The organism is Acinetobacter sp. NyZ410 (assembly GCF_022828975.1).
Classification (GTDB): Bacteria; Pseudomonadota; Gammaproteobacteria; order Pseudomonadales; family Moraxellaceae; genus Acinetobacter; species Acinetobacter guillouiae.
This window is the reverse complement of sequence record NZ_CP094620.1, coordinates 692,059-749,729: the sequence shown is the minus strand read 5'-3', so window position 1 is coordinate 749,729 and position 57,671 is coordinate 692,059. Positions and strand designations below refer to the sequence as shown.

Sequence of the window (57,671 nt, the reverse complement as noted above, 5' to 3'; positions counted from 1 at the left end):
AACTGCTTGTGGCGGTGGTTCTAGCGATAATCAACAAACATCAAATACCCCCAATACACAAAGCCAATCTGAAAAAATTGAATGTAGTAATGGGATTCCAAAAAACTTTAAAACAGTTGGACAGGGCTTTTTCAGTGATGAAATTTATTCTCTAGAGACACAACCAAACGACAGTGGTGATGATAACGTTATAGTTTTATATTCAAATAAACTGATCAATGGTGTGATATACCAAAATCTCACTACCTTACTTAAAAACCCACCAAGGCAGATAAATACTGAATTTTTAGAATCGTATCTTTTAACAAAATCTAAACTCGATACAAGCTTCAAACAAACCAATACAAATATTGGATTTCCTTTAGGGTATCTGATTAATCAAGATGAGAACTCAGCGATACTAAATAATTTTACTGATAAGTGTACAATTCATATAGAAAATCAAATTAAATTAAATTTAAAACAAATTGATATTTCAGGAATGACCATTGCTGATCTCTTTAAATATTACGACTACCCAAATGCAGGTACTGCAGAACGTTATGTGAATTCAGACTTAGCTCAGATTATACAAAACAACCATAAGGGTGCTTTAGAAAAATTATTAGCAAATCCAACAAAGTTTCCGTCTGGTTCTAAACTAAGCTATGTTGTGCAATCAATATTTAATACACCTACAATTTCATTTGATGATAGTGACCTAACTGATTATAAGTCATTAGAAGAATTTACAGATAAAACGGAACTTCCAACTGGATACATTTGGCAAAAAGACCAATTTGCAGGTTATAAGGTTGTCTATCCAATCAATCCTACTACAGGTATATCCAAGAGCTTTATTGATAACTACACTGGAGTGGAAATGGATGGAAAAATATATCAAGCATATCAAGTTATTTCTGGAGATTTAATTAAGGATCAAATGGCCCCATCAGAAAACAATGTTGATATGTCAGAAACTTACTTCAATAAAACAGCAGTGCAAACTTTAGCGGATGCTCTAAATCAAGCGCTTTGATTTGATCAATAATCTATTATTTTTAAAACCGCCATTTATATGGCGGTTTTTCATTTTTGTAATTACTCTCTAAAGGTTTCCCACGCTTCAAAATCTCGATTTTTATAACAATATAATTTATGAAATTGAGGAATAATCGCTTCGCTTTGTGTGGGTCTTAAAAATACAAAATCATCAACAGCTATTTCAGTATTTTTAGGCACATTAACCATTTCCTGATTGGTACTCCGCCCATAAAGTGCATGCGGATGAATCCCTCGCGGATAAACATAATGGGCCATCCAATATCCACCATAAACAAATAAGGCTTTAGAGCTATGTGGTAATTTATCTAAAACTTCTAATCCAGGTAACTGGGTAAATGGCAGCACTTTTAAAACAGGGGTTGAAATCCATAGCGCAGCTTGTAAAACACTTAACCCATCACTGTCAAAGTCACTTGGTTTAAGCAACATAGAGCCAAAAGAAAGATCATTACACACACTTTGCTCCACGTGGAGGTAAAATGTAGGGCTACCACCACCATTAAAACAAAGATCAGCTCGCCATAAATGTGGAAATTGCTGTTGAATAATATTTTTATAATTTTGATAAATGTCTTGTGACTCTCGATACGCGACATCAATCTTTTTAATCACTGAAGGCAGCTTCGTCACATGGGCATCATAGCCCATCAAGCCAGCAAGTGCTAAATGCTCAGGATTTTGCTCAATCAATCTTAATATTTCGATGAGTGCAAAATCGGAACGAACACCACCGCGATGCAAACCCACATCAATTTCAATATTGATTTTAAGCGTTAAGCTAAACTGTTTTGCGACCTCAAGATACTGTAATAAACGTGCTTTAGAATCAATTAACCATTGTATATCGGCTTGTCTGCAATTTTGATTCATCGCATAAAAATGCTGAACTATACTCACAGGCATCGGTTTCCCAAACAACACATCTACATCCGAAAAGTTCTCAAGGATTGGCAAAAGCTGTGGCATATGAAACACCATAAACCGTTGAGTCGAAAGCTTTAAACTAATAGTTTTTAATAATGCTAAGCATGCCAAAGACTTTACCACGATACGTGATTGCAAATGACTTCCGTATTTAAGCTTTTTGGCAAGGTACTGTAGATTTTGTTCAAGCGCCTGATCATCAACAATTAACCGAGGTAATGCACCATTTGACTGTTTTAAATCACGATTTAATTGCTCAAAAAAGTTGTTCATAGTCTACCTTTATGGTCTATTTTAGTTTTACCCATTCACTTAATTTTATCCATTATTCAGATAAGAATAGCTTTTCTAAATAAGGATTTAAAAACTTTCTGCTTGGATCAAGTCGTTCTCGCAACCGCATAAACTCATCCCACTTAGGGTATAAAGTTTTAAGTTGTGTTGCTGTCATACTATGCATTTTCCCCCAATGTGGTCGCCCCTGATAATGTTGCAAAATCGACTCAACTTCATCAAATAATTGTCTAGGTGCTTGCTTATAATATTGGTGTACTGAGATGGAAATAGAGTCCCGCTGATAAAACGGACTCAACCAAATATCATCACCTTTGACAAATCGAAACTCCACAGGGAAAAAGGTTTGTGCTTTTGAGTTTTTTAGCGCAGCTAGAACAGCTTGCAAACATTCCACACCCAATTCAACTGGAACCTGATATTCCATTTCATTAAATTTCGTTTCACGCGGTGTCGGGAAAATCTTGCCTGACCAATCAACAAATGTGCTTGGCTTAATAAAAACGCCTAAGAGCTTTTGTAGTTTTGGGTTCAATGCCGGAAAAGATTTGGTTAACTCGCAACATAAGGTTAATAACGTATCTTCAGATGGCCATGATTCAGTGCGCGGTTGAACCTCATCTTCAGTAATATCTAAAGTTTTTAAAATCAATTTATCTGCATGCGAAAATGCAAAACACTCGATATGCCGATGTTGTGCTTTCCATTGGTCAATATTTTGAATAAAGTCTTTGACCGCACACAGTCTAACTTGCTCTTTAAGCTTATAGCGTGGTTTATTCTGCATGGTGATTTTAGTCAAAATCCCTAAGCTTCCTAAAGATACTCGCCCTGCTGCAAAAATATCTGGATTTTCATGGCGATTACAATGAAGAATTTCTCCTGATGCTGTGAGTAATTCAAATGCTTGCACATAACCTGAAATACAATGTAAGCCTACACCTGTACCATGTGTTCCCGTTGAAACAGCACCAGCTAAACTTTGCTGGTCAATATCACCCTGTTGCATTAAAGATTGCTGCATCGGTTCTAAATATTGCCCTAAATTAAATAATCGTGTTCCAGCCCAAATACTGGCTTGGGCAAATTCAGTATTGACTTGATCCACACCAGAAAGACCATCCAAAGACAGCAATGTTGCATCGGTACTCACCAAAGGTGTAAATGAATGCCCTGCTCCCACCACTCGAATCTTTGCTTGGGTTTGGACAATGTGTTTTAACTCATCAAGACTGTCAGGCTTTAAAATCTGCTCAGGGTGAGACTGTTGATAGCCAGACCAATTGTTCCATTTTTGCTGATTTAATTTGTGCGTGTTCGGCGCTTGATTAATCAATTGATTCATAATGCTCATCCTTTAGCGTACAGCAGTTTTTAAATTGCCGTGATTTGTTCTTTTTTCTATTTCGTGTGGTGGAATCGCTGCGGGGCGTGTGATTTGGTCATATTCTCGTTGAGATTTATCTAGACTCAACTGCGTTGCCAACTGCTGAAATTTGTACTGAATTGCCGCATGTGTCCATTGACCATATAAGGTATGTGCACCCTCATAAGCTTGTTGCTGATATTCTTCATTGGTGGTGATATAGCCCATATAATCATTGCAATAAGACACCAAACCAACCTTTGAAATACCATGCTGCTTTGAGAACTGTTTTGCCACAGTCTGAATCACACGTTGTCCTGCTGTTGTGGTAATTTCTCCGGGGCAACAAATCAAAGCCAATTGACCAATTTGGATAATCTGTAGCGGAATAACACTTGGAACCAATGGGCTGTCTTGAATGGCACCTGCTTTAACTTGGCGATTCATTTCTGCAATTAAAGGGTCAAAAATACTTGGGGGGAAATCTAAACTTTTACCCAGCAACTGATTGTCTGGGCTTTCTAAAACAATCTCTTTCGGAAATTGTGAGTCATAGAGCGCTTTATATTTGCTGTACTGCAGAGAATCTGAGTTTGCTAAACGTTGCTTACGTACTCGCTTAGCAAGTAAAGACATTACTTTAAGAATTGCTGTAGGTGTTCCCTTACCATCTATAGGCGTTCCCCCGAAGAAACCGACACCATGACAAGCGGCACTGGTTTTAGCGCCTTGGATCCCCTGACTAAATTCACTTGGCACATCGACTTGACTCAGATCTACATAGGATAAAACAGCATCGACACTGCCTTGGAGTAAACATGCTTCCATCGCATTGTTGGTATTTTTTCCAAGCGGTGTAGTCAGTGCTTTAATCGCAATTTCACTTTGATAACGCCCATTTTGCTCAGCATATTGATATTCTTTTTCGCCCTTAATTTTATTGCGAATCGCATCTTGTTTGGGGCCATGAAAATGTGGCGATACATCTCCTGCTGTTGCTTGTGCAAAAATGGCAACTGGGTGTGGAATACCTTGTGTGAATAGATAATGTTCACTTATCGCCGCAGCATAGCCTTTATTGTCACCATCATGGGCTTTGAGTTGGCTACTCAAACAGGTTGCATGCACTCCAAATAATGAAATAAAGGAACATAATTGATCATTACGGTAAAAACCGATTAATTGCATTTCACGGTTTAAGGCGAGATGGGTTTCTACTTCGGTTCTTTGAATCACATCGGGGTTACGATTATATGCCTGCAATGATCGATTCCATGCCACTGGAATATCATGAGGAAATTGGCAACTTTGATAACGAAGTTCAGTTTCTTTTTCAGTGTCTAAGGCATTGGAAATACTGAGCATGACCGCCTTTACTACCGCTTCGACATGCTCTGGAATAAAACCTGGAGTCGGCATATTGTATAAAGCTTCATAAGCACAACCACCAGGGCCAGAATGAGTATAGGTTGCCATCAAGACCAAATGCTGTTCATTAAATTGCTCAGCTAGTTGTTGTTTTAAGCGTTCAACAACACCACTGCGGATCGCATAAGTAATACAACCAAAATCCAGACAACAAAAAATAATGGGCTGTTCTAAAGCTAAACGACGGATAGTGAATGTACGAGCAAACAATGCTGTACATTTTTGATAAGCACGATGCGACCACATACCATAACCAAACATGGCATAACCTTGCGGCTGAATGTCTATTTCTTGTTTATCCCAACCCACCATAAACATATGCGGTCATCCTTTATCTTTTTTATGTCAGCGAATTTATATCTGCGAATACCAGAAGTAGATTGAATCTTAATCAAAAATATGCGATACCAACTAGGGTAAAAGCAACAATAATATGGGGGGCGAAGCGGACTTTATGAGCTTGCAGCAAAAGGAAATTGCCAATTCTCAATTTTATATTCCACCAATGATACTGACGAGTTTGGTTCATTATGCAGAACAACAACACTGGCAATATGACAATTGGTTCGCAGCACAAAATTTAGACTTGGAACAAATTCGCCAAGGGCATGGTTTTGTCGGTTTTTCAGAACTTTGTGAGGTTATTCATCTCGCAGTTAAAGATACCCAACAACAAAATTTAGGCTTATTGTTGGGCAGTAGTGAAGGTCAGATTTCAATTGGTATTTTGGGCTTTGCCATGCAAGCCTGTAAAACAGTGGCCGAAGCACTAGAAACGGCACTGCACTATCATCCCATTTCAGGCAGTGTCTTAGATTTAACCGTCAATCTTGTTGATGATTATTGTGAAATTGAACTTTTTGAACGAAGTAACTGTGGTGAGTTAAAAGCATTTTTCTGTGATGAAGTGTTTGCCAGTATTATTACCTGTGTCAATATGATGCTAGACCATAGCTATGAGTTAATCAGCTTGGAACTGAGCTATGATCATTCAGCATATATCAATGATTATCAAAGAATTTTCAATTGTCCAATTTATTTTAAAACAGCTAAAAATATCATCCGATTTAATAAAACACTCTTGTCGAGAAGCCTCAAAAACTATAGTCCTGTCAATTATCAAAGTGCAATTCTGATTTGTGATCAAGCTTTAAAACAATTTGATCAAATGAATCAACACAGTTTGGCAAAGGTATTAGCACATTTGATTGAAAGCCACCTACCTGAACGCTTTGATATGCAACAAGCAGCGCAATATTTTCATTTTAGCGAACGCCATTTACGGCGTTTGTTACTTAATGAGGGACTAAATTTTCAGTTATTAAAGCAACAGGTGTTAGAAAAAAAAGCCAAACAGTGGATTGAAGAAAATCAATCGATGAGTGAAATCAGTTTCAATCTTGGTTTTAGTGAGTTAAGAGAATTTCGTCGTGCGTTTAAAAAATGGACTGGATCTTCGCCAACAGAATACAAAAAAGCGAAACTGGTGGGTTCAGTTATTGGTATTTGAATGACGAGATTTTAAATAAGATTCTGAACAAACTAGGATTAATATTTACACCAATATTGAAAAATGTTAATTTAATTCAATAAATTAAATATTCCAAAAAATATTTAAATAAGGGTAAAGATGTATAGTGATGAATATTTAAATTAGATACTCGACTAAAGCCTAAATGAATTCTGACAGGCTTATGCATATCTTTTAAACATGGAAATTAGAATAAATATAGATGGAGCTAAACATGGTTAGTGCATATGATCAATTACCGCGCACCCCAGCAAACTTTGTAGCATTATCACCTTTACGTTACCTAGAGCGTGCAGCCTACATTTACCCAAATCAAGATGCGATTGTACATGGTGCTCGTCATCTCTCTTGGCGCGACACTTATACCCGTTGTCGTCAATTTGCCCATCAATTATAAAATCTTGGGATTCAAAAAAACGATACCGTTTCTGTTCTTTTACCGAATATCCCTGCGATGGTCGAAGCGCACTTTGCAGTCCCTATGGCTGGTGCTGTTTTAAATACCCTGAATACCCGTTTAGATGCCAAAACCATTGCGTTTATGTTAGAGCATGCTGAAACCAAAGTTCTTTTGGTTGACCCTGAGTTTGCGGCTTTGGCTAAAGAAGCGGTAGCGCTTATTGCTCAACAGATCTATATCATTGATGTTGCAGATGAGGAATACGAAAACAATGATGCTACAGCACGTATTGGTCAAATTGAATATGAGGATTGGCTGAAAAGTGGTGATGCAGATTTTGAGTGGCATTTACCTCAGGATGAATGGGATGCGATTAGTCTAAATTATACCTCTGGCACTACGGGCAATCCGAAAGGTGTGGTTTATCACCATCGTGGTGCTTATATCAATGCAGCCAGTAATATCATTGCCTGTGGTATGACACCACGTTGTAAATATTTATGGACACTTCCACTATTCCATTGTAATGGTTGGTGTTTTGCTTGGACTGTTGCAGCCAACGGCGGTACCAATATCTGCTTACGTAAAATTGATCCTGAGTTGGTTTATCAACTCATTGATCAATACAAAGTTGACTATTTCTGTGGTGCACCGATTGTCTTGTCGATGTTGATCAACACTCCAAAAGAACAACAAATTAAATTTAAACATCATGTAGAAGTGATGGTGGCTGGTGCTGCACCACCTGCGGCAATTATTGAAGGAATGCATCATATTGGTATTCAAGTCAATCATGTCTATGGTCTCACTGAAACTTATGGCCCCTCTGCATTATGTGCATCTCAAGCAGGTTGGAGTGACCTGTCTATTCAAGAGCAAGCACAATTACATTCGCGCCAAGGTGTACCTTATCCATTACAAGATGGTATGCGTGTGTTGGATGCTGAAACGATGCAACCTGTGCCTAATGATGGCAAGACCATGGGAGAAATTATGTTCCGTGGCAACATTGTCATGAAAGGCTATTTAAAAAATACCAGAGCCACAGAAGAAGCCTTTAAAGGTGGCTGGTTTCATACGGGTGATTTAGCGGTTTGCCAGCCCGATGGTTATGCAAAAATTATGGACCGTTCAAAAGACATCATTATTTCAGGTGGTGAAAATATCTCATCTTTAGAGGTTGAAGAGGTTCTTTATACTCATCCTGCAATTATGACTGCGGCTGTGGTTGCGCAACCTGATCCGCGTTGGCAAGAAGTTCCTTGTGCCTTTATTGAACTTAAACACGGTGCTGAAACCACACCAGAAGAGGTGATTGAATTCTGCAAACAGCATTTGGCACGCTTTAAAGTCCCTAAAAATGTGGTGATTTGTGAAATTCCAAAAACATCGACAGGTAAATTGCAAAAATTTATCTTACGCGACTGGGCAAAAGAGCGCTCAGTGGGTGAGTTTCAGTGATTTTTATCTTTCATTATTCCCCTCCTAAATAGAAGTCACCTTTGGTTTGTTTAAGCAAAGTTGATTGTCTAAAGGAGAGGACACGAAAAATACTGATTAAATTCAAATATAAAGTCACTTTGATAAGCTCATGATTTTTTCTGACCCTAATTTATACGGTAAAATAGACTTCTTGCGTTATAGCTGATTACTTAACTTATTAGCACACTCTAAAGCCATACAAAATGGTATTTTACAGGGTGTTTTTGTGATAGAGCTTTTAGAAATTGGCTATAGTCAAAAATCAGCATTCAATACTTGCATACTTTTAAATATTGATGAAACATAGATGGTCTTTCTATCGTGAGGCGACATGGATGTCGCCATGTTGGGTGGGGGTACAGGACGTGCCCCTCACCCAACAGAAGATTTTTGTCATCTTTTCATCTCTGAAAAGTGAGGCATCGCCTACGCAAAGCGATTTAAACTTTAAATGTAAAGCGTGGCATTGCAAACTTGATCTTCACACACTTAATTTCTATGTAATGGTAAAATTTTCATAGTTAATAAAGCTTGACCACATTTAAAAATCGTCCCAAAGCTTATTTTCGCAAGAGTTCTAATACTTAGCAATGAATAGACTTCGTACAGAAATAGAACCCGATTTTGAAACAGCACAACAACTTTATCCAACTGTGCTCAAATTGATTGCCAACTACACCGACTATTGCGATAAGTTTGGTGATGAAAATTCGCTTGAATATCAAAAACTCAGTGAAAAGCTCACAGAAATTACCAGCAAAGACATCTCTCAATATGATCTTTGGGAGTGGTGGGAAGCCGAAGGCATCGAAAATTTAAGCTTTGATATTTGCTTACCTAAGCCAAAAATCATCCACAATATTTCAAAACAAGAACTTACTGAAATTGTCCAGCGGATTAAAAGCTCAGATTTTCATACTCAACATGCTAATGAATTCATCAATGCTTTTTACCTCCGCACCATTTTCTCTGGAGGCTATTTCTACAATTTTTTAAAACTCAATTTTAAAACATTTAAGCATCAATTGTTTCAACGCAATAAAGATCAAGCAGGACGATACTTTGAATATTCGATAGAAGACATTGTGGATCGACTTTGGGGCGAGTGATTGCCATAAAAATATCACCATTGAAAAGTATGCAGTGCGTTTATTGGTTTAAATCATTTAGAGTCATATTGCATTTAAACACTAAAAACATTCTCAATATCTGTAGTTTTAACCACACATCCAATCACGCCCCATCCAAGATCAAGTCTACACTTCAATCTGTTCACTACATTTTGAAAATATAAATGGCATTTCCGTCATATTTTGACTGACATTTTATTAGACACAAGTTTTTACGATTTTGACTATTTGTATCCTTATTTTTCAATGAAAAGTGTTTACACTCAATGCACTTACAGCTTTCAAGCCTTTTTTCTTTGACTTTACAGTCACAGAGAAATAACCATGAAATACTTGTACGTCACTATAAGATGTTGCACGATGTAGCGGAACAAATATGTGTCATAGAAGACACACGTCGTATTTATGAAGATTATAAATCTGGTTTAACCAGTATTGAGGAAACCGATATGCCACAATACAAAGCACCCTTACGTGATATGCACTTCGTTTTGCATGAATTATTAAATGCTGAAGAACATTACGCGAAACTCCCTGCATTCCAAGAAACCGTAAGCCGTGAATTGATTGATCAATATTTAGAAGCTGGCGCGGATTTCTGTGAAAATGAATTATCTCCACTTAACCAAATCGGTGACAGTGAAGGCTGTAAATGGAATGATGGTGTAGTCACTACACCTACAGGCTTTAAAGCAGCCTATGACAAATATGTAGAATTAGGCTTCCCTTCTCTTTCAGTTCCAGAAGAACATGGCGGTCAAGGTTTACCTGGTTCTTTAGCAACAGCTATTTCTGAAATGGTGGGTGCAGCAAACTGGGCGTGGGGTATGTACCCTGGTCTTTCACATGGTGCGGTTCGTACAATCGAGCATCATGGTTCTGCTGAGCAAAAAGCAACATATTTACCTAAACTTGTTTCAGGTGAATGGACTGGTACTATGTGCCTAACAGAATCTCATGCAGGTTCTGACTTAGGGATTATCCGTTCTAAAGCTGAACCACAAGCAGATGGTAGCTATGCAATCTCTGGCGAGAAAATCTTTATCTCTGCTGGTGAACACGATATGGCGGAGAACATCGTTCACATCGTGTTGGCGCGTTTACCAGGTGCTCCTAAAGGCACTAAAGGGATCTCGTTATTCATCGTACCTAAGTTCAACGTAAATGCAGATGGCTCTATTGCAGACCGTAATGCAGTTCGTTGTGGTTCAATCGAACACAAAATGGGTATCCATGGTAACGCAACTTGTGTGATCAATTTTGATAACGCAAAAGGTTTCTTGATTGGGCCTGAAAACCGTGGTTTACATGCAATGTTTACCTTCATGAACACTGCACGTATTGGTACTGCTGTTCAAGGTTTAACAGCATCTGAATCTTCTTTCCAAGGTGCACTTGCATATGCGAAAGATCGTTTGGCAATGCGTTCACTTTCTGGTCCTAAAGCACCAGAGAAAGAAGCTGATCCAATCATTGTTCACCCAGCTGTACGTAACATGTTGATGACACAAAAAGCCTTTGCTGAAGGTGGTCGTGCATTGGTTTACTTCTTATCTCAATATGCAGATATCGTAGAGCAAGGTGTTACTGAAGAAGATCGTAAATTTGCCGACAATATCTTGTCATTATTAACACCGATTGCAAAAGCATTCTTAACTGAGACAGGTTCTGAATCAGCGAAGCATGGTGTACAAGTATTTGGTGGTCACGGCTTTATTTCTGAACACGGTATGGAGCAAATTGTACGTGATACGCGTATCTCTTGCTTATACGAAGGTACAACTGAAATCCAAGCGCTTGATTTGTTAGGACGTAAAGTATTGGGTACGCAAGGTGCAATGTTGAAAGACTTCACCAAGATCATCCATAAATTTGCAGAAGCAAACAAAGACAATGCTGACCTGAAAGAATTTGTTGAACCACTTGCTGCTCTTAACAAAGAGTGGGGTGATTTAACCATGCAAATCGGTATGAAAGCTATGCAAAATCCAGATGAAGTAGGCGCAGCTGCGGTTGACTACCTATACTTCTCTGGTTATGTAACGCTTGCATTCTTATGGGCTCGTATGGCGCTTGTTGCTCAACAAAAACTTGCGGAAGGCTCTACTGAAACTGGCTTCTATAACGCAAAAATTAAGACTGCTCGTTTCTACTTCAAGAAAATCTTACCACGCGTTCGTTCACATGTTGACGTGATCGCGGGTGGCTTAGATCCATTGATGTCACTAGATGCTGAAGACTTTGCATTCTAAGTAGAATGCCGAGCTAGGTATTTAGAAAACTGTACTCAAGAGTGCAGAAATAGAGAAAGGACGGTCATAGCTTTGGCAGTCCTTTTTCTTTATAAATAGAGCGTTATTTACTTAGACCATCTAACAACATACATGCTTGTTGGTTAAACTGATCTAAGTCTACAGATTCAAACAATAAACAGGTGAACGAACATGCCAATTTATAATGCGCCACTTGCAGATATGAAATTCATTCTGAATGACGTTTTCAATGCAGAGCAATTCTGGCAAGCCAATGAAAAGCTTGCACATGTTGATGCAGCAACGGCTGAAGCAATTTTAGAAGAAATGGCTAAATTTGCACAAAATGTTACGCTTCCTTTAAACCGCACAGGTGATGAAGAAGGCGCTCATTATGAAAATGGCAAAGTCACGACACCTGCTGGTTTTAAAGAAGCATTCCAACAATACGCTGAAGGCGGTTGGATTGGCCTAGGTGCTGAAGAGGAATGGGGCGGTCAGGCAATGCCAAAAATGCTGACTGTACTTGCAGATGAAATGTTATTTGCTACCAATCCATCATTCATGCTCTACCCGCTTCTCTCTGTTGGTGCTGGTATGGCGTTAAACAGCTATGCATCTCAAGAACAGAAAGAAACCTATTTACCTAAAATCTATTCAGGTGAATGGTCTGGTACGATGTGTTTAACTGAACCTCATGCAGGTACAGATTTAGGGATCATCAAAACTAAAGCTGAACCTAATCAAGATGGTACGTATAACATTACTGGTACTAAAATCTTCATTACTGGTGGTGACCACGATCTTGCTGACAACATCATTCACCTTGTTTTAGCAAAAACACCTGATGCACCTGCGGGTTCACGTGGGATCTCACTCTTTATCGTGCCTAAATTCCTCGTCAATGCTGATGGCTCATTGGGCGAACGTAATACAGCAGGGCCTGGTTCAATTGAACACAAAATGGGGATCAAAGCGTCGGCAACATGTGTCATGAACTTTGATGCAGCCAAAGGTTTCCTTGTTGGTAAAGAAAATGAAGGGCTTGCAGCCATGTTCGTGATGATGAATTACGAACGTTTGTCGATGGGTATTCAAGGCCTAGGCGCTTCTGAATATGCATACCAAAATGCAGCACAGTATGCGACTGATCGCGTACAAGGCCGTAGTGCGACAGGTGTTAAATCTCCAAACAAACCTGCAGACAGCATCCTTGTACATGGTGATGTACGTCGTATGTTACTCAATGCACGTGCCAACAATGAAGCTTCTCGTGCATTTGCTGTTTACGTTGGTCAACAACTCGACATTACGAAATTTTCAACTGATCCTGAAGCTGTAGCGAAGGCGAATAATCGTGTTGCATTATTGACGCCAATTGCCAAAGCCTATTTAACAGACACAGCGTTTAATGCTGCAATCGATGCGCAAATGGTGTTTGGTGGTCATGGCTATATTCGTGAATGGGGTATGGAACAGTGTGTGCGTGACTTACGTATCGCACAAATCTATGAAGGCACCAACGGCGTTCAGTCACAAGATTTAATTGGTCGTAAAACAATTAAATGTAATGGTGAATTCATTGCTGAATATATTGAAGAAATCCGTGATTTTGCCAATGGTCTAGATACAGACTTAAACTTCATTAAAGATGCGACTTTAGATATTGCAACTGAAGTCGATATGATTACGCAGCATATTTTAGAACGTGCAAAAGAAAATGCTGATTTCGCAAATGCTGCGGCAGTAGAGTATCTGCATGTTGTTGGCTTATTAAGCTTCTCTTACATGTTTGCTCGTATTGCCAATGCTGCAAAAAATAAGCAAGGTCAATTCTACCAAGACAAACTTGCATTGACTCATTACTTCATTCAACGCCTCTTGCCTGATTTAAATGCACGTGTCGCTAAAATCAAAGCAGGTGCAGAAGTTATTATGAATTTCAGCGAAGATTATTTTACCAATCAGGCTTAATTTCATCATCAACTGAAAATAAGACATTAAAACGCCCGATGATTCGGGCGTTTTTTATTTGCAACTGATGTTATTTTTAAGACGTCTGCTGATCTATATCTCTTGGACGTCATAAAGCAGCTATGTTTGCTTTTCTATGCATCTTAAAATCAAGGATGGTGCAATTATATCGTGCGGCTATAAAAGTTGATCACAATATAAATCAAGTAGCATCGTAGAGTATTACCTTGGATAAAACTTCCGAATCGATTCAGCCATCTCTGGAGATTGGTTTTGTAAAGCATTTGCCGCACTTGCGGCATCCAAAGCGCTGCGATTTTGACTGACTTTAAATTTCCCTACGATTGAATCTATTTCGATTTCAATCGCCACAATTTTTTCTAATTGCTCTTCGATATAATCATTGGGCGCATCTCCCATTTTCCAAGGTAGCGCCTGTGGTGCTTCATGTTGTCGAGTTAATCGCGCCAAAATACCCCGCAAATATTTTTCATCATCTATTTTTCGAATTGTTCCCTTCACATGCACAACACGATAGTTCCATGTCGGTACTTCCCGATGATGCTCAAATTTTCCTGGATACCAATTCGGTGAAATATAACTTTGTTCAGCATGGAAAATCACATAAGCCGATTGAATCTGTTCTAACACATTCAATAAAGGATTGGCTTTGGCGATATGCCCACGTAACAATCCAGACTTGCCAGCTGAACGATCCAATTCAAAAGGAATATGATTCGCTTCAATTTCACCATCATAGATAACCATCAAACTTCCCAATGGATTCTTTTCAATTAAATCGAAAAGTTCAGGGAGATTCTCTTGTTTAAAATGAGTAGGAAGATACATGTTTTATTTCCTAATACTCTTTCGAGCCATCTGGGCTGGTTTTAAAGATTTCAGGTAATTCAGCATTTTCAGTAAAAGCTTCACCTTTGAAAATATTAACCACTTCAATGTTGCCTATAATTTGCTGATTAAACTCGTCTAATCGCTCAGCGGGAATCCATAACTCCTGACAAAAGTCATCACAAACCGTATGTATTTCAAACTGAGCCAGATACTCATCACTCAGTTCAAAACGAGTGACATAGCCAATATAACCACTTGCTTGATCTTTGGTATTCCAATCTAAAGCAATTTTTTCAGCATATTTCTGATTTAAAACAGGATAGAAAATAGGTTGCTAATACAATCTTGGTGGGAAATTTTTAAAGCCACTCTTTTCAATCAATTGATATTCAAAAAGCCCAATTGGTCGGTACAAATACATTGTTATTCCTTTAATTGTATTGAAAATAATCTATCTATAGCCTAATCAAAGGAAATGATCAATTTCTTAATTAAATCGTTGTGATTTATTCACTATAAACATTTCACTTTTGTTTTCATGTGCATGAAATTTGCATAGTGTTTAATCGTAAATAACACAGGCAAATGGAGGATGTTATGAATAAAGATCCACGTATAGAAAAAATAGAAAACCTCCTCGATAAATTGGGCAATATTGCAGTAGAAGCATTTCATTATATTGCGCTGTTTATCATTGGCTGTATGATCGCTTGGTCAGCGGTACATACAATTATTGAAATCTTAACCGTAAAACAATATGCCAGTATTGACGATATTTTATTGTTATTCATCTATTTGGAATTAGGCGCGATGGTGGGGATCTATTTTAAGACCAACCACATGCCTGTACGTTTCTTAATTTATATCGCAATCACCGCACTCACGCGGTTACTAATTTCAGATATACAGCATGACCATAAAGCAGATATGGATTTAGTGATTATTACGGGATCGGTTTTAATTTTAGCCATTGCAATTTTGATCGTGAGATATGCATCTTGGACATATCCTTCCGTCATTCGCGATAAGCATACTGAAAAATCATTGCCCCATGGCAAAACACCACGGCCAGAAGATGATGAACTGGCCTAGTCTCTTGTCTTGATTCATACGCTTGCCCTTCTCCCTAAGCAAAATCAAAGTAATACTATATTAAAGTGTAAGACAAAGTGGAGAAGGGACTTTTTTAATGTGTTGAAAATTTGATGCATTACTATTGCTCATGATGACATTTTTAAATCACGTTCAGCGATCATTGGGTACTTGTAAATAACGGCCATTCTGGAAAATCCAATGCATACCAACCTGCGGATCAGGTAAACCATAACGGCGCCAATCATTGATCAATGTGTATTGCGAACTTTCTATATGACCGCCCTCCCCATTTACATAACCATAACTGCTACCTGAATACTCCGTCCGGGTTGGAAACTGGTGATTATAAATAATCGTCACACCATTTTGTGGTGGGTAACTTGGGTGTGGGCCATTGGGATGCGGGTAGGGCCTATTCGGATAACTTGGGTACGTTGGATAGGGATGCTGGTATTGAGGTCGAACAGGAATCTCCTGTGACATTTGGCGGCCATATTGATCTGTATATTTATAGGTCGTTGTTGGATATTTCTTTTGAGGGCGCTCAACACTGCGATAGTTCGCCCAATCTTTAGCGTCTGCCCATGTCATTGTTGAAGTTGCTGAAAGCATCAACATCAAGACACTTAAACTGAGTCTCTGTTTCATTTCAACCTCCAAACTTGAACGTATACACAACAGCTTAATATATCATTCAAGATAAATAATGGATGAATTACAGTCAAAATTTAATCTTCTTTATTGTTTATACATCAACTTGGGTAAATTCTGACATCAATCTGATAAAATATAATTTTAATCTGATGAGTGCTGTATTGTGGCTGAACTGAGCTTTGACCGTTTACATCAATTTTTTTGCAAAATCCCAAGTGTGCAAGAGGCATTTATTGATAGCTATGGTTCAGATGGCAAACAAGCATGGTGGTTTAAATTTCAAATCAATATTGACCACCCTTTAGCATGGCAAACTGTACAAGAACTTGGTCACGTTCTAAATTATATTTCTAAAAATGAACGCCTTCCGACTCAGTTTTTACCCGTTTCTCCTCCTCCGTATATGAATGGTGAAGCGAAACAATTTTTAGCTTGGGTGATTCAATGTAACCATGCAGATTTTTCGCCCGATGTGGTGTGTGACTGGTTAGAGGCACGTTTACCAAAACCCGTAGATGATGAAAGCAAATGGAAAATCAAAACTGATTTACATGAGTTAGATCATATTTCAAATAAAGATTTGGATGAGTTAGTTCCACCAAATCCGCAGTAATTTAATCTACATAAATTTCAAAAACTTAGAATTATGCAGTAAGAAGCTCAAATATCGACTTGAGCTTCTTACTCACTTATATTTTTAATTTATTTTGCAAATACAGTACTTCTGCTTTCAAACAATTGAAATACTAAAACGTCGACAAACCACTCCATTCCATAAAACGGTAAACCCCGTATTTAAGTTTTGATTCATCAGCGTACTTACTGTAATCCACACTCATTTGACGCCCATTTAAGTTTGACCAAGCCGTATTAAAATACTGTTCAGCATCGATAAAGACTTGTTGTTGTGGATTGCCAACCACGCGTAAATCAGTTTCCAAATTATAATTTTTTAAATTACGTGCGGTAAAGTTGGCAGAACCTAAAATCATTTCCGCAGATTGCGCATTATGCTTTACGATCATCTTACTATGGCACTGCTCACCTTGGGTATTACACCAACGCACATCAATTCCTGCGTCATTTAACTCTGAAGCCACTTGACGGTTTGGAATACCATTTTTTTGACGACCAAATGCATCTTTATTCGGATCAAGCAAGATACGTAATTTCACTCCACGTTGCTTGGCAGCAACTAAACCTTGAACAATTCGGCGCTCTGACAAATAGAACATGGCTAAATCAATTTGATCATTGGCTTTTGCTGACGCCAACATGTTTAAGACCGCATCATAAATTGCTTTTTCAGTGAGTACTTGAACCTGAGGATCATTTGGATTTTCAGGTAGTTTGCCAAATGCAACAAAAGGCGTATCACCTCCCGACATATGCGCGACAGTTTGTTCGGTATTTAAAATATCTGTCGCAGTTGCACCATCAACCATTAATGCGATATTGGAGTGGCGTGAGCTACCATCATGAGGATTGGCAGATGTGACGATGGTTTTCCAACCTTCCGCTGTATCGACCACAATGGTTTTACGATGATTGGCTTTAAAATTAAATAAATTTAAATAACTGCGGACTGTAATTTTTTCTTTACCAAATGGATTATTCAGCCAGCCTTTATTTGGGTTATTGCCAATATCCTGACAGCATAAATACCATATTCCAGACCAAGTAGGATTAGATGCGCGGAGTGGTGTTAAATTCGTTTCAATCACGTCAATACCGCCTAAACGTAATTGACGATATTGTTCAGGCTGAATTCCACCATAAACAGAATTGATTGGATCGGTAATAAACTTAATTTCTAAGCTTGGGTTTACAATTTTTTCATTAATCAAGGCTTGGGTTAATTGCTTGGTTAATTCTCGTTGCTGAACTTTAGAATCGCCGACTTCACTGTTAAATAGAAACATATCAATCACAATGGTGGTCTTGGCTTGCTTAATCAGCTGTAACACCTGATCAAAGATATGTTGATCAAGTTGCTGCTTCCCTTGCGCATCAATATAGGTTTCATCGGCAATAAATTTTACATTGGCGTGACGCAATGGTCCGGTAAAATTCAGCCCTTTAGGAAGCGGTTTATAAACATGATAAATCGCAGATGAGAGATATCCTAAGGCCAATATGCCGATAATAATGCCGAAATAGCGACGTTTTGACCAATTCAGTTTGTTTTGAATTTTATTGAAGATACGCATAAGAAAAGACCTAGACCAATATACTCAGCCTAGGTCGAATTCCTTTATTTTTCAATAACGATTTGGTGAATGATTGCAAATAATTAGAACTTATAGTCCATACCTATGACAAAGTTACGTCCAATTTGTGGAATATTCGATAAGAAAGAAGTGTGTTCATAAATCTTCTCGTCCAACAGGTTGTTGGCTTTAAAGAATACTTTCGCTTCTTGTTTGTTGGCCAAAGGATATTGATAAGCAACGCCTAGGTTCACCATGTTATAACCTTTGGTTTCTTGTTCATAAGACGCAAATTTATCTTGATTAAACACATGTGAATATTCTGCTGAACCAGACCAATGCTCATCAAACTCAGCATTTACACGAGCGCCTAAACGACCAGCAGGAACACGCGGTGCATTCTCATCTTCAATTTTCCCACGTACATAGTCACCAAACAGACTGGTTTTATACACATCATTCCACTGATAAGCGACTTCACCTTCTGTACCATAGAACTTAGCTTTATCTTGACTATATTTGATCAAACGGAAGTTTTCGTATTGATCCAAAGTTTTGGCATAAATGTAGTTATCAAACCAATTTTGATAGACATGTACATGATAGCTCAACTTGTCATTGTCATAATGAAGACCTAATTCCACATTATTTGACTTCTCTTTATTTAAGTCTTGATTGCCCAATTCATAGGTGTTGGTCGCATAATGCTTTCCATCAGCATAAAGTTCTTGTGCTAAAGGCAATCGTTCTTGATGAGAACCCGTTAAAGAGAGCGTGTAATTTGGTGCAAATGCCCAATTCACAGCACCAGAATATGAGAATGCATTGCCATCAAAGTCTTTTTGATCTGAGTCGACATCCACTGTTTGATGATCAAAACGAGTCCCTAATTCCACATGAAAATCACCAAATTGGCGATGCTCTAAGCCAAATACACTATATTTTTGGGTTTTATTTGGTGCAAGAACCGCTTCTTCACCTGTGATATCTAATTTTTGCTGGCTGGCTTGAACACCCCACACCCCTTCCCAAGCAGCAATCGGATTGTGTAACAACTCAACACGACCTTCATAACCTTTGCTCTTGAAGGTTGTCATTGCTGTACTTCCTTCAATTTCATCATGTTGATAGTCGGTATAACTTGCTTGTGCACGAAGTTTTTTAAAGCCAGCAAAAGGCTCATTGAGCTCAGAACGGAAATCATAACGTTCTGTTTTCATATCAATCCATGGCCCAGCTTCAGCGTGATCATGGTCTTCTTCACCATGATCATGGTCATGGCCCGCATGGTCGTCATCATCGTGCCCACCACAATGAAGTGATAAGCCATGTAAATGGCATGACTCATATTCATGGCTATGCCCAGGTAAACCGTATTGATCTTGGCGATTGCTATAAGACACACCCGCAAAACCACGTTCACCGATCCAAGATAAGCCGACATTTACATTTTCAGACTCTGAAAATGTATTGCCAACTCGACGCTCTTTCGTACTATGTGCATGATCACCATGCTCTTCTGTTACGATATAGTTCGGGGTAATGTAATCATTGGCATCGCGTTTTAAGCCTTCTACACGTAATGCAACATTTGAACCTAAACCAACAGTCACCCCAGCATGTGCCATTTTTTCGTCGTTGCCTGTGTTATAACGCAGACCAACATTGCCTTCATAACCATTTTCAGGCATCGCTGTCGGAATCTTACTGTCAACCACATTGACTAAACCACCCACAGACCCAGCCCCATATAATAATGTTGATGGTCCACGAATGACTTCAATTTTTTGTGCCAGCTGCGGATCTACAGTGACGGCATGATCGGGTGATAAGCTTGAAACATCCATTGTCTCTGTTGCATTCTGAGTCACTTTAACCCGTGCACCCTCTTGCCCACGAATTACAGGGCGACTAGAACCCGCCCCAAAGGTATTGGAATAGACTCCTAATTCATCTTTGAGTGCTTCACCTAAAGTCGTGCCCGCCTGTTGTAATTTTTCACGTGAAACAGTTTCATCTGCAACGCCAAAATCTTGACTTGAACGGACTAAGGGATGTCCAACAACGGTAATGGTTTCTAATTGTTGTGGATTTTTTTCAGTATTGGTTTGATCTTCAGCCCAAATAGAAGTTGAAATAACTGCAGAAATGGAAAGTGTTAGGGCACTTTTGGTAAAGGACATGCGATTGCTCTCAAAGCTCAATATTTTTGAATTATGTTATATTATAACATTTCAATATTTTTGCAATAAAAAAAGGAAATCAAAATTGATTTCCTTTGCATTTAAAATTAAATTTATTTTTATTTCATAAGCTTATTGATCAAAATAAAGCTCATAAGGGAAGCAGTCACCCAATAGAACACATAGGTCGTATTTTGAAAAAATAAATAATATTCCGTAAGACCGCTACACATATAATAGATTACGAACACTGTACCAGTGATTGCTAAGTTTTGAATTAGCAATTTTTTAGCAAAGATATGCTTTATAAAAAAAACCAAAGCAGTCAAAAATGTCATCAATAAACCAATAAATCCAATCAAACCATTTGCTGCTAATTCATGGAAGTAGATGCTATGCATGTGCTGAAAACAATGTGGTAAATCGCCTCGTTTATATAAACGGCAATTATCAGCTTCTATTTCATACATCCCGATTCCTGTGATAGGTGAGGTTTTAAACATTTCCACTGAATTATTCCAAAGGAATAACCTAATTCCCGAACTATTTTGATAATTATTATTACGAATATTAAGTGAATCAGATTGAAAGTTTTCAACTCTTTTTAGCAGTGGTGAGTTTGGTATAGCCATATTTATGCCAATAAAACAAACAACCAAACCCAGCATCAAAATGATTTTTTTTAATTGAGTTTTAGTATAGAAAAGAACCAAAAAGCCCAATACAAATAGCAACCCCAGCCATGCTCCTCTAGTGCCATGAAGGATTAACAGAAACATACAGAGTAAGCTGGTCACCAAATATAAATAAGATTGTTTACCTTTTAAATAAAATGAATAACATAGCAAAAGTATTGTGAGCGAAATAAAGCCGATATCATAACTAATCACTGGATTAAAGAAAATACTAAACAGGCCGCGATCAAACTGTAACATCACCCCCCAATACAATAAGTAAGGGGTCAACAAAAACAATATAAAAAACAATATTCGATAAAAACACTCGGCATTAAAATTACTTTTATAATAAATTGTCGGTAAAAAAATGAATGGAATAAACCAAATATACTGGTTAATAATATGCTTATACGTACTAAATAGATTATGCGGAACTGAATCAAGTCGAAAAAGTGACTGATTTAATACAGTAGTACTAATAAAACCAATACAACAAAATGCAATCAGATAAAAATTTGGTTTTATAACTTCCCCTTTAATCCCAAAATAGGTAAAAAGTAAAATTAAAACAATTGAAATATTCCAATGCCGAAAATTATCATTAAAAATATAATGCGTAAATACAATAACAAAAAGGATAGATATTAAAAAAATAAATTTATTATTTTTTATCATCAAAGAATAACTTTCAAACATTGACACTTTAGATCTACTCAATTTTTTGTAATATTCTACTTTGAAATTACATTTAATTCATTAGACTTCCTTCATAAATCATTTTTCAATCAATTTAATTGTTTATCTTTCACCCAATCTAAATTGTATATGCCAGCAAGTAAATTAAACCGCAGGTTTAATCTTTTACGACGATTTCTATATACACAAGATAAAATCTTAAAACATTTCATCCTTCCAAATACATGCTCTACTTGAATTCGTCTACGACCAATCTCTCTATTTAACTTTTTTAATTCAGAATCTAATTTTTCAGTTTTCTTTGCTTTAGATGGCATGAGGCATCCAAAACCCAATTTTTTTATCCCTAAATACCCCTTATCAACGATAAAAAAGGGCTTAAATTTTAATTTCCTCATACTTTTTTTAAATATTTTAAAATCATGCATGCTTCCATGACTTCCACATACACTCAGTATTTCACCTGTTGTATAGTGCATAGATAGCTGAAATTTAAAGGTATGTCGCTTTTTTTTACCGCTATACCATTTCTTCTGTTTTTTTTGGACGTTGAACTAATATTTCAGTTGCATCAATCACAACAACTTCCCAATCCACTTCATCTCGATTAGGAAGTTGTTTTGGCAAGTTAAATTTTCCAGAACGGATTAAGGTATCTTCAATAACACGTGTGATACGAATTGCACTCGTTTCAGATACACCGTAACTCATACCAAGATGGAAAAATGTTCGATATTCTCTCCAATATTCTATACATAAGAGCAAGCGATCTTCCAACGGTAATTTATGCGGTCGTCCTTTACCAATATGACGAGGTAAATGCTTATTTAGCTCGGCCAACATGAGGTTAAATGTAGCCCAACTAACACCGGTAAGCCTACGAAACTTAACGTCTGATAATTTTTGAATATCTTTGAATTTCATCCAAGGATTATCCCTTGAATTAAATAATTTTGCTGATTAATTTAAGATCAAATAAATTGTACGTTTTTTGATTTATGACGGAAGTCTATTGATGTAAACAACAAATTAACGAATAATTTCCTAATATAAGTTTTAATAACCTATTTTCAATGCCCTTTACACTTTCACATGCTGTTTTAGCGCCACCTTTGTCCAAACTTTCAGGAAATCGCTTGCCGATTGCAGCACTCGCGATTGGCACAATGACGCCAGATTTGTATAGAGTATTGGTTAAAACTGAAATTTATTTAAATCATCAATTTAAAGGAATTATCTATCCAGATTTATTGGTGGGATTACTGTTCTGCTTACTTTGGTATAGCTTATATCGCCCATTATTATTTAAGTTTTTAGGCATTCAAAAACCATTAAACATTGCTTCTTTTTCAACTTTTTTTCAATTTCTAATTTGGATGGTATTGGCGATTATCTTAGGTACAGCAACCCATATTATTTGGGATGGTTTAACCCATTTAGATTTTCGAACTTTCGCTTTTAAAGAATTTTTAGCGCAACCCGTCAGTATGTTTGATCGTATTTATCCGATGCATAAAGTTCTACAAATCGGCTGCTCTGCTGCGGCTTTACCGTTTTTAATGTGGATGGGTTTACATTACTTTTTTAAATATAGAGCCCGTCAAATACGCAATCTTAAAGTAAATTTTTTCTGTATAAGCTTATTTGTAAGCTCATTTTTTAGTGGCTGCTTATATTATGTGTATGTTGCCAAAAGTATAGGCGTCGTTCCACAAGACACTGATCTATATGTGCTGATTGGCTTGTTTATGAAATTTTTTACCCAAGGTTCAATCCTTTGTTTCACTTTAGGTTGTCTATTGTTTCATTATTTAAATTATAAAAAATATTTTGAATGATGCTCTATTTGCCGTTTCAGTCACTGAAACTTTATCAAAATCAGCTTAAATTTATTCGGCAACATGCTAGTTTTTGCCCCAAGTCCTTGTGACTCACCGCTCAAAGAGGCATAATCTCACATTACATTTTTAGGCGATGCGCTGTTTACGTACTCGCTTCCTTAACCCATATAGTTGGATTTTTAACGCTATGATGCGAACTCATTATTGCGGTTCTTTAACCGAAGCTCAAATTGACCAGACTGTAACGCTTTGCGGCTGGGTACATCGTCGCCGTGACCACGGTGGGGTGATTTTCCTTGATATGCGTGATCGTGATGGTCTCGTTCAAGTCGTCATCGATCCAGATACCCCAGAAGCATTTGCAACTGCGGATAAAGCACGTTCAGAATATGTATTAAAAATTGTAGGACGTGTACGTCGTCGCTATGAAGGCACCGAAAATGCCAATATGGTGAGTGGTCAAATCGAAGTTTTAGGTAAAGAAATCGAAGTTCTTGCTGCATCTGAAACTCCACCATTCCCATTGAATGATGAAAATGCCAATATTTCTGAAGAAATCCGTCTGAAATATCGTTTCCTCGATATTCGTCGCCCAGAAATGATTGATCGCTTACGTTTCCGTTCTAAAGTAACCACGTTAATTCGTAACTACTTAGATGAACATGGCTTCTTGGATGTTGAAACACCAATCTTGACACGTGCAACACCTGAAGGCGCGCGTGACTATTTAGTACCTAGCCGTGTTTCAAATGGTAGCTTTTATGCACTTCCGCAATCACCACAACTATTTAAACAATTGTTGATGGTTGGTGGTGTAGACCGTTATTACCAAATCGCAAAATGTTTCCGTGATGAAGATTTACGTGCAGATCGTCAACCAGAATTTACTCAAATCGACATCGAAACATCGTTCTTAAACGATGACGATATTATGGATTTGATGGAAGGCATGACCGTTAAGATGTTCAATGAACTTCTTGGCGTAAAATTCGACAAATTCCAACGCATGACTTATGCAGATGCTATGCGTGATTATGCATCTGACAAACCAGACTTACGTATCCCTTTGAAACTTGTAGACGTTGCTGACATGATGCAGGACGTTGAGTTCAAAGTATTTGCCGGCCCAGCAAAAGATCCTAAAGGCCGTATTGTTGCACTTCGTGTACCAGGAGCAGGTTCACTGCCACGTAGCCAAATTGATGAATACACTAAATTCGTTGGAATTTATGGCGCGAAAGGCTTGGCTTATATTAAAGTCAATGAACTTGAAAAAGGTATCGAAGGTCTTCAATCACCTATCGTTAAATTCATCGAACCAATCGTGCTTGATTTGTTAAAGCGTGTTGGTGCTGAAAATGGCGACATCGTATTCTTTGGTGCCGATAAAGCCAAAGTTGTAAATGATGCAATGGGTGCTTTACGTATCAAGATCGGTCACGACATGAACATGTCAACAACCGAGTGGGCGCCACTTTGGGTTGTTGATTTCCCAATGTTTGAAGAAACTGATGATGGTAAATGGACCTCTGTTCACCACCCATTCACACTGCCAAAATCAAGTGTTGAAGAAGTGAAAAGCAATCCAGGTTCAGCACTTTCTGTTGCTTACGATATGGTATTGAATGGTACTGAAATCGGTGGTGGCTCATTGCGTATCTATACTTTAGAAATGCAAAAAGCGATTTTTGAAGCTTTAGGTATTGGCGAAGAAGAAGCTGAAGAAAAATTCAGTTTCTTATTAAATGCTTTAAAATTCGGTGCGCCTCCTCATGGTGGTTTAGCATTCGGTTTAGACCGTTTAGTGATGTTGATGACAGGTTCATCATCTATTCGTGACGTGATTGCTTTCCCGAAAACTAAAACGGCTGAGTGTCCATTAACTCAAGCACCTGCGCCAGTTGAACCAAATCAATTGCGTGACTTGGGTATTCGTTTACGCGAAAAACCGAAAGCTGAAGAAGCTAAATAATTTTTAGCTATTTCATCGAAAACCCTGCGCTATGCAGGGTTTTCTGTTTTGCGTATGTATTTTATTTCGATAGGTTCTAATTGAGATAAGTTCTCATAAATGGCATACTATCGCTGTTAACTTTTGAGGTGAAAACCTATGGCTATGCGACCTAATGTACTTCGTCATACAATTATTATCATTGTATTTTCAGTGGTTCAATGGGGATTTATGCGTTATATCCTAAGCCATCAGTTGTTTAATTTAGATACTTATCAACGTATTTTATATTTCAGCATGAGCAGTTTTATTGCTGGTTTCTTTATTATTTCAGCACTGATTTACTTGGTGTTGAAAGGCAATGCTGACCGCGACTAATATTCATTAAATGTATAAGCTACTTAAAACTTTCTCTCGATTACCTCTAGGTATGATACAAAGTATTGCTAGAGGTGTCGGGAATTTATTGTTTATGAGTAATTCTTCAGCAAAACGCACCACTGAATTGAATTTAACTGCGGCATATCCTGAGCTTGATGAACAACAACGTAATCAACTGATTAAAGCCAGTTTAAAAAGTCAATGTATGACTTATGCAGAGTCAATTAAAATTTGGGGATCTCCTCCAGAGTTCGCCTTAGCACAAATTAAACAGGTCTATAATGCTGAGATTTTTCTCAATGCATTAAAGAATCCCAATGGTAGTATTAGTGTGGTCCCTCATTTTGGGGCGTGGGAACTCATGAATGCCTGGATCAATCAACATACTCATCCCGTTATCATGTATAAGCCGAGTCGAAATAAAGACTTAGATCAGTTTATGCTAGAGTCTCGCCAACGCTTAAATGCAACATTGGTACCTACTGATGATACTGGTGTACGTGCCTTATTTAAACATTTAAAACAAGGTGGATTTACCGCTATACTTCCTGACCATATTCCCAAAGAGTCTGGCGGTATTTATTCTGAGTTTTATGGGCAAAAAGCATTTTCTTCAACTTTGCTTTCAAAGCTTGCTGCAAAAACCCAATGTTCAGTCGTGGGTTTGACTTGTGTCCGTCGCCCTGATTTCTCAGGTTTTGATATACATTTTACGGCACTATCTCAAGATATTAATTCTAAAGATTTACAGCTTTCTGTCGATACCTTGAACAAAGAAATGGAGCGAATGATTAACATCGCTCCTGAACAGTATTTATGGGGTTATAAACGATTTAGGAAGTTAGATGGTGGCAGGAATTTGTATAAATAGTCTAAAATTAAATCAATACATCATACTAATGACGCAATGTATTTATTTTTACAATCATCAATGCAACTAGCACTTCAAAATATGCTTTAAATCCTAAATTTTTACTTGCACCCAGATTATGGTCTGGTAAAAATGCTGCACAGTCTTGTTTTAAAGAAAAGCTAACACTGACGAATACAGACCGTTATTATAAAAATAAATCTTACAACAACATTAAAGCTTGATTGTTAAATTATCTGTTTTCAATCAACTTACACCGACTCATTAACTAAAAGTGAAAATCAGTGGCATTTAACTTTTAATCTTGTAAAGAAAATATTGTAGCTTAAACAGGAGTTAAGATCGTTCGTTCAATAGATCTAAAAATATCCAAGACGCTTTCTCTTTTCCTCAACAGTTCTAGACAAACACTAATACCTAGCGATTTTGATGCAACAGTGAAAATTAAATTCATTTAAATTTTATAGATCGATATGCCGATAATTTGAAAATTTGATGAAATAATCGTAAAACTTCTCTCTGAATTTTACTAAGTATAGTCATTGCTTCTTTCTGCCGATGTTGCTCAATCCTGTCAGATTCGTGGCGAATAGCACGCTCATTCTCTAAATGACTCGGAAAATTATCATATTTTTTATGTAAATAAAAATCTTGAACACAAATTGCTGGCACCATTTGATAAGCTTTATACTTTGCATATTTTACATGACAACCGAATAATATGTGATCGACTGGAACTAACTCAGGCATATTACGAATAGATGCCAGAAAATATTCTGCTGCTTCTCTTGATAAGATATAACCTGCTCCGCCGAGATGCTTCGCTTTAAGTTGATATAGTGCCCTATCATTGATTATCGCATTTGGAAAAAATGAGAGATCCACTTTTTTATCAAAAGCTTCTAATTTTATAAGATGTACATTTTTAGGAATCCATGAAAAATCATCAATAAAATTTTGTAGATTTTCTCCAAAATGTACATCATCTTCAAAAATTGCCATATATTCTAAATCTTGTTCGACAATTTTTTTCCATAGTAATACGTGACTTAAAAGGCAAGCCACCTCGCCCTGTGTTAAAAGACCTGTCCGTGTTAGTTCAATACCTACACTTTTCGCATTTTCTATAATCGTTGCAGGTGTAACTGCATCAAAAAAACTAAATGATACTAAGTGCTTTTCAAACTCTGAATAAATATGCTGTCTTCTATCAAGAGCAGAATCTAAACTAATAACAAAATTCACTACAAAAACAATCTCTACGAACACAAAAAATTGATTATATAACAATTAAGCGATCATAAAACCACAAGACTACTTATTTAATTGATTTTAAATAAATTAATCTTTAGAGCTTCTGGTAAATTCGAGTTTGGTTTTAAACGGAAGGTCGGCAAGTTGAATAAAAACCCGACTGACTTCTCTTAAAATTTTTTGCAGTCCTTTCGGCTTAGATACAACTTGGTCTCGCCATTGGAGGCTTGTCGTAAATTTTTGCTCATTGGGATTGAGTATATAATCTTGAATACATAATGCAGGTACTAATTGGTAAACACCTGAGTTTCGTTCAGAAATATATTTTCTGAAGATCATTTGATCGACATGGTCAAAAACGTCTTGTTTTTTTAAGTATTCAACAAGCTCCATCGCGCCATTGTAAGATAAAATATAACCTGCAGCACCAAGATGGGCTTTTCTCAATCTTCTTAAAAAAAAGTTCTTATTATTAAAAAGCTTTGTTCTATCTAAGTCTAAAAATACTTTGTCATAAGCTTTTTCAGTTTTCACAATATCATGACTTAACCAGTTTGCATCTTTTAAAAACAGTTCAGCATCTTGGCTAAGATGAATATCATCTTCAAAAATTGCGATTGCTGGGATTTTTTCGTCGATTGCTTTTTGCCAAAGTGAAACATGACTCAATAAACACGCCAATTCATTTTGGCTTAACTCATTTTTACAAAGCGTCAAATTAATTTTTTCCGCTTGAGTTGCAATTGAATGCGGCTCAATAGCGTCAAAAAAAGAAAAAGGAATATCTTTCTCTTCAAATTGCTCTCGAATATGGGCTCTACGGTCTTCTGCTGACTTTAAACTAATAACAAAACTTTTCATAAATTACTCTATTTATTTAAAACCTACCGACTTAAAAAATAGGATACATTTTAGCTGATGCAATATACGATAGAATTCTAAAACAACTTTATCTATCCCCTTCTTTTTATTGTATTTTCTTCTCGTCAAACGCTCTTTATATAAATGACTGGCAAACTTAACGCTATCTTTGCATGAATACAGGGTTACATCTTGAATACATAACGCAGGTTTCATTTGATAAATAGAGAAAATATTTTCCGTAATCACGCATTCAAACATTAAGTGATCTAATGCGATTAACTTATCTAATGTTTGAATGTAGCCCAACAATGTTTTTGCACCATCTAAAGACAATATATAGCCAGCTGTACCTAGATTTTTACTCTTTAATTGAAAAATAGCTCTATTATTATGATCATTAAAAGCCTTCACTTTTTTGCCTAATGCAATTCTATGTGTAAATTCCTCTAATTTAATAAGATGCCAACTTGGATCTATCCATTGGCTATCAGAAAGGAATTCATTAATATCTTCACCTAAATAAATATCGTCTTCAAATATCGCCATATACGGGGTATTGTCATCAACCATTTTCTTCCATAAATAGGCATGACTCATAAAGCAAGCAACTTCACCTTTTGTTAGAACTTGCTCATCAATGTTTAAATGCAGCGCTTGTGCGAAAATAGCAGCAGGTTCTGGAGTTAAAGCATCAAAAAAATCAAAATCTACATTTTTTTTACCAAACTCACTCAATATATGTTGTCTACGTTCAAGTGCTGTCGATAGGCTAATAACGATTTTTTTCATAGGGGTGTGACTATAAGCAATAACTCCATTTTACTATTTTTTTGTCGTGCTAGCATCCTTACTTACATACTTTGCTAAGAAATATCGAGAAAACTACCTTCGAAATACATTTTCTTTGAAAAATAATGACTGAGTGTTTTTCGTTCCTTCCCTGCCAATTTTAACAATTTAGGCGCTTCGGCAGGCGGATAATTAATAGCAAAATCAATCAAAATCTTTTCTTTTACCCACTGATTTTTCACTTGATAAAAAAAAGCATTTTCATCGCAATCAATCAAAGTAATACTTGGGAAAGATTTTCTAAGTATTTTTTGGCAAGCAACATAGGCCACTAAATATTCTAAATTACCAATTCTTTGAAAAATATCTTTGCTGTTTTCTTGGGTATTTCGAATATTTTCTACATAACGTTCAGGTGTTTGTTGAATTGCTAAATATAATTCATCATACCAATATTTAAAAAAAACATTATTTTTAACAGTTGCCAACAACCAATTTTCCAATACTGGATAATCGATCTGCGTGGTATTTTTTTTACGATAATAAGAAAAACATTCCGTCTGATTCTTTTGCATCAATTCAGAAATCCAGTCTAGATTTTCATAGACAATAATACTGGCATCTAACCAAATCCCGCCATGCCGATATAACAGATCAAATCTGAGTAAATCAGCCTTTTGTTGAGGTGTCGCCCCCTTCAATAAAGAAAAATCAATATCGCTGTACTCACTTACATTTTCAGGATTAAGTACATACACTTGATAAGATGGATTTTTTGCTTGAGTATTTTGAATACACTTTTCAACAAACTCAGGAAAATCACCTTCCCAATACATCCATATCTTTTTAGGTAATTCAATGGGTGTAGCAACAGGATTAAAAATCAGTTGTCCTGCATAGTTATCAATTTTTTGATTGGTATGTCTAATTTTGTAATAGTACATCATATGAAATTTAGCTAAATAAAATAATTTTTTAAAAATTTTCATATAAAAAATCCAATATTTTTTACAAAAAAGCAGAACCAATAAAATTTAAACTATACAGTATTTAAAATATTCATTACGTCATTTACTAGAACATCTTTGTACACTTAAAAATAAAGATGTTTAAATGCATACATCCGATCACGCCACATACGTTTTTGCTTCTTAAAACCATAAGAATGGTCACGATTTTCTTTCTCTTTACGAGATATTCCTTGTGTTGCAACTGTACCTAAAATATCACTATCCAAACCTGCTGGGCGAACAAAAGCAGGCCAAACACCTAATCCTTTTCCATTCTTACTCAGCCAAGTTTGAAAAAAGATATCAACAGGCATGGCAATTGTTTTGCCTTGTGCAATAAACGCTTCAGCACCTTTACGTGACCAGATTAAACCCAAACCACGAATAGGAAAATAATAAGCATGCCACAATGAATAGTCACCTAACTGAGTAATATCTTTGGCTAACTTTTTCTTCTTTGCCGCTAAATTCACCAAATACCAATCTAGCGCCTGATGGCGATCTAAATAAGCTAAAACTTGATCCATAGATTGTTTGAAATCAGCTGTAATTTTCATATCATCTTCTAAGACAACAAGATAATCCGCATCACTTGCTAAAAATTTCTGAGCGCAGCCATAATGACTGAGATAACAGCCCAGTTCTGAATTGAGTAAACGTCTTCCTAAAGTTTGCTGCGTTAACGCATCATCATAATCCTGAAAAGATGACAATTCTTTGCCACGGCCATCATAAGCAGAAAAACGCTCAAACTCCCAGTTTACCGCCTGTAGCTGTTCTGTTGCGCGAGCAAGCCGCTCATCACTACCATCTAAATTGATCAGATATGTTTTAACTTTCATGATTGGCTTCCTACGATAAAACTTTAGCTGAAATCACTGATTTAGGTAAATAGTCATATAATTTATCGATCATTTTACGACGTACCTGTGCAGCATTCTCAGAATTCAGTTGATCTAAACTTTGGATACAACCATATTTAATATTGTCTTGATTCAATGCTTCTACGAACTCAGTTAAACTTTCAGCATTCTTCAAATAAGCCAAAGCTAAATCAGGCTTTAAAACAGCTTCATTTTTTTGAATCTTTAAATGATTCATCAATGAAATCGGATTTAGTTGTTCGACACTTCTAAATTTATATTTAATCTGTGTTTCCAATAGGTCTGGATGATGCAATAAGTATTCACTTAAAATTTTACGATCGACACAGTGTGGATAATGATGGATTTCAAAAAATTCTTTAAATCCTAAAATATCAGCACCCAGCATTTGTGCGATCACATGACCAGGTTGAATCGGTTTATTAAAATTACGATTTAAAAATTGACGGTATTTCAGCTTGGTCTTGTAACTAAAACAACTTTTCCAGTGCCCATAGGTGACGATTTTATTGCTCTCAAGAAAATCTTCAATTTGAGCGGGTGAATTAAAAAAGAAGTCATCATTTAAGTAGATGAAGTAATCTGAAAGCCCGTTGATATTCCATAACATGCTTTCAATTGACCGAGTGTTAAACGTAGGTAGAAATTGCGTATAACCAGCAAAAATCTCACGATGATCAACGACACGAATTTTATTTGCATCACAAAGACCTTGCGCTACAAATTCATTTAAAAACTCAGGCTGCTGATTATCTGTAACAATGAAAATATGACGGCAAAAAGGCACATACTTCAATATAGATGCAATGTTGTAATAGATCTCATCATTACTGGCAAAACGTGTATCGCTCACAGCATCTGAGGCATCACCACCAGTGAGATATTGCTGACGTTTACGTTTTAACTCAACATCATTGCCATCGACCCAAGCAATCACGATATCAAGGTTTTGCATCTATATTGTTCTCAAATCATCTAAATAAAATTATTGCCAAGCGTCTTTAATCCAGTCTGAAGGCAACACATAGCGGTACCATTTACCCCCACCTCCAGTCACGGCATCAGGTGGATTAATTTCCCCATGGAAAATAATAATTTTGGCATCTTGTGGCTTAACTGGTGGCTTGAAATAAGCAAGCGGTAACTTTTGCAAACAATGGTATTTATAACTCTTACACCAATCTTTTGGCCAGTAGCTGAGTTTTTGCTGCTGATCGACATACCAAGACAAATATTCTTGTTCATTTCGAAATTTATGACTAATTTCTTTAAAGTTTTCACGAAAATAAGGCAAGATGTCAGGAAAAGTACCCAACTTAAAACGATAAACTGAACTATTGCCAGTCACACGCCAAGGACGTTTCCAGTCGTGAATAATGAGGAATTCACCCGGATAGCTAAAGAAGTCATCAATGTTGTCTACAATGACCACATCAAGATCTAAAAATAACAAATTACCTTTTAAACCATATAAATCAGGTTCAAAAGTCGATAACTTATTCCATCCACGTTCAGGACTTCCTTCAGGCAATGCTAACGGCGGAATTGGAAAGCATTGAACCTCTGGATTAATACCTTCTGTACGGTCAGTCAAACAGACCATTTGGAAATCAATTGTGGTATGTCGTTTGACCATGTTATATAGGCGATTGACATAATCAGCACCATATTTGCTGCCCCACTTCATACACAAAACGATATTCTGTTCTGATTCAACTAAATTCGACTGTAAATTTGATTCATTGACCTGCATGCATCAATCTTCCACCTGAGCAATCCCCATATCATACCATTACCATCGCCAAGTTACTGTATTCGATTGCATATGCTGAACAATTTGTTTCATGAGAATATGCTATGATGCGCTAACAATTTACATTGAGCACAGTCATTTTAATTGTTCGATATTTTATTGAGCAATCTTTAAATGAAATCTCAGTGAAATTGAATACAACTTTTGCAAGCACATTTTCTATATTAGGTTTTTATGAAAATAGCAGTCGCTGGAACAGGTTACGTTGGCTTATCCAATTCAATGATATTTGCACAACATCATGAAGTTGTTGCAGTAGATATTTTAGAATCTAAGGTTAACTTGCTCAACAATAAAATATCGCCCATTCAAGATGCGGATATTTCATTATTTTTAAAAGAAAAATCATTAAATTTTACAGCCACGACAGATTATCAAGCAGCTTATCGCAATGCAGATTTTGTGATTATTGCAACACCAACGGATTACGACACCAAAACCAATTATTTTAATACGCAAAGTGTCGAAAGCGTGGTTCAGCAAGTCTTAGAGGTCAACCCCAATGCAGTGATGGTGATTAAATCAACTGTCCCTGTCGGCTTCACCAAGAGCTTAAAAGAAAAATTCCACACTGAAAATATTATCTTTTCTCCAGAATTTTTACGTGAAGGAAAGGCATTGCATGACAATTTGTACCCTTCCCGAATTATTGTTGGGGAAAAATCTGATCGCGCTAAACTGTTTGCTGACTTATTGATCGAAGGCGCCATCAAAAAGGATAGCCCTGTTTTATTTACCGACGCAACTGAAGCTGAAGCAATTAAGTTATTTGCCAATACCTATCTCGCTATGCGCGTTGCCTATTTCAATGAACTGGATACCTATGCGCAAATTTTTGGCTTAGATACTCATCAAATTATTGATGGTGTTTGTCTAGATCAACGTATTGGTAATCACTATAACAATCCGTCATTTGGTTATGGTGGCTATTGCCTACCGAAAGACACCAAACAACTTTTAGCTAACTATAATCACGTTCCAAGTAATTTGATTCAAGCCATTGTTGACTCAAACAGTACGCGTAAAGACTTTATCGCAGACTCGGTGATCGCACGTAACCCCAATAAAGTTGGTATTTATCGCCTAGTGATGAAAAGTGGTTCAGATAATTTTAGAGCGTCAGCAATCCAAGGTGTGATGAAACGCATCAAAGCCAAGGGAATTGAAGTGATTGTCTATGAACCAACGTTACAAGAAGATGAGTTCTTTAAATCCAAAGTCGTCAATGATTTAGAACAATTTAAACAGCAAAGTGATGTGATTATTGCTAATCGAGTTTCTAATGACTTAAGTGATGTATTAGATAAAGTCTATACACGAGATATTTTCGGAGCAGATGAATGAAAGTCCTCGTCACAGGTGCAGCAGGTTTTATTGGCTTCAATGTTGCAAAAAAACTTTTAGAACGTGGTGATGATGTTGTCGGCTTTGACAATATGAATGATTACTATGACCCCACCTTAAAACAAGCCCGATTAGCAGTTCTCAAAGATACGGCGGCACAAACCCAGCAAACGTTCACTTTTATTCATGCCAATCTTGCTGATAAAGCAATCGTTGATCAATGTTTTCAAGATCATCAATTTGATCGGGTGATTCATTTGGCTGCACAAGCTGGTGTCCGTTACTCATTAGAAAATCCATTGAGCTATGTCGAAAGTAATTTAATTGGCTTTACCAATATTATTGAAGCATGCCGTTATGCCAAAACGCCACATTTAACCTATGCCAGTACCAGTAGTGTTTATGGTGCGAATACCACCATGCCATTTAGTGAAAAACATGGTGTTAACCATCCTGTACAGTTCTATGCGGCAACCAAACGTGCCAATGAACTCATGGCGCACAGTTATAGCCATCTCTTCAATTTACCAACAACAGGCTTACGCTTTTTTACTGTCTATGGTCCTTGGGGCCGTCCAGACATGGCTTTGTTTAAGTTCACCAAGAACATTATTGAAAACAAGTCTATTCCTGTGTTCAATCACGGCAACCATACCCGTGACTTCACTTTTATTTCAGATATTGTGGAAGGTGTGATTCGTTCAAGTGATCAAATTGCACAACCTGATCCAAACTGGGACAGCAAAAACCCTGATCCATCGACCAGTTATGCGCCTTTCCGTATTTTCAATATCGGCAATAACAATCCAGTAAAATTGATTGAATATATTCATGCCATTGAAAAAGCTTTAGGCAAAGAAGCAATTTTAGAATTACTTCCATTACAACCGGGCGATGTGCCGGATACTTTTGCGGATAGCAGTGCTTTAGAACAGATGGTCGGATACAAACCATCGGTATCTGTTGATGATGGTGTTAAGCAATTCGTAGATTGGTATCGAGATTTTTATCAGGTTTAATCAATAGTATTGTTCAGTTTAAAGCTTAATTTTAGCATTTGAATTTTTCTTTCAATTGTTTCAATACTCAAATCTAAGCACAAAAAAAGGATTCCTCTAGGAATCCTTTTTTAGCATTCAGCCACTTATTTTACATAAGTCAGCCAATGTGCATATTTTGGATCTTTACCTTGAACAGCATCAAAGAATGCTTTCTGAATCTTCTCAGTAATCGGACCACGTGCACCTGAACCAATTTCACGATCATCATATTCACGGATCGGCGTTACTTCAGCAGCAGTCCCAGTAAAGAATGCTTCATCACCAATATAGAATTCATCACGGGTAATACGACGTTCAACAACTTCAATACCCATATCTTTCGCAATGGTGATAATCGTTTGACGCGTAATCCCATCCAATGCACCGCCAGCAATATCTGGTGTATGTAATACACCATCTTTGACTAAGAATACATTTTCACCTGAACCTTGGCATACATACCCTTGAGGATCCATAAGCATTGCTTCATCATAACCAGAATGTGCCACTTCTTGGTGTGCAAGAATAGACAAAGTATAGTTACCTGAAGCCTTGGCTTTACACATGGTCACGTTAGGGTGATGGTGGGTAAATGATGAGGTTTTAACACGAATACCTTTCGCCATTGCTTCATCGCCAAGGTAAGCACCCCAGCTCCATGCAGCAACTGTCGCATGAATGGTATTATCAGTTGCAGCGATACCTAATTTTTCCGAACCAATGAAAATAATTGGGCGTAAATAGCATGACGCCAATTTATTTTCACGGACAACATCAATTTGAGCTTGTTCAAGAGTTGCTTGATCAAATGGAACTTTCATTTGATAAATTTTTGCAGAATTTAACAAACGTTTTGTATGGTCTTGGAGACGGAAAATCGCAGTACCGTTAGGTGTTTCATAAGCACGGACACCCTCAAAAACACCCATACTATAATGTAATGTATGAGTTAAGACGTGAATTTTAGCTTCACGCCAATCAACCATTTGTCCATCTTGCCAAATAAAACCATCACGATCAGCCAAATTCATGGCGCACACTCCAAATTTTTACACAATTATTCACTTTCCAAAGCGAAACTCGCTGTTGGATCAATTAATCTTTGCCATAACTTGCAAACGACCTCTCGGGTATCGTGCCAATCCGCAGCACTCACTTGCATATTATGATTTGCAAGTGCCAAACGGTGGCTCTCGGCGCGTTCACTGAGATAAGCTTGAATCAATGCGGATACATCGTCGCTGGATAAGCAACCTGCCTTTGCGGCATCTTCAAGGATTCGTACGTTGTCGGAATAATGGGCGAGATCAGGATTCGTCCCACTCCAGGCTAATACGACATACTGTGCCATAAATTCGATGTCAACGATACCACCTGCATCCTGTTTTAGATGAAAAATTCCATCTTTTTTCTGATCTTTTGAAGAACCCAAATGATCTTTCATCTTCTGGCGCATGTTCAAGACTTCTTTGCGAACCGTTTCCTCTTCTCTTGGTAATGTGAGAACCCTGCAACGCAATTCTTCAAATTTTGCTCTTAGGCTTTGCTCACCTGCGATTGAGCGTGCGCGAACAATTGCTTGATGTTCCCACAACCAGGCACTTTTGAGTTGGTACTGTTCAAATGCTTTTAAACTGGTGACCAATAAGCCTGCTTCACCAGATGGGCGCAAACGGGTATCAATTTCATAGACTCGACCATCTAAAGTTTGTGTGGTCATCAGAGACATAAATTTTTGCGCAACACGCATGGCAAATTCAAAACCGCTTATGGCCTTTTGACCATCGGTATCTGCTTGCTCATCCATATAATGAATAAAAACCAGATCGAGGTCTGAACCATAGCCCAGTTCAATGCCGCCTACTTTGCCATAACCAATCACAGCATAGGCCATGTGGTCTAATGAACAGCGTAAGCCTTCTGCGTCGACAGGATAACCATGACGCTTGGCAACCGTCTGATAAGCCAAATTTAATGTCGCGATCACAGAAACTTCTGCAATATCCGTTAAAGCATCCGAAACTTTCATCAACGGGCTTTCTGCTAGTACATCGCTTGCGGCAACCGTCAGCACATTAGATTTTTTAAATAAGCGCAATACGCGCATTTGATCTTCAACTTGATCGATTTCAATACGCAGTAATTGTTGGCGTAGTGAGTCTTCCAAATAATCTCGTCGAGGCAGTTCAAAATCCATGGATAAAAACTCATCCAGCAGAACTGGATAATGTGTCAATTCCTCACAAATCCATGGACTGACTGTCGCCATTTTGACCAAACGTTGCAGCGCCCCTTTGCTTTCAATCAGCATCACCAAATACACAGTACGGCGCATTACAGATTCGACCAGCGGCATCAATCGCATTAAAGCCACTTGCGGGCTATTCGACTGTAAAACTGCCTCAACCAAATGCGGCCAAAATTCTTTTAAACGCTGTACAGCTTTAGCAGGCAGTTTCTTGATTGCATGACCATACCAAAACTCATGAATCAGATTTTGTGCATTACTGTCTAAGATCTCATTGAGTTGGCTTTCCAGCTGACTAAAACTTTCAATCGGAGAATCTAGCCCTTTTTCTTTAATCAAATGCTCAAATTGAAAAGTCACTTTGCTGCGCTTTTGGTTGAGAAAATTAATAAAAGCATCCCAATCATCAAAACCCAAGGTATCAATTATTCGCTGACGAAGTTCAGGCTCTGTCGGTAAAGATTGTGTTTGCTGGTCATTCAAAGCTTGAATAGCATGCTCTACACGTCGTAAGAATAGATAGGCATCTTCAAGATCCTCAACAGATTGATGATCGAGTAAGCCTGCCTCACCCAAATGTTTTAGGCTAACAAGGCATTGGCGGTCTTGTAATTCTAATTTTGCTCCGCCATAAATCAGCTGAAAAACCTGCACAATAAATTCAACTTCACGAATACCACCAGCGCCCAGCTTAATATCATCTGCAATGTTACGCCGAGCCACCTCTCGTTCAATCATGGCTTTCATTTCACGCATGGCTTCAAAAGCGGTGTAATCTACATATTTACGAAAAACGAATGGGCGGGTCATGTCCAATAAACTATCACCGTCTTGTCCACCCGTGATAATACGTGCCTTAATCCATGCATAACGTTCCCACTCACGCCCATGCTGACTTAAATATTTTTCTAAAGCCACATGACTTATTGCCAGTGCTGAACCATCCCCCCAAGGACGTAAACGCATATCCACACGAAATACAAAACCATCTGCGGTAATATGATCCAATAAATAGATCAGTTTTTGCCCCCACAAAATGCAAAATTGCTGTACATCAATACACTTACGCCCATTGCTTTCACCTTGTTCATCAAAGGCAAAAATCAGGTCAATATCACTAGATAAGTTCAGCTCTTGTGCGCCAAGCTTGCCCATCCCAATGACGATCAAATCTTGAATCTTACCGTTATACCCCATCGGTTCGCCATGTTTTGCCAGCAAAGGAATTCGGGCAAAATCTTTTGCTGCAACGATACAGGCATCTGCAAAATCAGACAGTTCTTGTGTCAACTTCACCACATTGGTGAGTTGGTTGGCATCTTGCCAAATCCAGCGAAACATTAAGCGTGCACGAAGAATACGTAAGACTTTCATCCACGTATTTTCATCTTGTATATTGACTAAATGATCGTAAACGAGTTGTTGAATTTGTGCAGTACTGAGCGATTGTTGAAATTGATCAATTGCATAATCATGTTCTAAAGTGGCTTGATGTAGACTTAATACTTGTTCTGCATACTGACTTGCATGTAATGTTTTTTGCAATTGCTCAATGTTCATTGAAAAGCCTGTACTTATGTTTTATCAAGTTATTTATAGCAGTTTGCTTTACATTTAGGGAGGTTTTTGTACTTTTCTTAAAAAACAAAGCTTAAAAAACCACCAGTCACAATCAAGCTAAATTATTCAAATATAGAATTATGAAATTTTTATTTTATCTTGCTTGATTTCAGGACAAACTAAAGTTTGATGGGTATTTTTTGCAGCGGGTAACGCAACAATAAAAGTCGTTCCCTCTCCTGTTTTAGAGCTTACAGAAATTTTTCCATGATTGAGATCCACAAACCGTTTACATAGAACCAGTCCTAATCCTGTTCCTCGTTCGCCAATGGTGCCTTTTATACTGGCTTTGATCTGTGGTTCAAACAGTTGTTCAATTTGCGACTGCGTCATTCCCAAACCAGTATCATGAATAATAATTTCTATATTTTTCCCTACTGGGTGCGCAACAATGGAAACTTTTCCAGAACCATCAGTACGGGTAAATTTCAAGGCATTTGAAACCAGATTTTGAATTACCGAGGTCACCATATTCATATCTGCAAAAACGCTTAAATCCTCAGCGACATTTTCAATCAGTTGTATATTTTTATTTACCGCCAAAGGCTTAAGCACATCGTAAACGATCTTTGTGGTCTGTTTTAATTTAAAATTAATCGGATGATAAACAAAGCGCCCACCTTCTGCCATCGCCCAATTGAGCAAGTTTTCAAGTAGAGAATAAGTTGATTGCAAGGTATCATGCAGATAATCTGCAATATCCTGTATACCATCATCAGTTAATGTTTCTCGTTCGTTTGCTAAAACATCCGAAAAGCCAATTAACCCATGAAACGGCGCACGTAAATCATGTGCAATGACTTGGAAAAACTTGGTCTTACTAAAATTTAAAGCGCGTTCTTGTTCATATAACTCATAATAATCTTGAGATTCAGATTTACGCGCTAAAATCGTCACCAAACCTGAGCTAAGTTCTTCTAATAAAGCCTGCTGCTTAGTTGTAAATCTTGTATCTTTATCATCATAAAAATAAACATGTGCAATAGAATCATCATCTTCTAGCTTAAAGTCATAGCACAATAAGCGTTGGTGTTTTATTCCAATTTCAGCCATATATTGTGAGAATTTTTCATAATTTTTATGGGTTTCTGAAACGATGAGCTGATTGCCAAAATACGGCGATAAACTCAATTTATGCGGAACTGACGCAGCTTTGAAATCACCATTTTCATTTGCAACCCAAATATAAGGCTCATTATGAAAAGTAAAAAAAGCATTTTCGACATTGAGAACGGCACGCGCTACACGTAAATAGCGTTCAATTTTATTATTTGAGGTATAGACCCCTAAAATCAGCGATAGTCGACAAGCACTGAGCTGTTCGGTCTGATGAGCTTCTAAGAATTCTAATTTCATGTTTACCTCATTTGCACTTTCAGTTAACACGTTAGTTATTTAAATCGCCCACTTTTAAATATCAATTTCTTCCAAATACATCAAAACTTAAGACAGAATGCAAAATACAGCCTTGGAAGAGCACTTACAAATGTTCACATAAAACAATATAACAGCAATACAACCAAATAAAAACAATGGGGTGAAAGTTTCGATAAATTTCACATTTTTTTCAACATAAGTAGTCAGTTACAGCTTTATATATTTTTATGATTTAAATAGAAAAAACGAAGCGTTTTATAAAGACCAATACTTTAAAACATGGTGATCAAATTCATGAATCAGATATCAACCTATTGGCGTCTATAGACAAGCTTAGTGATGTAGAAGTCGCTCTAAAAAGACAAAATAGTAAAATTCGGCATCAACCAGAGCAAGGATATCCCTTAAATGAGTGAGAAAATACGTTATTTTTAATTCATTAAAAAGAGCATTTCAATTAAATAAACCACACCATACAAGAGCATAAAAATCAGAGATAGCAGCGTTAAATTTAAAATGAATTTGAGTATTTTATACGTCTTGAAATGCTTTTCACGGAATTGTATTGAATACTGTCTAAATGGCGCAAAAAATTTAAAAATCGCACTATACACCCCTCTTTTATCTTCAGGCGTGTTTGGAACAACGGTTCCTTTAACAAGAATACGATAAGCACTGTTAAAAATTCGTCCGAATAGGTTCATCGGACGATCAACATCACACATCAGAATCAAACGCGCTGAATTTGCTGTGTTATATGCAAAATGTGGGTAGGTTTCATCAAAGACAAAATCTTTACCATCAAACCAAGTACGGGTTTGCCCATCAATATTAATTTGGCAATTTTCAGCGTTAGGTGTCAGCAAACCGAGATGATACCTAAAACTACTACCGATAGGATCTGCGTGTAAGCTCAGTTCAGAACCTGCTGGTAACAGTGAAAACATGGCACCGCGAATAGCAGGGACTTGATTAAGTAATGCCAATGTCTTGGGACATAATCTTTGCGCGGAAACATGGGTTGTTCCATACCATTTTAAGTAAAATTTACTCCAACCACGCTTGTAAAAAGTGCGAAAACCAACATCATAATAACCGTCTGCTCCAGGTGTCTTGATCACTTCAAACACACCTGATGACTCCAATGCTATAGCCTCATCTCTAATAATTGTCCAATTGGCTCTAAGCACTTCAATATTTTCCAAAAAATCAGCATCTAATATTGGCTTTTTTGCAAAGCTACGTGTCGTCATATAAAGAACACAATTAAATGGTGCAAATATAGGCCAGCTTTTTCTTAAATATTGTGAGAGTGAGTCATAACGTGCTTTTCCTCGCCAACGGTATACATAAGTCATGGCTGCTATCGAATACACGATTAAACCAATGATGATCATAATACTTAGATTCATTATAATTTTACTCCGATTATGATTTCTGTATCTCCATGGTGTGTCCTTGATTTTCCTTAAATAAAACCAATCTTCTTTACTGGATAAGCCGTACTGAGATCATTTAGTTATTTTTCAAAATAGCGGGAAAAATAAAATATTTTCAAATTATTTAAAATACTTTTAACTATATCTAATTAATTTTCCTATAGGCAAGAAATATGTACACCTTTGGTTAAGTTTTAAATGATTGAAATTAAAAATATTAACTGTCATTGTTAAGTGATCAGGTGCTATTTATCGCATACTGATATTTATTATAAAAATGCGTCATTAAAGAGGGACCGGTGGAACACTCACAATCAGAATGTGAAAAATATGGCAATCACATTCCACCTGAGCATCAAAGCGGTACAGTTTTCACCTTAACTTATACCAAAAACAGTAGTTATACATGATCAACAAGCGAGGAATGACAGTGGTAGACATACTTGATAAGCACAACAAAGACAACTAGAACAGGTCCATGTTACGCCAAGAGACTACACCATACCATCACTATCAGAGTGTGAAGAATGTGGTAATGACATTCCACCAGAACGTCAAAAATATGGTGCAGTAACCTTATGTATTGCTTGTCAAACTAATCATGAAAACAACAAGAGGACTTATCGATGATTTACGGATTTATTGCAATTGATATTCTTATCATTATTTCTTTACTCATTCTCTGCATGATGTTGGATTATCAAAGCACACGTTTGATGAGTGAAATAAAGCTTCTGAAACATCCAAGTATAGATATTAAAACGAATTCTCATGGACAATTACATTTAAATCAGCAAATACATAAGGATCAAAATTAATGTGGATTTTTCCTTTTATTGTTGGCGTATTAGTTGGTTTGATTACGAGCGCAGCTGGGTTCCTTTATTTAATTGGCTGAAGAGAAATCTGCTTAGGTAGCTTTAATAATTTATTAAAGCTCTCTTTTTTTTAATCCAACAAACAACTTAGCTTGAAATGGCCAAATTAAAAAACTGAATAGCCAAGCAAAAAACAAGGTTATAAAAACAATAAAAATATAAAAAATGATACCTACCCACAATCCTTTCTGAAAAACTTCAGTTCCTATAAAGCCATATAGCAGCCAAACTGCAAGACTTACATAGCCAGCTAGCCAGAAAGCTGCTGGAATATAAATTACATACCATTTATTTATACAGCTTTTCAATTCATACGAATCATTAATTTCTTTTACTAAAAAAGGAGTAATGTTGGGCGAATATAACCTACAAGCTCGTTTATTATCTTGTCGTGAAAACATGTACTTTAAAGTGTGTAAATTGTTTAAATTAGAATTAAAATAATTATTAAGAAGTGCTATCTCTTTCAAAATAAAAGAGAGATTGTAGTACGGGTGTTTTTTAGCATCACTCTCTTTAATTTTTTCTAATTTCATTAATTCATCAAGTGCCTTGATTTCATGTTCTATAGGGTTCGGTTTTTTAAATATTTTACTAATCAAACTTAGAAGACCTGACTTTTCCAGCACCGTCATCGTCATAGTTAATAAAAGTAAAGTTGAAAATATAATTATAACTATTGATTTAATATCTTCAGAAAAACCAAAATCCGTCAAAATCTTATTAAATTCATCCACCTGACTCATAAAACCACCACATCAATAATATAAAATTTTTATTCAATAAATTCAGCAATCATAAATATATAATCATACCAAGCTTTAATCAAATCTTTTGAATGATTTATATTAATAAAATTTGGGAAGTAGCTACTTAAATCAACAAGTTTATAACTGCTTTGTACATGCCTTATATCCAAATCAATTCTTTTTAAATAATCACTTAATCCTGTATTTTTAATTTTCTTATTAAGCAAAAAATCTAACAAACTTGCATACTCCCCCCACAACTTAATTTTTCTTCATATTCACTATAGTCATTAGAATATAAGTTAACCAATCTAGTATTTAAATTACTTCTAAATGCATTAAAATTAATATTTTTAACTCCATCTATCTCAAAATCCATAAGAACTAAAAATAAAAAAACACTTTGATTTTCATTAAATTCATTTCGAAACAAAAAAGAATACTTATTGATTACCCTAACTAATTCTCTTGGATTAGGTTTATATACTTTGCACAACTCCTTTACACAATAAACATTAGCATCGCTTCCAAAACTTACCCCCATTTTATCAATAAAATTATCAATGGCAAGCTCATAATCGACTTTCATATTTATATTGTGTTTTAGAATAATAGTTGCATCAATAAATTTATCTAAATAATTATTTTCAGATTTAAACCCATAATAAGAATTAATAGATTCTTCCAATTGAGATTTATTCATAGCCAAAACAAATACAAATTTAGGAACATCAAAAAAATGCTTAATTCTTTCAATTAAGCGAATTGAAAATTCAGGTTTACATCTATCCAATTCATCAACAACAAAAATTATAGGCTTGTCTTGATTTTGAGTAATTTGATTTAAACATTTTTTAAAATATTCAACAGTTTGTTTTTCTTTTTCATAATTTTCAACTTGTGCAGTTAAATGCTCTTCCAATTGTTGATTTAAAATAGTACCTAGATGTTCACTAAAATCGCCAGAATTTTTCAAATCATTGATGAATTCATTTACTTGTTGAGCAAAATAACCACCACCAGCAAGTGTGGATATTGCAGTAAATAGAAGCATTGGTGCTTGAGGTAAAAAATTTCGCCAAACATTACCAATATGTTTTTTCAAAATATCTATTATTTCTTCATCGGCATCTAAATGATTTACTATTTCCATCGAAATTGTTAGAAATGGATCATCTATATAATCTTGAGTAAAAGCATTCAAATAAATAACTTTATATCCATGATCCTGAAGTTGCTTTTTCCAATGGTTCACGAACCAAGACTTACCAGCACCCCATTCTGCATCAATGGCAATCGTTGCTCCCGCTTGTAAGCGAGAAACATATCCTTCGAGTGAATCTGCAAGAGCTTTTCTTCCTAAAAAATCACCTTCAAAAGCATTTTCAATAATATCTGTACTATCACTTATTTTTTTGATTGACAATTTGATCACCATTATTTATAAAAATTATGAAACTTAAAATAGATTTAGCATTTGACTCATAAGAGAATTTCCTAAATCTATTGCTTCAAATTTTTAATTGCTTCAGTAGTCGCCTTTACCATTTCTGTTGTACTTTTCATCTGATCAGAAATCAGATTACTCATATCTTTATGTGCAGCACCATCAATCTCACGACCAAAGTATTTAAGAGCAAGCTCCTTACGAACACTTGATGCTTCTTCAATATTTATACTTTCCATAAAACTTGGATAAGCTTGAAGCTCAAGTTGAGTCTGATAATTTTGATCTGCAAGACGCTGGTAATGGGAGGATTGTTTTAGAAAATAGGTAATGAGTGTTACACCTGCAATTAAACTCGTAATTTTAACAGACCAAAAAATAGCTGACTTTGCATAAGTTGGTTCATTGATAATATTATTAAGGTAATCACTGTCCCAAAAAATCAAAGAGATTAGAATAACAAGACCTAATAATATAAGGAAAACTGAACGATTTATCCATTCATATTTTCTATACTTTTTTACAGCCTTATCATAAATATCTTCAGTTTTAGCATTTTCTGAAATTGCTCTACTTTTTCTAAAATCTTCTACTTCTTTTTCTAATGATAATTTTGCTTTTTTCAAACCTTCAACTAATTCATTATTACTTAATAACAGTACTTTATTAGCATCATTCTTGAGATTAGAATTAAGTCTTAACAAATATTCTAACGAATAACGCAAATGGTCAACTTTCTGAACCATACGGTCAAAATATTGATTAAATGTTAGTGAGTTAGGATCATAGCCTATATGAGAAATATTATTATTTTTTAAATTTGCTTTTAATGCAGAATCAAAAGCTTGAAAATCATTTTCAATTTCCTTAAATCTTTCAACAAATATATCTAATATCCAATCGCTCTCAAGAGAGTGGAATTCTCTTGTTACATAATTGAATATTGTTTCAATACCCGCCCTCATAGAAGTTATACTTTCTATATTTATTAACTCTCCGTCTTGCATATTTTCATAATCAAATAGTTCATGATTTTTAATATTATCAATTCGCTGAGTTATCTTTTTAAATTTCTCATTAAATTCTTTATTTCTTTTCTCTGCTTTTTTTAAATCTTCATTATCTATAACTTCACTCACACTAAACACCACCCGAAAAATTATTATAAAGTATTGATGTGCTAATAATATCTAAGATACTCTAATTTGACTAGGGCAAAATCTCTAGTCAGGCGTGAGAACCTGAAATATTTTGAACGAAGACGCAAAAAGTCCGTCTATGGGCTATTTTTTTGCGTAAAATTCAGCTTTGCTGCTCTTTGGCAGGCTGGACAGGGCAGTTTTAGGACTGGCCGCTTCTTCGTTCGCGGTATTCTCACCCCTGTTCAGTCTGTCACCATTACCGTGAGAAGTGATGGTTTCAGGTTTAAATAAAACTTGAACGAGGAAAAGCAAATGAAAACATTAGCTTCTAAGCACACTTGTACTCAAAAAAATGTAAAAGAACATACCCAGATCTACAACATTCAGGCGTATACCCTTCGCTAACGTTCAATCAAACGCAAGCAACTTCTCAAAAATCTACGTGACACTGCAGTATTTTTTATTACTGTTCTGTTGACCCTGTCGATTCTATTTTGGGAGGTTTAACGCATGCTTCATTTTTTGAGCAGCCTTTGCGCACCTCCGCTTCTAATTCAAATTGTGTGACATCCTGTTAATTCAAATTTGTAATTAACTCAATTGATTTGATAGAAATTTTGATTTTACTACAAAATCAAGTGTCTTAATACGACTTATTCAGCCGCACAAGACTATATTTTTTCAGCATTTTTTTGCAGAATACACCCATGATCAACAGATAGGGGGAGAAATGAGCTCTATGATTGAAATTAACAGTCATAAAGATATGACAGCAGAACAAGTATTGGATGAAATTAGATACCCAATAGAAAATCTTGAATTATTTCTATTGGCAATGACAAAAATGAAAATCGATATTCCCCTGAGTGACCAGGAATTTACCTCAATTATAAATACATTACATCACCAGGTTTCGCAAATCGCCAAAGCCGTACAAACTTAAAGAAATAACCCCAACTTAGGTTGGGGTTTAATTAAATTTATTTTTGAAATGGTATTTCCAATAGGGACTTGCAAAATAACTTACATCATAGAACTTAATAGCAAACGTATTAAAATCTTCCCCTGAGAATTGAATAAATATTTCGGAATTTTTCATAAAATCCATAAAAACTTGATAGGTAGGTCCAATAAAAAACAAAACCACTTGCTCTTCATATGACATTGAATTACTGATAATTCTAAAGTAATCCTTTTTCTCATCAATGTCTAAGTCAGACTCAATGACCATGTTAATTAATGATTTGTAATTTAGAAAATAAGAATAAAGTGTACTATTTTTAAAATCATCAAAATAAGCGTTACACTGCATTAAGAAGAATTTTTCAATAGATTTTTTATCTTCATTTTCAATGTCTATAGAAATTATTTTTAAATGACTAATTATTTGATTAGCTAACTGCAATAATAAACTCTCTGCTGTAACTTTTCTATGACCATCATCCATTTCAAGTAAGTAAAAATTGAGACCTTCTAAGTTTTCTTTTTTAAATTTAAGAAATGAAAAAAATTTATTATTAAAAATAGAAATCTGTGATTCTTTTATCTGTTCATTATGAGTAGCTTGCGATAATTCCAATTGTTTAGTAGAAACGTCCATCGATTGCTTAAGTTGTATGTCAGCTAATTCTTTAGCATGAAAAATCTGTTTTTCTGTTGCTTCACGAGCTTGCTCTAGCTGTTTTTTTGTATCTTCGCTTGCCTGCTGAAGTTGCTTTTTCATTGCTTCACGGGCGTCTTCATTAGCTTGTCGTTGAAGCAAGGTTGCATACACTACAAAGGCTAAAGTTGCAGAAGTAAATATAGTATTAAGACTGCCATATATATCTCCAATAGGACCTAACTTTGTATAATCACTTAGTTCTGACTCTGGAACATGCCAAAAATGAATTGCGAAGAAATTAAAAAATACTGGAAAAGATAAAAGAAGGAATATCACAAAAACAACTAAATTAGCCCAGCCAAAAGTCTTCCAACAAAATATTTTTTTCTTATTTGAATTGATTTGCATAAGTCTCTACCAATGAAACCAAGCCCCCACGCATTTCTTCACGTGTTTGACGGTAAAGCGTGATCAGCTTCAGTTCTTCTTCAGAGAGCTCACTGTTCTTCACTTCAGCACTCCCCCAAAGAATATATGCAATATTAAACCCTTGATCTTCTAGTAAATCGAGCTGATCCATATCAAGCGGTGCATTGTGTTTCTCATAACGAACAATAGAGTTCTTTTTTACTTGAAGTATTTCAGCAAGTTCATCCTGAGTATTTATCCCCAAGCGCTTTCTTTCATCGCGTAAACGTGTACCATGATTATTTAAATCATCATTTTTCATACTTTTTCCAATAAAATCACTTGAAAATCACCATACTTAATACTATATTTGGAGATACAAAGTATCTAAGTACGTTTTTTGGTGATTTTCTCATGTCTAATACAAATGATCAAACAAAACCTAATCACTCTAATCTGACTCAAGTCCGTTGGACTGATAATCAATTAAAAGAGCTTAAAAAAATTGCCTATGAGCAAGACACTAAAGTGGCGGTATATATTCGTGATTTTATTGTCAAACACCACCCGCAATTAGATCCCCAAAATAAAGACAAGCAATTGTAGTCAAAGCATTTTTAAAAGCATTCGTTTGCTACAAAAATGTAAAAAACACACAAACTCATACAGTTATATCTAGATAGAAGATTTAAATGACAGATATCTCAAGACGCATCGATGAACGTCTAAATCAGATCTTCAACTTCAAACGTGAAGGTGATTGGTACCGACAAGGTCTATGCCCACAGTGCAGCAAAAAAGAGTGCTACACACATGCTTTAACTCCACGTGTTGTTAAATCCGATCGATACATAGCTCTTATCCACTTATTGAAATTATCGGTCAAGCAGGTGCTGGTAAGTTCCACTTAATTGAATTTTTGTGAAAATTAAGCGGTCGAAAAGATTATGAGGGATTTGATGCCAATAAATCTGCAAACATAGCTATTTATCATAATTTTGCTCAAATATCCAATCTTCCAGTAGTTCTCATCAAAGGGATCGTAATGATGCAAAAGGTAATGGCATTAAGCAGGCAAAGTTTAGTTGGGATGAATTGAAAAATGCATTTAACGGTCATGCAATTCGTTCAAAAGGTTTAAAAACTACAGGCAATGAAACATATGAGCCACCTTTTCGTGGTGCAATTATGATTTCACAAAACAGTGCAATTGCTGCATCTGAAGCCATTTTAACTCGTACCTTACACCTAGCTTTTGATCGTAAGGGTCAATCATTGGAAACAAGGCGAATTGTCGATTCTCTCGACCGTATAGAGTTAGAAGATGCATGCACCTACATGACCCATTGCTTACACAAAGAAAATGAAATTCTTACGACATATCAGGAAAGATTAAAAAGCCTTGAAGATCAATATCACAGTGTAGGTATCACACATACACGTATTGCCCTATGTCATGTACAAATCGCTGCTTTGATTGAAGCGATTGCGGAGCATGTGCTCAATGGCTTTCTTGATTATGAGGAAGTGGCTTCAGCACAAGATATGTTGATGGAAATGGCACAACAACGTGTAGACCAACTCAATGGCGATTGCCAAGAAGTTGAGCAATTCTGGGAAGCTTTTGAATATCGACAAAGTGGTAGAAGTAGCGCATTTAGTCTGAATCATCATGAACATGACGCTCAAACTGTCGCAATCAATCTTAACGAAGTTTATAAGGTCGCAGCAATGCAGTACCAAAAACTTCCTGAAATTTCTGTGATGAAAAACTTACTCAAGTCATCACAACGCTTCAAATTTATCGAATCAAACCGAGCTGTAAGCTCAAATCGTTTTCCAACAGATGCTGTGAAAAATTTAAATGCTGACAGTGAAATGCCAGAAAGACGTCGCACAGTGAAATGCTGGATTTTTTCTAACCCAAACTATGAAGTGACTCAACTATGAATCAAATACAAATAGAAGATGATGTTTTTAATCCTAATTCTCTACCTTTTATTGATGATGAAACAGTCGAACCAACAGAAGATTTAGAGGACTAAATATATGGAAATAGATTCTTTACTTGAAAAAGCACTTTTGAAAATTCTAAAGCAAATTGATGCAAAGCCAATTATTCCAATTGAATGCCAACTTTGGGATGAGCATGACATAGCCATTTACTTTAAATACTCACTCGATTACACCAAACGAAATGTGATTACCAATAAGAATTTTCCACCTAGTCGGCAGTTACCAACGGATCCACATGGCGACCGCACCGTACCACGCTGGAAAGCAACAGATGTAATTAGTTATGGCTTGGCTTTTGATAAAGCCAATGTCCATTATTGCTAAATTTTTATTTAGGTATTTATGAACAATCTAGAACTAACACTCAGGTGAGATTATCTTTACATATTTACTCTAAGTTTTATAAAAATTGACGAATTGTATTGTATTCTATGCGGATCAATCTTCGATGAGTCTTAGCGAAAGACAATATCAGATGCAAATTTTTTAGAGTAGAAAATTGCAGAATGGCCGGGTGGGTAATGAATTATTGAAACAATATTAACAAGATATTACCGATTAAGATCAAAACATCAAAGTAATTTACAAGTTCAAAATTTCAAATCTAGAGGGCGCTCCCTCCCGCCCTTTTATCAATTTAAAAAGATTTACGTTATTTATTAATTAACTTTTATCTTATCGTGTTTTTCTATCTTAATGAGATGAACAGTATCACCATCCTTATTCCAAACTGTGTTGCCCAATCCCCAATAGAACCTAAGGGTACGACTTTCATCATTGTATGTTGGGACTACGTTTTTACCTTTTTTAGTGTAAAGATAGACTATTTCTCCTGGATATAATTTCACACATTCAAAATTATAAACATGTCGATATTTATTTGATATAGCACCATTCTCAGTGTAAGTATTATCCATAATAAGGAAATCATCTAGCCAACATTCTTTCTTCACCTTAAATTTGACACGTTCACTATCAATATCTCCAGCATCAAAAACATCTATTAAATTTAACTCACTTACCGCCATTACAACACCTCATGTTAAAAATTGATTAGCATTATTACTACTCTACTTTTTGTTATTAGCTAACAATATTTTAAATAGTAATTTCTAATAAATGATGTTCATTGATGATTATTTCAAGCCTTATACTATTTTTTTATTAGTAATCTAATGATAATAATTATACGTCTATTTTGTTTCGTTCAATTTTTTAAAAAATTATTTAAAAGCATTTGATAAATTTATTTCAAGCAGGTAAATTAAGAAAATCTTTATAATTTACCTTTGTTAATTGATTATATAGATTAAAAATTTGCTTAAAAATCACAGGAACTTCAATATGACAATCAATATCCAAATTTTAAATCATCAGAATCTTAATGACGCATTTAGCGATAACTGGGATGCTTCCTATATTTTAGAATTTAATGTTACTATTAGCAAAATTAATCAAAATGACACAAATTATACTAATCAAGCTAATAGACTTCCGTCATAAATCAAAAAACGTACAATTTATTTGATCTTAAATTAATCAGCAAAATTATTTAATTCAAGGGATAATCCTTGGATGAAATTCAAAGATATTCAAAAATTATCAGACGTTAAGTTTCGTAGGCTTACCGGTGTTAGTTGGGCTACATTTAACCTCATGTTGGCCGAGCTAAATAAGCATTTACCTCGTCATATTGGTAAAGGACGACCGCATAAATTACCGTTGGAAGATCGCTTGCTCTTATGTATAGAATATTGGAGAGAATATCGAACATTTTTCCATCTTGGTATGAGTTACGGTGTATCTGAAACGAGTGCAATTCGTATCACACGTGTTATTGAAGATACCTTAATCCGTTCTGGAAAATTTAACTTGCCAAAACAACTTCCTAATCGAGATGAAGTGGATTGGGAAGTTGTTGTGATTGATGCAACTGAAATATTAGTTCAACGTCCAAAAAAAACAGAAGAAATGGTATAGCGGTAAAAAAAAGCGACATACCTTTAAATTTCAGCTATCTATGCACTATACAACAGGTGAAATACTGAGTGTATGTGGAAGTCATGGAAGCATGCATGATTTTAAAATATTTAAAAAAAGTATGAGGAAATTAAAATTTAAGCCCTTTTTTATCGTTGATAAGGGGTATTTAGGGATAAAAAAATTGGGTTTTGGATGCCTCATGCCATCTAAAGCAAAGAAAACTGAAAAATTAGATTCTGAATTAAAAAAGTTAAATAGAGAGATTGGTCGTAGACGAATTCAAGTAGAGCATGTATTTGGAAGGATGAAATGTTTTAAGATTTTATCTTGTGTATATAGAAATCGTCGTAAAAGATTAAACCTGCGGTTTAATTTACTTGCTGGCATATACAATTTAGATTGGGTGAAAGATAAACAATTAAATTGATTGAAAAATGATTTATGAAGGAAGTCTAATATACGTTTAAAAGAAAATTTATGGTCAATTTTTCTTAATTCTGAAACTAAAAATTCACTATCAAATGATATTTTAGTTATACTAAAAAATAAATTAGAGGATTATGCAAAACAATTAAATCCTTAATCATAACTATACTCCTCATAGTATTAAGAATACCATGAGGAGTATCATAAAATTAATTTATGTCAATAACTTACTCAAACCTACTGTTTGATTCAGCTCATTTAATATTTCATCATTAGTTGGATTGTAATATGTTAAAGCCTGCTTAGAATCTTTCCATCCAAAAATCTTACAAAGCGTTAGTGCATTTTTAATACGTCTTGCCATAAGCGAAGCTGCTTCATGTCTTGAATCATGAAAAGTTAAATCAGCATTTTCTAAACCTGCTTGTTTTCTAGCTTTACGAAACAATACATCTCTTGAAGAATCATTTACAGTGAACACTTTGGGACTTCCCTTTCTATCTACTTTTAGAGCCAATGCCCATAAATTCAAAGCAAAGTCATCCAAAGGAACCTTTCGAGAAGATCCATTTTTGGTATCATCCAATTGAACATAACGATTTGATAAGACAATATCACGTGGCAGACGATTTACGATTTCTCCAGATCTCATTCCGATAGCCAATGCAATCAACCAAATCAAAGCCACTTCTTGCATTTTAGTTTCAGGCACAGTGCCAGGAATGTATTTCAAAGCCTTCAGCATTTTTTCAAGTTCGTGCTCTTCTACACGACGTTCTCTGTTATTAGGCTTCTTTGGCTTACGGATCTCTTGAACTGGATTGAAAGTAATCCACTTTTTATCCAACTTGCACCAATTAAAAAATGAAGATAGCAACGAATAGTCTCGCAAAATTGTAGAAGCTTTAAGTGGTCTTATAGATCTCTTAGTAACTGTTTCTTCCCATTGTTTAATAAATTCACTTTTATAAGTCTGGAGTAGCCAATCAACATTGGGGAAGACTTCTTTAAAATAATTAATTCGCTGACGTTCTTTTTTTGCAGTTTTTTATGAATTGAAACTTCATCACTATATCGCTGTAAGGCTTCGCGAAGTGTAAGTACGATTTTACTCTGCAAAGCAGTTGTTGTTGCTGCATTTAATATCAGATCTCTTTCAGTTGCTCTGCTCCAGTTTGTTGCATCAATTTTCTTATCAAACGTTTTTGTTTTACGCAAACCATGTAATTCAACGTCTGCTTTCCACTTTTTATTTGGTCGTTGATAAACCGAAATACTCATCTATAAATTAACTCCATAAATTATGATCTCACCCGGGTGGAAAACGGGTGGAGATATATACCAAAATATCCCAAAAAATACCGTAAAAAAACATAAACGCCAGAAACGACAAAGCCCCAAGCCTTTGATATATAAGGCTTGGGGCTTTGGAGAATATTGCTATTCTGTATTCTGGTCCGAGGGTCGGGATCAATATATTAATATATCCAATTGTTTTAACTAAATTTATTTAAATTAAAAAACTAAAAGGTACTCACCAAGGTACTCATTTTTAAAATTAGAAACTCTGCTATTACAATAACTTAAATAAAAAACAATCCTAAAATCTTAATGATTAAGCGTAGACACCAACTTAATAGCTTCTACTTTAAAGTCATCTAGATAATGAAAGTCAGGGTTAGGTAGCCTAGGAAAAAGTGCTTTTAACGCGTATTCACTACTTAGCCCTAAAACATCCTCATCTAGCATATAAACATGATAGCTTAAATCAGAAGCAATCAGGGATAATTGAGCAAGTAAGTCTTCAATGCTCTCTGCACTGTAAAAATCCTCCTCCCCCTCTGAACTTCCAATTTTTCCACTTGTAACATGAGCATGATAGTAAAGCGTATTTTTTTCTATTACTTCGTCATCTATGGTCAGATTTACAAATAAAAAAGAATCATCGCCATCATATGCCACCCCTATCATGTATGCATTGAAATCCCTTAAAGCATTATTTTTATCAAGGATATAGTCAAACGCATCTTTTAACTTCATTGTGTTTCCTTATCTAATAAAATCGGATTAATCAAGGATGCAAATTATTGACCTAAGCCCAATTAAAAGTGAATGAAATTAAATCAAATTAGCAGTAAAATCTTTAGCTCAATCAAGGGGGCGCAAAAGATAGATGAACATAAATACAAATACCAATCACTTTAATATTAAAAAAATGACAATTAATCAAGCAGAGTTTCTTCAGAACTTTAAGAAATTAGATGTTGCCTCTCGCAATCTTTTACGACCGATTCTCTTTGATCCAAACCAAGATCAAATTAAAGTTTTAAATAAGTTTAGAAAACTTTATCAGTACAAAGATTTAGTAAAAATTTATAATGCTCTAACTAAGATTGAAGATTATGAAAGAAAAGTTATTCCTGATTACTTCCCCACTACGGCCCAAGTTTATGATGATTTTCAACGCCTAAAATGTATTGAGCTTAAAAAACAAGTAAAGATCGTAGAACTATTAGCATTACAAAATAAAAACAAGTTAAATGATTTTTTTAAAAAAATAGATGGTTTAAATAAATTAATTATAACCAAAAAGTATAAAGAATCTGATTCTGAAATTGAAAAAATTTACCAGAAATTTGGTTATAGTCATTTTTTATTAAGGAAAATTCTTCTAATAAAAGAATTAAATAATGATAAAAATAATCTAAATTTTGTTCAAAAATTTATTAGTGAATACAATTCTACAGGTAGAAATTTAATTATTAGCTCATTACAGCAATGCTATCAAATCGATATAGATTATTTAGGACTTAAAAAGTCTATAATTAATAGACATGAAAAAAGCTTGTTTTGCAAACACATATCAGAAATACCATTCACATATTTACAAAGCCACAATCTTGAAGAAATAAATGAAAAATTATTAAGCAATATACAAAGCTCTTTAATTGATGGTTTGTTTTTTTTAAAATATAACAATAATTTTCTAAATTTAAAAGATCTAGATACTATTGACAATGTTATTTCAATAAAAAACCCATCCATAGATTTAAATGACTTAGCAAAATTCTATATAAATAATTACGAAACAGATAGTGAAGATATATTTTACAAACATTCCAGTGCATGGTATGAGATTGATGATATTTATAAATATAGAATTTTAAATGACAATTTCTATAGTGAATCCATGGGAAAAATTGAAATTAAAGAACAACTACATATAATAAATGAATGGATAGCTGATTTAAGTTTAGATGAACTATCCATTTCCCAAAGTTTGACGAAACATAATTATTTAGATTTAAAAATCCTAGAAGAATCTGGATCTATAACACGCTCTTCAATTTTTAATCACATTATGATGAAAAATGAAGGTAATGTAATAATCTCATTATCAAGTTTATATAATTTAATGGGAAGAACCCAAGATCTATCACGGACAGTAGATCAAAAATACTTAAGAATGGCAGCAGAAAAAACGGACTGTCTAGAATCACAGATCATTTTTTATCTCCTTATAGGTAAAAAAAGTAGAAATGAAAAAGATAATCATCGATTAAAGAAATATATTCAAAAAATTACTATTGAAAGATTTAATAGCAATTTAGTCGACTTTGTAAAATACTTATCGACAAAATCAAAAGCTGTGGCTGAGTATACTTATGAATTATGCACAGAAGATTTCATTGCAACAATGGGCAGAGTAAAACTTGAAGTGCGACATAAACCACCTAATTAATTTAAAGGGTTTATGGAGTATATAAAATTGTCATACCATCATCTTAACTTTGAAGATCGTACTGCATTAATGCTTGAATCAAGAAAAGAAGGCTTTTCACCCAGAAAATTTGCTGAACTTATTAAAAGACATCCTAGTACGATCTATCGTGAACTTAAAAGAAATAGCATCAATGACGTTTATCAAGCCCGATATGCTTCTGATCACACCTTCGCTAGACGTAGACGTGGTCATAGAAAACTCAAAATCGATTCAATCCTTTGGAAATTTATTGTTGAAGCGATCCGTTGTTTATGGTCTCCTCAGCAAATAGCAAAGCGTTTAAAGACATTTCCTGATTTGGATCAAACAATGAATGT

The 57,671-nt window shown here is 35.7% G+C and carries 47 protein-coding genes and 6 pseudogenes (2 of these 53 only partly in view); 23 read left to right on the top strand and 30 right to left on the bottom strand.

All coding sequences use genetic code 11. The features are described 5' to 3' along the window. Positions 1 to 1,018: the 3' portion of a hypothetical protein gene (locus MTO68_RS03555; protein WP_244015055.1), read on the top strand. It extends 56 nt beyond the left edge of the window; the window shows 1,018 of its 1,074 coding nt (coding positions 57-1,074); its start codon lies beyond the left edge, outside the window; it ends in the stop codon at positions 1,016 to 1,018. A 62-nt stretch (positions 1,019 to 1,080) separates the two neighbouring features. Here the strand turns inward: MTO68_RS03555 and MTO68_RS03550 are convergent, their stop codons facing one another. The 3 genes from MTO68_RS03550 to MTO68_RS03540 are packed head-to-tail and all read right to left on the bottom strand — an operon-like array spanning position 1,081 to position 5,374. After that, positions 1,081 to 2,241 carry an alanine racemase gene (locus tag MTO68_RS03550; RefSeq protein ID WP_244015053.1) on the bottom strand — a complete coding sequence of 387 codons (1,161 nt, stop codon included), beginning with the start codon at positions 2,239 to 2,241 and terminating at the stop codon, positions 1,081 to 1,083. 52 nt (positions 2,242 to 2,293) lie between these two features. Beyond that, complete coding sequence (locus MTO68_RS03545; RefSeq protein ID WP_244015051.1) at positions 2,294 to 3,607, bottom strand: D-arabinono-1,4-lactone oxidase; 1,314 nt, start codon at positions 3,605 to 3,607, stop codon at positions 2,294 to 2,296. A 12-nt stretch (positions 3,608 to 3,619) separates the two neighbouring features. Further along, positions 3,620 to 5,374 carry a neutral/alkaline non-lysosomal ceramidase N-terminal domain-containing protein gene (locus MTO68_RS03540; protein ID WP_244015049.1) on the bottom strand — a complete coding sequence of 585 codons (1,755 nt, stop codon included), beginning with the start codon at positions 5,372 to 5,374 and terminating at the stop codon, positions 3,620 to 3,622. Positions 5,375 to 5,510: 136 nt separating this feature from the next. Between MTO68_RS03540 and MTO68_RS03535 the strand changes: the two genes are divergently transcribed. The 5 genes and pseudogenes from MTO68_RS03535 to MTO68_RS03515 all read left to right on the top strand — a co-directional run bounded on the left by MTO68_RS03535 (position 5,511) and on the right by MTO68_RS03515 (position 13,825). Next, positions 5,511 to 6,566, top strand: coding sequence for an AraC family transcriptional regulator (locus tag MTO68_RS03535; protein ID WP_244015047.1), 1,056 nt, complete (start codon positions 5,511 to 5,513; stop codon positions 6,564 to 6,566). Positions 6,567 to 6,801: 235 nt separating this feature from the next. Further along, positions 6,802 to 8,448 (top strand): annotated as a pseudogene (locus MTO68_RS03530) (acyl-CoA synthetase). A 611-nt stretch (positions 8,449 to 9,059) separates the two neighbouring features. Continuing rightward, positions 9,060 to 9,578, top strand: coding sequence for a hypothetical protein (locus MTO68_RS03525; RefSeq protein WP_244015045.1), 519 nt, complete (start codon positions 9,060 to 9,062; stop codon positions 9,576 to 9,578). A 470-nt stretch (positions 9,579 to 10,048) separates the two neighbouring features. After that, positions 10,049 to 11,851 (top strand): acyl-CoA dehydrogenase C-terminal domain-containing protein, encoded by a 1,803-nt coding sequence (locus tag MTO68_RS03520; RefSeq protein ID WP_034610112.1) that lies wholly within the window; start codon positions 10,049 to 10,051, stop codon positions 11,849 to 11,851. Between the two features lie 192 nt (positions 11,852 to 12,043). Continuing rightward, positions 12,044 to 13,825, top strand: coding sequence for an acyl-CoA dehydrogenase C-terminal domain-containing protein (locus MTO68_RS03515; RefSeq protein WP_004723090.1), 1,782 nt, complete (start codon positions 12,044 to 12,046; stop codon positions 13,823 to 13,825). Between the two features lie 222 nt (positions 13,826 to 14,047). Here the strand turns inward: MTO68_RS03515 and MTO68_RS03510 are convergent, their stop codons facing one another. Further along, positions 14,048 to 14,674 carry an FMN-binding negative transcriptional regulator gene (locus MTO68_RS03510; protein WP_244015043.1) on the bottom strand — a complete coding sequence of 209 codons (627 nt, stop codon included), beginning with the start codon at positions 14,672 to 14,674 and terminating at the stop codon, positions 14,048 to 14,050. A gap of 600 nt (positions 14,675 to 15,274) precedes the next feature. Here MTO68_RS03510 and MTO68_RS03505 point away from each other — a divergent pair. Further along, on the top strand, positions 15,275 to 15,769 hold the full coding sequence (locus MTO68_RS03505) for a phosphate-starvation-inducible PsiE family protein (RefSeq protein WP_004723097.1): 495 nt from the start codon (positions 15,275 to 15,277) through the stop codon (positions 15,767 to 15,769). A 153-nt stretch (positions 15,770 to 15,922) separates the two neighbouring features. Here the strand turns inward: MTO68_RS03505 and MTO68_RS03500 are convergent, their stop codons facing one another. After that, positions 15,923 to 16,420 carry an RcnB family protein gene (locus MTO68_RS03500; RefSeq protein WP_244015041.1) on the bottom strand — a complete coding sequence of 166 codons (498 nt, stop codon included), beginning with the start codon at positions 16,418 to 16,420 and terminating at the stop codon, positions 15,923 to 15,925. A 169-nt stretch (positions 16,421 to 16,589) separates the two neighbouring features. On the opposite strand from MTO68_RS03500, the gene MTO68_RS03495 reads away from it, so the two are divergent. Continuing rightward, positions 16,590 to 17,039, top strand: coding sequence for a hypothetical protein (locus MTO68_RS03495; protein ID WP_096733160.1), 450 nt, complete (start codon positions 16,590 to 16,592; stop codon positions 17,037 to 17,039). Positions 17,040 to 17,172: 133 nt separating this feature from the next. On the opposite strand, the gene MTO68_RS03490 is transcribed toward MTO68_RS03495, so the two are convergent. The 5 genes and pseudogenes from MTO68_RS03490 to MTO68_RS03470 all read right to left on the bottom strand — a co-directional run bounded on the left by MTO68_RS03490 (position 17,173) and on the right by MTO68_RS03470 (position 23,116). Next, positions 17,173 to 18,636: a phospholipase D family protein gene (locus MTO68_RS03490; protein WP_239046444.1), complete on the bottom strand. Its 1,464-nt coding sequence runs from the start codon at positions 18,634 to 18,636 to the stop codon at positions 17,173 to 17,175. Positions 18,637 to 18,719: 83 nt separating this feature from the next. Then, positions 18,720 to 20,819 (bottom strand): zinc piracy TonB-dependent receptor ZnuD, encoded by a 2,100-nt coding sequence (znuD, locus tag MTO68_RS03485; protein WP_244015039.1) that lies wholly within the window; start codon positions 20,817 to 20,819, stop codon positions 18,720 to 18,722. 119 nt (positions 20,820 to 20,938) lie between these two features. Continuing rightward, the gene (locus tag MTO68_RS03480; RefSeq protein WP_244015037.1) at positions 20,939 to 21,754 is read right to left on the bottom strand and encodes an O-antigen ligase family protein; all 816 of its coding nucleotides are present in this window, start codon (positions 21,752 to 21,754) and stop codon (positions 20,939 to 20,941) included. A 527-nt stretch (positions 21,755 to 22,281) separates the two neighbouring features. Further along, a pseudogene (locus MTO68_RS03475) lies at positions 22,282 to 22,674 on the bottom strand (transposase family protein); the annotation flags it as partial. Positions 22,675 to 22,711: 37 nt separating this feature from the next. Then, on the bottom strand, positions 22,712 to 23,116 hold the full coding sequence (locus tag MTO68_RS03470; protein ID WP_008942454.1) for a transposase family protein: 405 nt from the start codon (positions 23,114 to 23,116) through the stop codon (positions 22,712 to 22,714). A gap of 149 nt (positions 23,117 to 23,265) precedes the next feature. On the opposite strand from MTO68_RS03470, the gene MTO68_RS03465 reads away from it, so the two are divergent. The 4 genes from MTO68_RS03465 to MTO68_RS03450 all read left to right on the top strand — a co-directional run bounded on the left by MTO68_RS03465 (position 23,266) and on the right by MTO68_RS03450 (position 27,236). Further along, the gene (locus tag MTO68_RS03465; protein ID WP_244015035.1) at positions 23,266 to 24,030 is read left to right on the top strand and encodes a DUF4184 family protein; all 765 of its coding nucleotides are present in this window, start codon (positions 23,266 to 23,268) and stop codon (positions 24,028 to 24,030) included. Positions 24,031 to 24,220: 190 nt separating this feature from the next. Next, a complete protein-coding gene (aspS, locus tag MTO68_RS03460) occupies positions 24,221 to 26,005 on the top strand; it encodes an aspartate--tRNA ligase (protein ID WP_244015034.1) in 1,785 nt (594 codons plus the stop codon). Positions 26,006 to 26,143: 138 nt separating this feature from the next. Continuing rightward, complete coding sequence (locus tag MTO68_RS03455) at positions 26,144 to 26,362, top strand: hypothetical protein (protein ID WP_004723114.1); 219 nt, start codon at positions 26,144 to 26,146, stop codon at positions 26,360 to 26,362. 10 nt (positions 26,363 to 26,372) lie between these two features. After that, the gene (locus tag MTO68_RS03450; protein WP_244015032.1) at positions 26,373 to 27,236 is read left to right on the top strand and encodes a lysophospholipid acyltransferase family protein; all 864 of its coding nucleotides are present in this window, start codon (positions 26,373 to 26,375) and stop codon (positions 27,234 to 27,236) included. Positions 27,237 to 27,686: 450 nt separating this feature from the next. Here the strand turns inward: MTO68_RS03450 and MTO68_RS03445 are convergent, their stop codons facing one another. The 7 genes from MTO68_RS03445 to MTO68_RS03415 all read right to left on the bottom strand — a co-directional run bounded on the left by MTO68_RS03445 (position 27,687) and on the right by MTO68_RS03415 (position 33,790). Further along, a complete protein-coding gene (locus MTO68_RS03445; RefSeq protein WP_244015950.1) occupies positions 27,687 to 28,481 on the bottom strand; it encodes a glycosyltransferase family 25 protein in 795 nt (264 codons plus the stop codon). Positions 28,482 to 28,577: 96 nt separating this feature from the next. Then, positions 28,578 to 29,351 (bottom strand): glycosyltransferase family 25 protein, encoded by a 774-nt coding sequence (locus MTO68_RS03440; RefSeq protein ID WP_244015030.1) that lies wholly within the window; start codon positions 29,349 to 29,351, stop codon positions 28,578 to 28,580. A gap of 12 nt (positions 29,352 to 29,363) precedes the next feature. Further along, the gene (locus MTO68_RS03435) at positions 29,364 to 30,143 is read right to left on the bottom strand and encodes a glycosyltransferase family 25 protein (protein ID WP_244015028.1); all 780 of its coding nucleotides are present in this window, start codon (positions 30,141 to 30,143) and stop codon (positions 29,364 to 29,366) included. 74 nt (positions 30,144 to 30,217) lie between these two features. Continuing rightward, entirely contained in the window at positions 30,218 to 31,132 is a 915-nt protein-coding gene (locus MTO68_RS03430; protein ID WP_244015026.1) for a capsular polysaccharide synthesis protein, read from the bottom strand. Between the two features lie 104 nt (positions 31,133 to 31,236). Further along, entirely contained in the window at positions 31,237 to 31,995 is a 759-nt protein-coding gene (locus MTO68_RS03425) for a glycosyltransferase family 25 protein (RefSeq protein WP_209826839.1), read from the bottom strand. Between the two features lie 10 nt (positions 31,996 to 32,005). After that, the gene (locus MTO68_RS03420) at positions 32,006 to 32,992 is read right to left on the bottom strand and encodes a Stealth CR1 domain-containing protein (RefSeq protein WP_244015024.1); all 987 of its coding nucleotides are present in this window, start codon (positions 32,990 to 32,992) and stop codon (positions 32,006 to 32,008) included. Positions 32,993 to 33,022: 30 nt separating this feature from the next. Further along, positions 33,023 to 33,790 carry a hypothetical protein gene (locus MTO68_RS03415; protein ID WP_004723130.1) on the bottom strand — a complete coding sequence of 256 codons (768 nt, stop codon included), beginning with the start codon at positions 33,788 to 33,790 and terminating at the stop codon, positions 33,023 to 33,025. A gap of 234 nt (positions 33,791 to 34,024) precedes the next feature. Between MTO68_RS03415 and MTO68_RS03410 the strand changes: the two genes are divergently transcribed. Together MTO68_RS03410 and MTO68_RS03405 are read left to right on the top strand one after the other, a co-directional pair. Next, the gene (locus MTO68_RS03410; RefSeq protein WP_004723131.1) at positions 34,025 to 35,194 is read left to right on the top strand and encodes a nucleotide sugar dehydrogenase; all 1,170 of its coding nucleotides are present in this window, start codon (positions 34,025 to 34,027) and stop codon (positions 35,192 to 35,194) included. Beyond that, the gene (locus tag MTO68_RS03405) at positions 35,191 to 36,213 is read left to right on the top strand and encodes an NAD-dependent epimerase (RefSeq protein ID WP_244015022.1); all 1,023 of its coding nucleotides are present in this window, start codon (positions 35,191 to 35,193) and stop codon (positions 36,211 to 36,213) included. Before MTO68_RS03410 ends, MTO68_RS03405 begins: the two co-directional genes overlap by 4 nt. 125 nt (positions 36,214 to 36,338) lie before the next feature. On the opposite strand, the gene MTO68_RS03400 is transcribed toward MTO68_RS03405, so the two are convergent. The 4 genes from MTO68_RS03400 to MTO68_RS03385 all read right to left on the bottom strand — a co-directional run bounded on the left by MTO68_RS03400 (position 36,339) and on the right by MTO68_RS03385 (position 42,891). Beyond that, on the bottom strand, positions 36,339 to 37,265 hold the full coding sequence (locus MTO68_RS03400) for a branched-chain amino acid transaminase (protein WP_004723137.1): 927 nt from the start codon (positions 37,263 to 37,265) through the stop codon (positions 36,339 to 36,341). 26 nt (positions 37,266 to 37,291) lie between these two features. Further along, positions 37,292 to 40,042, bottom strand: a complete 2,751-nt coding sequence (gene glnE, locus MTO68_RS03395) for a bifunctional [glutamate--ammonia ligase]-adenylyl-L-tyrosine phosphorylase/[glutamate--ammonia-ligase] adenylyltransferase (protein ID WP_004819039.1) — start codon at positions 40,040 to 40,042, stop codon at positions 37,292 to 37,294. 138 nt (positions 40,043 to 40,180) lie between these two features. Beyond that, positions 40,181 to 41,458, bottom strand: a complete 1,278-nt coding sequence (locus tag MTO68_RS03390; RefSeq protein ID WP_004819037.1) for a HAMP domain-containing sensor histidine kinase — start codon at positions 41,456 to 41,458, stop codon at positions 40,181 to 40,183. A 452-nt stretch (positions 41,459 to 41,910) separates the two neighbouring features. Continuing rightward, the gene (locus MTO68_RS03385) at positions 41,911 to 42,891 is read right to left on the bottom strand and encodes an aspartyl/asparaginyl beta-hydroxylase domain-containing protein (protein WP_244015020.1); all 981 of its coding nucleotides are present in this window, start codon (positions 42,889 to 42,891) and stop codon (positions 41,911 to 41,913) included. Between the two features lie 477 nt (positions 42,892 to 43,368). Between MTO68_RS03385 and MTO68_RS03380 the strand changes: the two are divergent. Then, positions 43,369 to 43,548, top strand: a pseudogene (locus tag MTO68_RS03380) (TraR/DksA C4-type zinc finger protein); the annotation flags it as partial. Positions 43,549 to 43,849: 301 nt separating this feature from the next. Here MTO68_RS03380 and MTO68_RS03375 read toward each other — a convergent pair. The 4 genes from MTO68_RS03375 to MTO68_RS03360 form a co-directional block, all read right to left on the bottom strand. Continuing rightward, positions 43,850 to 44,542 (bottom strand): hypothetical protein, encoded by a 693-nt coding sequence (locus MTO68_RS03375; protein WP_244015018.1) that lies wholly within the window; start codon positions 44,540 to 44,542, stop codon positions 43,850 to 43,852. A gap of 29 nt (positions 44,543 to 44,571) precedes the next feature. Next, complete coding sequence (locus MTO68_RS03370; RefSeq protein ID WP_244015016.1) at positions 44,572 to 44,784, bottom strand: hypothetical protein; 213 nt, start codon at positions 44,782 to 44,784, stop codon at positions 44,572 to 44,574. Then, the gene (locus MTO68_RS03365) at positions 44,778 to 45,971 is read right to left on the bottom strand and encodes a P-loop NTPase fold protein (protein WP_244015014.1); all 1,194 of its coding nucleotides are present in this window, start codon (positions 45,969 to 45,971) and stop codon (positions 44,778 to 44,780) included. Before MTO68_RS03365 ends, MTO68_RS03370 begins: the two co-directional genes overlap by 7 nt. Before the next feature lie 77 nt (positions 45,972 to 46,048). Beyond that, on the bottom strand, positions 46,049 to 47,131 hold the full coding sequence (locus MTO68_RS03360; protein ID WP_244015012.1) for a hypothetical protein: 1,083 nt from the start codon (positions 47,129 to 47,131) through the stop codon (positions 46,049 to 46,051). 733 nt (positions 47,132 to 47,864) lie between these two features. Here MTO68_RS03360 and MTO68_RS03355 point away from each other — a divergent pair. Further along, on the top strand, positions 47,865 to 48,077 hold the full coding sequence (locus tag MTO68_RS03355) for a hypothetical protein (protein ID WP_244015010.1): 213 nt from the start codon (positions 47,865 to 47,867) through the stop codon (positions 48,075 to 48,077). A gap of 27 nt (positions 48,078 to 48,104) precedes the next feature. On the opposite strand, the gene MTO68_RS03350 is transcribed toward MTO68_RS03355, so the two are convergent. Further along, positions 48,105 to 49,145: a putative phage abortive infection protein gene (locus tag MTO68_RS03350; RefSeq protein WP_244015008.1), complete on the bottom strand. Its 1,041-nt coding sequence runs from the start codon at positions 49,143 to 49,145 to the stop codon at positions 48,105 to 48,107. Next, positions 49,126 to 49,467, bottom strand: coding sequence for a helix-turn-helix transcriptional regulator (locus MTO68_RS03345; protein WP_244015006.1), 342 nt, complete (start codon positions 49,465 to 49,467; stop codon positions 49,126 to 49,128). The genes MTO68_RS03350 and MTO68_RS03345 overlap by 20 nt, the downstream gene beginning before the upstream one ends. 92 nt (positions 49,468 to 49,559) lie before the next feature. Here MTO68_RS03345 and MTO68_RS03340 point away from each other — a divergent pair, with 92 nt between their 5' ends. The 3 genes and pseudogenes from MTO68_RS03340 to MTO68_RS03330 all read left to right on the top strand — a co-directional run bounded on the left by MTO68_RS03340 (position 49,560) and on the right by MTO68_RS03330 (position 51,485). After that, positions 49,560 to 49,751 carry a hypothetical protein gene (locus tag MTO68_RS03340; RefSeq protein WP_244015004.1) on the top strand — a complete coding sequence of 64 codons (192 nt, stop codon included), beginning with the start codon at positions 49,560 to 49,562 and terminating at the stop codon, positions 49,749 to 49,751. Between the two features lie 232 nt (positions 49,752 to 49,983). Next, positions 49,984 to 51,095: pseudogene (locus tag MTO68_RS03335) on the top strand (toprim); the annotation flags it as partial. A gap of 99 nt (positions 51,096 to 51,194) precedes the next feature. Continuing rightward, positions 51,195 to 51,485, top strand: a complete 291-nt coding sequence (locus MTO68_RS03330; RefSeq protein WP_244015002.1) for a hypothetical protein — start codon at positions 51,195 to 51,197, stop codon at positions 51,483 to 51,485. 335 nt (positions 51,486 to 51,820) lie between these two features. Here the strand turns inward: MTO68_RS03330 and MTO68_RS03325 are convergent, their stop codons facing one another. Continuing rightward, the gene (locus tag MTO68_RS03325) at positions 51,821 to 52,189 is read right to left on the bottom strand and encodes a hypothetical protein (protein ID WP_244015000.1); all 369 of its coding nucleotides are present in this window, start codon (positions 52,187 to 52,189) and stop codon (positions 51,821 to 51,823) included. Positions 52,190 to 52,736: 547 nt separating this feature from the next. Here MTO68_RS03325 and MTO68_RS03320 point away from each other — a divergent pair. Both MTO68_RS03320 and MTO68_RS03315 read left to right on the top strand, forming a co-directional pair. Beyond that, positions 52,737 to 53,141: a transposase family protein gene (locus MTO68_RS03320; protein WP_008942454.1), complete on the top strand. Its 405-nt coding sequence runs from the start codon at positions 52,737 to 52,739 to the stop codon at positions 53,139 to 53,141. 37 nt (positions 53,142 to 53,178) lie between these two features. Continuing rightward, positions 53,179 to 53,571, top strand: a pseudogene (locus MTO68_RS03315) (transposase family protein); the annotation flags it as partial. Positions 53,572 to 53,784: 213 nt separating this feature from the next. Here the strand turns inward: MTO68_RS03315 and MTO68_RS03310 are convergent. Further along, positions 53,785 to 54,851 (bottom strand): annotated as a pseudogene (locus MTO68_RS03310) (site-specific integrase). 327 nt (positions 54,852 to 55,178) lie between these two features. After that, positions 55,179 to 55,610, bottom strand: a complete 432-nt coding sequence (locus MTO68_RS03305) for a hypothetical protein (RefSeq protein ID WP_180181384.1) — start codon at positions 55,608 to 55,610, stop codon at positions 55,179 to 55,181. Between the two features lie 133 nt (positions 55,611 to 55,743). Here MTO68_RS03305 and MTO68_RS03300 point away from each other — a divergent pair, with 133 nt between their 5' ends. Both MTO68_RS03300 and MTO68_RS03295 read left to right on the top strand, forming a co-directional pair. Beyond that, positions 55,744 to 57,312 carry a hypothetical protein gene (locus tag MTO68_RS03300; RefSeq protein WP_244014998.1) on the top strand — a complete coding sequence of 523 codons (1,569 nt, stop codon included), beginning with the start codon at positions 55,744 to 55,746 and terminating at the stop codon, positions 57,310 to 57,312. A 69-nt stretch (positions 57,313 to 57,381) separates the two neighbouring features. Continuing rightward, positions 57,382 to 57,671, top strand: the start of a protein-coding gene (locus MTO68_RS03295; protein ID WP_235663160.1) for an IS30 family transposase. Its footprint extends 679 nt past the window's final position; the window shows 290 of its 969 coding nt (coding positions 1-290); the start codon lies at positions 57,382 to 57,384; the stop codon falls past the right edge of the window.

Bases quoted from the DNA above. Each gene is read 5' to 3' on its own strand.
- MTO68_RS03520 (WP_034610112.1), top strand. From the start codon at position 10,049: ATGCCACAATACAAAGCACCCTTACGTGATATGCACTTCGTTTTGCAT.
- MTO68_RS03455 (WP_004723114.1), top strand. From the start codon at position 26,144: ATGGCTATGCGACCTAATGTACTTCGTCATACAATTATTATCATTGTA.
- MTO68_RS03385 (WP_244015020.1), bottom strand. From the start codon at position 42,891: ATGAATCTAAGTATTATGATCATCATTGGTTTAATCGTGTATTCGATA.
- MTO68_RS03305 (WP_180181384.1), bottom strand. From the start codon at position 55,610: ATGAAGTTAAAAGATGCGTTTGACTATATCCTTGATAAAAATAATGCT.
- MTO68_RS03430 (WP_244015026.1), bottom strand. From the start codon at position 31,132: ATGAAAATTTTTAAAAAATTATTTTATTTAGCTAAATTTCATATGATG.
- MTO68_RS03325 (WP_244015000.1), bottom strand. From the start codon at position 52,189: ATGGCGGTAAGTGAGTTAAATTTAATAGATGTTTTTGATGCTGGAGAT.
- MTO68_RS03510 (WP_244015043.1), bottom strand. From the start codon at position 14,674: ATGTATCTTCCTACTCATTTTAAACAAGAGAATCTCCCTGAACTTTTC.
- MTO68_RS03345 (WP_244015006.1), bottom strand. From the start codon at position 49,467: ATGAAAAATGATGATTTAAATAATCATGGTACACGTTTACGCGATGAA.
- MTO68_RS03410 (WP_004723131.1), top strand. From the start codon at position 34,025: ATGAAAATAGCAGTCGCTGGAACAGGTTACGTTGGCTTATCCAATTCA.
- MTO68_RS03490 (WP_239046444.1), bottom strand. From the start codon at position 18,636: ATGCGTATCTTCAATAAAATTCAAAACAAACTGAATTGGTCAAAACGT.
- MTO68_RS03435 (WP_244015028.1), bottom strand. From the start codon at position 30,143: ATGAAAAAAATCGTTATTAGCCTATCGACAGCACTTGAACGTAGACAA.
- MTO68_RS03355 (WP_244015010.1), top strand. From the start codon at position 47,865: ATGAGCTCTATGATTGAAATTAACAGTCATAAAGATATGACAGCAGAA.
- MTO68_RS03340 (WP_244015004.1), top strand. From the start codon at position 49,560: ATGTCTAATACAAATGATCAAACAAAACCTAATCACTCTAATCTGACT.
- MTO68_RS03375 (WP_244015018.1), bottom strand. From the start codon at position 44,542: ATGAGTCAGGTGGATGAATTTAATAAGATTTTGACGGATTTTGGTTTT.
- MTO68_RS03440 (WP_244015030.1), bottom strand. From the start codon at position 29,351: ATGAAAAGTTTTGTTATTAGTTTAAAGTCAGCAGAAGACCGTAGAGCC.
- MTO68_RS03300 (WP_244014998.1), top strand. From the start codon at position 55,744: ATGAACATAAATACAAATACCAATCACTTTAATATTAAAAAAATGACA.
- MTO68_RS03545 (WP_244015051.1), bottom strand. From the start codon at position 3,607: ATGAATCAATTGATTAATCAAGCGCCGAACACGCACAAATTAAATCAG.
- MTO68_RS03515 (WP_004723090.1), top strand. From the start codon at position 12,044: ATGCCAATTTATAATGCGCCACTTGCAGATATGAAATTCATTCTGAAT.
- MTO68_RS03540 (WP_244015049.1), bottom strand. From the start codon at position 5,374: ATGTTTATGGTGGGTTGGGATAAACAAGAAATAGACATTCAGCCGCAA.
- MTO68_RS03465 (WP_244015035.1), top strand. From the start codon at position 23,266: ATGCCCTTTACACTTTCACATGCTGTTTTAGCGCCACCTTTGTCCAAA.
- MTO68_RS03525 (WP_244015045.1), top strand. From the start codon at position 9,060: ATGAATAGACTTCGTACAGAAATAGAACCCGATTTTGAAACAGCACAA.
- MTO68_RS03535 (WP_244015047.1), top strand. From the start codon at position 5,511: ATGAGCTTGCAGCAAAAGGAAATTGCCAATTCTCAATTTTATATTCCA.
- glnE (WP_004819039.1), bottom strand. From the start codon at position 40,042: ATGAACATTGAGCAATTGCAAAAAACATTACATGCAAGTCAGTATGCA.
- MTO68_RS03400 (WP_004723137.1), bottom strand. From the start codon at position 37,265: ATGAATTTGGCTGATCGTGATGGTTTTATTTGGCAAGATGGACAAATG.
- MTO68_RS03390 (WP_004819037.1), bottom strand. From the start codon at position 41,458: ATGAAATTAGAATTCTTAGAAGCTCATCAGACCGAACAGCTCAGTGCT.
- MTO68_RS03425 (WP_209826839.1), bottom strand. From the start codon at position 31,995: ATGAAAGTTAAAACATATCTGATCAATTTAGATGGTAGTGATGAGCGG.
- MTO68_RS03500 (WP_244015041.1), bottom strand. From the start codon at position 16,420: ATGAAACAGAGACTCAGTTTAAGTGTCTTGATGTTGATGCTTTCAGCA.
- MTO68_RS03405 (WP_244015022.1), top strand. From the start codon at position 35,191: ATGAAAGTCCTCGTCACAGGTGCAGCAGGTTTTATTGGCTTCAATGTT.
- MTO68_RS03470 (WP_008942454.1), bottom strand. From the start codon at position 23,116: ATGAAATTCAAAGATATTCAAAAATTATCAGACGTTAAGTTTCGTAGG.
- MTO68_RS03320 (WP_008942454.1), top strand. From the start codon at position 52,737: ATGAAATTCAAAGATATTCAAAAATTATCAGACGTTAAGTTTCGTAGG.
- MTO68_RS03330 (WP_244015002.1), top strand. From the start codon at position 51,195: ATGGAAATAGATTCTTTACTTGAAAAAGCACTTTTGAAAATTCTAAAG.
- MTO68_RS03420 (WP_244015024.1), bottom strand. From the start codon at position 32,992: ATGCAAAACCTTGATATCGTGATTGCTTGGGTCGATGGCAATGATGTT.
- MTO68_RS03350 (WP_244015008.1), bottom strand. From the start codon at position 49,145: ATGCAAATCAATTCAAATAAGAAAAAAATATTTTGTTGGAAGACTTTT.
- MTO68_RS03505 (WP_004723097.1), top strand. From the start codon at position 15,275: ATGAATAAAGATCCACGTATAGAAAAAATAGAAAACCTCCTCGATAAA.
- MTO68_RS03415 (WP_004723130.1), bottom strand. From the start codon at position 33,790: ATGCAGGTCAATGAATCAAATTTACAGTCGAATTTAGTTGAATCAGAA.
- znuD (WP_244015039.1), bottom strand. From the start codon at position 20,819: ATGTCCTTTACCAAAAGTGCCCTAACACTTTCCATTTCTGCAGTTATT.
- MTO68_RS03480 (WP_244015037.1), bottom strand. From the start codon at position 21,754: ATGTTACAGTTTGATCGCGGCCTGTTTAGTATTTTCTTTAATCCAGTG.
- MTO68_RS03450 (WP_244015032.1), top strand. From the start codon at position 26,373: ATGTATAAGCTACTTAAAACTTTCTCTCGATTACCTCTAGGTATGATA.
- aspS (WP_244015034.1), top strand. From the start codon at position 24,221: ATGATGCGAACTCATTATTGCGGTTCTTTAACCGAAGCTCAAATTGAC.
- MTO68_RS03550 (WP_244015053.1), bottom strand. From the start codon at position 2,241: ATGAACAACTTTTTTGAGCAATTAAATCGTGATTTAAAACAGTCAAAT.